The organism is Sphingomonas sediminicola (assembly GCF_049991885.1).
Classification (GTDB): domain Bacteria; phylum Pseudomonadota; class Alphaproteobacteria; order Sphingomonadales; family Sphingomonadaceae; genus Sphingomicrobium; species Sphingomicrobium sediminicola.
This window is the reverse complement of the sequence record NZ_CP178916.1, coordinates 997505-1053473: the sequence shown is the minus strand read 5'-3', so window position 1 is coordinate 1053473 and position 55969 is coordinate 997505. Positions and strand designations below refer to the sequence as shown.

General features: G+C 62.6%; 53 protein-coding genes, 2 tRNA genes, 1 pseudogene and 1 riboswitch (2 of these 57 cut by a window edge). Of the genes and pseudogenes, 38 read left to right on the top strand and 18 right to left on the bottom strand.

What is annotated here, in order from left to right; translation table 11 throughout:
* A protein-coding gene (locus tag ACMC5O_RS05520; RefSeq protein ID WP_426693394.1) for a Crp/Fnr family transcriptional regulator crosses the window boundary here: on the bottom strand, positions 1-370 show its 5' portion. It extends 350 nt beyond the left edge of the window; only the first 370 of its 720 coding nucleotides appear in the window; it begins with the start codon at positions 368-370; its stop codon lies off the left edge, out of view.
* Between the two features lie 199 nt (positions 371-569).
* Here ACMC5O_RS05520 and ACMC5O_RS05515 point away from each other — a divergent pair.
* The 9 genes from ACMC5O_RS05515 (at position 570) to ACMC5O_RS05475 (ending at position 6494) form a co-directional block, all read left to right on the top strand.
* Positions 570-646, top strand: a tRNA-His gene (locus tag ACMC5O_RS05515).
* A gap of 32 nt (positions 647-678) precedes the next feature.
* Positions 679-1728 carry a Glu/Leu/Phe/Val family dehydrogenase gene (locus tag ACMC5O_RS05510; protein ID WP_426693393.1) on the top strand — a complete coding sequence of 350 codons (1050 nt, stop codon included), beginning with the start codon at positions 679-681 and terminating at the stop codon, positions 1726-1728.
* A gap of 8 nt (positions 1729-1736) precedes the next feature.
* Entirely contained in the window at positions 1737-2453 is a 717-nt protein-coding gene (gene ccmC / locus ACMC5O_RS05505) for a heme ABC transporter permease CcmC (RefSeq protein ID WP_187709592.1), read from the top strand.
* Positions 2450-2581: a hypothetical protein gene (locus ACMC5O_RS05500; RefSeq protein ID WP_281389435.1), complete on the top strand. Its 132-nt coding sequence runs from the start codon at positions 2450-2452 to the stop codon at positions 2579-2581. Before ccmC ends, ACMC5O_RS05500 begins: the two co-directional genes overlap by 4 nt.
* Complete coding sequence (gene ccmE, locus ACMC5O_RS05495; RefSeq protein WP_426693392.1) at positions 2578-3027, top strand: cytochrome c maturation protein CcmE; 450 nt, start codon at positions 2578-2580, stop codon at positions 3025-3027. The genes ACMC5O_RS05500 and ccmE overlap by 4 nt, the downstream gene beginning before the upstream one ends.
* Positions 3024-4937, top strand: a complete 1914-nt coding sequence (locus ACMC5O_RS05490; protein WP_426693391.1) for a heme lyase CcmF/NrfE family subunit — start codon at positions 3024-3026, stop codon at positions 4935-4937. The genes ccmE and ACMC5O_RS05490 overlap by 4 nt, the downstream gene beginning before the upstream one ends.
* Entirely contained in the window at positions 4934-5461 is a 528-nt protein-coding gene (locus ACMC5O_RS05485) for a DsbE family thiol:disulfide interchange protein (RefSeq protein WP_246444500.1), read from the top strand. Before ACMC5O_RS05490 ends, ACMC5O_RS05485 begins: the two co-directional genes overlap by 4 nt.
* Positions 5458-5865: a cytochrome c-type biogenesis protein gene (locus tag ACMC5O_RS05480; RefSeq protein ID WP_426693390.1), complete on the top strand. Its 408-nt coding sequence runs from the start codon at positions 5458-5460 to the stop codon at positions 5863-5865. Before ACMC5O_RS05485 ends, ACMC5O_RS05480 begins: the two co-directional genes overlap by 4 nt.
* Positions 5862-6494, top strand: a complete 633-nt coding sequence (locus ACMC5O_RS05475; protein WP_426693389.1) for a tetratricopeptide repeat protein — start codon at positions 5862-5864, stop codon at positions 6492-6494. Before ACMC5O_RS05480 ends, ACMC5O_RS05475 begins: the two co-directional genes overlap by 4 nt.
* Here ACMC5O_RS05475 and ald read toward each other — a convergent pair.
* On the bottom strand, positions 6473-7579 hold the full coding sequence (gene ald, locus ACMC5O_RS05470) for an alanine dehydrogenase (RefSeq protein ID WP_187709597.1): 1107 nt from the start codon (positions 7577-7579) through the stop codon (positions 6473-6475). The genes ACMC5O_RS05475 and ald overlap by 22 nt on opposite strands.
* A 188-nt stretch (positions 7580-7767) precedes the next feature.
* Here ald and ACMC5O_RS05465 point away from each other — a divergent pair, with 188 nt between their 5' ends.
* From ACMC5O_RS05465 to ACMC5O_RS05455, 3 genes are read left to right on the top strand one after another with little or no spacing between them, the layout of a single operon-like run.
* Positions 7768-9711 (top strand): potassium transporter Kup, encoded by a 1944-nt coding sequence (locus ACMC5O_RS05465; protein ID WP_187709598.1) that lies wholly within the window; start codon positions 7768-7770, stop codon positions 9709-9711.
* Between the two features lie 52 nt (positions 9712-9763).
* Positions 9764-10297: a PRC-barrel domain-containing protein gene (locus tag ACMC5O_RS05460; RefSeq protein ID WP_426693388.1), complete on the top strand. Its 534-nt coding sequence runs from the start codon at positions 9764-9766 to the stop codon at positions 10295-10297.
* On the top strand, positions 10282-10785 hold the full coding sequence (locus ACMC5O_RS05455) for a 2'-5' RNA ligase family protein (RefSeq protein ID WP_187709600.1): 504 nt from the start codon (positions 10282-10284) through the stop codon (positions 10783-10785). Before ACMC5O_RS05460 ends, ACMC5O_RS05455 begins: the two co-directional genes overlap by 16 nt.
* Here the strand turns inward: ACMC5O_RS05455 and ACMC5O_RS05450 are convergent.
* Positions 10782-11207 (bottom strand): DUF3775 domain-containing protein, encoded by a 426-nt coding sequence (locus ACMC5O_RS05450; RefSeq protein ID WP_187709601.1) that lies wholly within the window; start codon positions 11205-11207, stop codon positions 10782-10784. The genes ACMC5O_RS05455 and ACMC5O_RS05450 overlap by 4 nt on opposite strands.
* Positions 11208-11340: 133 nt before the next feature.
* On the opposite strand from ACMC5O_RS05450, the gene ACMC5O_RS05445 reads away from it, so the two are divergent.
* Positions 11341-11417: transfer RNA gene (locus tag ACMC5O_RS05445), tRNA-Met, on the top strand.
* Positions 11418-11430: 13 nt separating this feature from the next.
* Here the strand turns inward: ACMC5O_RS05445 and ACMC5O_RS05440 are convergent.
* Together ACMC5O_RS05440 and ACMC5O_RS05435 are read right to left on the bottom strand one after the other, a co-directional pair.
* The gene (locus ACMC5O_RS05440) at positions 11431-11727 is read right to left on the bottom strand and encodes a WGxxGxxG-CTERM domain-containing protein (RefSeq protein WP_187709602.1); all 297 of its coding nucleotides are present in this window, start codon (positions 11725-11727) and stop codon (positions 11431-11433) included.
* 24 nt (positions 11728-11751) lie between these two features.
* Complete coding sequence (locus ACMC5O_RS05435; protein ID WP_187709603.1) at positions 11752-11985, bottom strand: hypothetical protein; 234 nt, start codon at positions 11983-11985, stop codon at positions 11752-11754.
* A gap of 401 nt (positions 11986-12386) precedes the next feature.
* Here ACMC5O_RS05435 and proS point away from each other — a divergent pair, with 401 nt between their 5' ends.
* The 6 genes from proS (at position 12387) to dnaE (ending at position 20646) form a co-directional block, all read left to right on the top strand.
* The gene (proS, locus tag ACMC5O_RS05430) at positions 12387-13709 is read left to right on the top strand and encodes a proline--tRNA ligase (RefSeq protein WP_187709604.1); all 1323 of its coding nucleotides are present in this window, start codon (positions 12387-12389) and stop codon (positions 13707-13709) included.
* Positions 13706-14956, top strand: coding sequence for a lipoprotein-releasing ABC transporter permease subunit (locus tag ACMC5O_RS05425; RefSeq protein WP_187709605.1), 1251 nt, complete (start codon positions 13706-13708; stop codon positions 14954-14956). Before proS ends, ACMC5O_RS05425 begins: the two co-directional genes overlap by 4 nt.
* Entirely contained in the window at positions 14949-15623 is a 675-nt protein-coding gene (locus ACMC5O_RS05420) for an ABC transporter ATP-binding protein (RefSeq protein WP_426693387.1), read from the top strand. The genes ACMC5O_RS05425 and ACMC5O_RS05420 overlap by 8 nt, the downstream gene beginning before the upstream one ends.
* A 35-nt stretch (positions 15624-15658) precedes the next feature.
* The gene (locus ACMC5O_RS05415) at positions 15659-16549 is read left to right on the top strand and encodes a lysozyme inhibitor LprI family protein (protein WP_426693386.1); all 891 of its coding nucleotides are present in this window, start codon (positions 15659-15661) and stop codon (positions 16547-16549) included.
* Positions 16550-16617: 68 nt separating this feature from the next.
* Positions 16618-17148: a hypothetical protein gene (locus ACMC5O_RS05410; RefSeq protein WP_187709608.1), complete on the top strand. Its 531-nt coding sequence runs from the start codon at positions 16618-16620 to the stop codon at positions 17146-17148.
* 60 nt (positions 17149-17208) lie between these two features.
* Entirely contained in the window at positions 17209-20646 is a 3438-nt protein-coding gene (gene dnaE, locus ACMC5O_RS05405; RefSeq protein WP_426693385.1) for a DNA polymerase III subunit alpha, read from the top strand.
* A 3-nt stretch (positions 20647-20649) separates the two neighbouring features.
* On the opposite strand, the gene ACMC5O_RS05400 is transcribed toward dnaE, so the two are convergent.
* The 3 genes and pseudogenes from ACMC5O_RS05400 to ACMC5O_RS05390 form a co-directional block, all read right to left on the bottom strand.
* Positions 20650-21321: a hemerythrin domain-containing protein gene (locus tag ACMC5O_RS05400; protein WP_187709609.1), complete on the bottom strand. Its 672-nt coding sequence runs from the start codon at positions 21319-21321 to the stop codon at positions 20650-20652.
* A gap of 357 nt (positions 21322-21678) precedes the next feature.
* A pseudogene (gene mtgA, locus ACMC5O_RS05395) lies at positions 21679-22413 on the bottom strand (monofunctional biosynthetic peptidoglycan transglycosylase); the annotation flags it as partial.
* A gap of 9 nt (positions 22414-22422) precedes the next feature.
* Positions 22423-23985: a hypothetical protein gene (locus ACMC5O_RS05390; RefSeq protein WP_426693384.1), complete on the bottom strand. Its 1563-nt coding sequence runs from the start codon at positions 23983-23985 to the stop codon at positions 22423-22425.
* A 98-nt stretch (positions 23986-24083) separates the two neighbouring features.
* Here ACMC5O_RS05390 and alaS point away from each other — a divergent pair, with 98 nt between their 5' ends.
* Both alaS and ACMC5O_RS05380 read left to right on the top strand, forming a co-directional pair.
* The gene (alaS, locus tag ACMC5O_RS05385) at positions 24084-26741 is read left to right on the top strand and encodes an alanine--tRNA ligase (protein WP_426693383.1); all 2658 of its coding nucleotides are present in this window, start codon (positions 24084-24086) and stop codon (positions 26739-26741) included.
* Positions 26738-27184, top strand: a complete 447-nt coding sequence (locus tag ACMC5O_RS05380) for a GFA family protein (RefSeq protein ID WP_246444503.1) — start codon at positions 26738-26740, stop codon at positions 27182-27184. The genes alaS and ACMC5O_RS05380 overlap by 4 nt, the downstream gene beginning before the upstream one ends.
* Here ACMC5O_RS05380 and ACMC5O_RS05375 read toward each other — a convergent pair.
* Entirely contained in the window at positions 27181-28935 is a 1755-nt protein-coding gene (locus tag ACMC5O_RS05375) for a cation:proton antiporter (protein WP_426693382.1), read from the bottom strand. The genes ACMC5O_RS05380 and ACMC5O_RS05375 overlap by 4 nt on opposite strands.
* Before the next feature lie 85 nt (positions 28936-29020).
* Between ACMC5O_RS05375 and ACMC5O_RS05370 the strand changes: the two genes are divergently transcribed.
* The gene (locus ACMC5O_RS05370; protein ID WP_187709611.1) at positions 29021-30241 is read left to right on the top strand and encodes an FAD-dependent oxidoreductase; all 1221 of its coding nucleotides are present in this window, start codon (positions 29021-29023) and stop codon (positions 30239-30241) included.
* Here the strand turns inward: ACMC5O_RS05370 and ACMC5O_RS05365 are convergent.
* Positions 30189-31442 carry an NADP-dependent isocitrate dehydrogenase gene (locus ACMC5O_RS05365; protein ID WP_187709612.1) on the bottom strand — a complete coding sequence of 418 codons (1254 nt, stop codon included), beginning with the start codon at positions 31440-31442 and terminating at the stop codon, positions 30189-30191. The two genes, ACMC5O_RS05370 and ACMC5O_RS05365, sit on opposite strands and share 53 nt — an antisense overlap.
* A gap of 102 nt (positions 31443-31544) precedes the next feature.
* On the opposite strand from ACMC5O_RS05365, the gene ACMC5O_RS05360 reads away from it, so the two are divergent.
* From ACMC5O_RS05360 to fabZ, 13 genes are all read left to right on the top strand, one after another.
* Complete coding sequence (locus ACMC5O_RS05360; RefSeq protein WP_187709613.1) at positions 31545-32288, top strand: phosphatidylserine decarboxylase; 744 nt, start codon at positions 31545-31547, stop codon at positions 32286-32288.
* Positions 32288-33106 carry a CDP-alcohol phosphatidyltransferase family protein gene (locus ACMC5O_RS05355; protein WP_187709880.1) on the top strand — a complete coding sequence of 273 codons (819 nt, stop codon included), beginning with the start codon at positions 32288-32290 and terminating at the stop codon, positions 33104-33106. Before ACMC5O_RS05360 ends, ACMC5O_RS05355 begins: the two co-directional genes overlap by 1 nt.
* 408 nt (positions 33107-33514) lie before the next feature.
* A complete protein-coding gene (rpsB, locus tag ACMC5O_RS05350; RefSeq protein ID WP_187709614.1) occupies positions 33515-34270 on the top strand; it encodes a 30S ribosomal protein S2 in 756 nt (251 codons plus the stop codon).
* Between the two features lie 94 nt (positions 34271-34364).
* Positions 34365-35309, top strand: coding sequence for a translation elongation factor Ts (gene tsf / locus ACMC5O_RS05345; protein WP_187709615.1), 945 nt, complete (start codon positions 34365-34367; stop codon positions 35307-35309).
* Positions 35310-35394: 85 nt separating this feature from the next.
* Complete coding sequence (gene pyrH / locus ACMC5O_RS05340; protein WP_426693381.1) at positions 35395-36114, top strand: UMP kinase; 720 nt, start codon at positions 35395-35397, stop codon at positions 36112-36114.
* Between the two features lie 2 nt (positions 36115-36116).
* A complete protein-coding gene (frr, locus tag ACMC5O_RS05335; RefSeq protein ID WP_187709616.1) occupies positions 36117-36677 on the top strand; it encodes a ribosome recycling factor in 561 nt (186 codons plus the stop codon).
* Entirely contained in the window at positions 36674-37423 is a 750-nt protein-coding gene (locus tag ACMC5O_RS05330; protein ID WP_426693380.1) for an isoprenyl transferase, read from the top strand. Before frr ends, ACMC5O_RS05330 begins: the two co-directional genes overlap by 4 nt.
* Positions 37420-38055: a phosphatidate cytidylyltransferase gene (locus ACMC5O_RS05325; protein ID WP_426693379.1), complete on the top strand. Its 636-nt coding sequence runs from the start codon at positions 37420-37422 to the stop codon at positions 38053-38055. Before ACMC5O_RS05330 ends, ACMC5O_RS05325 begins: the two co-directional genes overlap by 4 nt.
* Positions 38052-39209: a 1-deoxy-D-xylulose-5-phosphate reductoisomerase gene (locus ACMC5O_RS05320; RefSeq protein ID WP_187709617.1), complete on the top strand. Its 1158-nt coding sequence runs from the start codon at positions 38052-38054 to the stop codon at positions 39207-39209. The genes ACMC5O_RS05325 and ACMC5O_RS05320 overlap by 4 nt, the downstream gene beginning before the upstream one ends.
* Positions 39209-40339 (top strand): M50 family metallopeptidase, encoded by a 1131-nt coding sequence (locus ACMC5O_RS05315; protein ID WP_426693378.1) that lies wholly within the window; start codon positions 39209-39211, stop codon positions 40337-40339. The genes ACMC5O_RS05320 and ACMC5O_RS05315 overlap by 1 nt, the downstream gene beginning before the upstream one ends.
* 81 nt (positions 40340-40420) lie before the next feature.
* Positions 40421-43141 carry an outer membrane protein assembly factor BamA gene (bamA, locus tag ACMC5O_RS05310; RefSeq protein ID WP_187709618.1) on the top strand — a complete coding sequence of 907 codons (2721 nt, stop codon included), beginning with the start codon at positions 40421-40423 and terminating at the stop codon, positions 43139-43141.
* Entirely contained in the window at positions 43141-43728 is a 588-nt protein-coding gene (locus ACMC5O_RS05305; RefSeq protein WP_187709619.1) for an OmpH family outer membrane protein, read from the top strand. Before bamA ends, ACMC5O_RS05305 begins: the two co-directional genes overlap by 1 nt.
* Positions 43729-43732: 4 nt before the next feature.
* Entirely contained in the window at positions 43733-44200 is a 468-nt protein-coding gene (gene fabZ / locus ACMC5O_RS05300) for a 3-hydroxyacyl-ACP dehydratase FabZ (RefSeq protein WP_187709620.1), read from the top strand.
* Here the strand turns inward: fabZ and ACMC5O_RS05295 are convergent.
* The 4 genes from ACMC5O_RS05295 to ACMC5O_RS05280 are packed head-to-tail and all read right to left on the bottom strand — an operon-like array spanning position 44197 to position 48425.
* Positions 44197-44910, bottom strand: coding sequence for an ABC transporter ATP-binding protein (locus ACMC5O_RS05295; RefSeq protein ID WP_426693377.1), 714 nt, complete (start codon positions 44908-44910; stop codon positions 44197-44199). The two genes, fabZ and ACMC5O_RS05295, sit on opposite strands and share 4 nt — an antisense overlap.
* Positions 44907-45875 carry a FecCD family ABC transporter permease gene (locus tag ACMC5O_RS05290; protein ID WP_426693376.1) on the bottom strand — a complete coding sequence of 323 codons (969 nt, stop codon included), beginning with the start codon at positions 45873-45875 and terminating at the stop codon, positions 44907-44909. Before ACMC5O_RS05290 ends, ACMC5O_RS05295 begins: the two co-directional genes overlap by 4 nt.
* Positions 45872-46615, bottom strand: coding sequence for a hypothetical protein (locus ACMC5O_RS05285; protein WP_426693375.1), 744 nt, complete (start codon positions 46613-46615; stop codon positions 45872-45874). The genes ACMC5O_RS05290 and ACMC5O_RS05285 overlap by 4 nt, the downstream gene beginning before the upstream one ends.
* On the bottom strand, positions 46584-48425 hold the full coding sequence (locus ACMC5O_RS05280; RefSeq protein ID WP_426693374.1) for a TonB-dependent receptor plug domain-containing protein: 1842 nt from the start codon (positions 48423-48425) through the stop codon (positions 46584-46586). Before ACMC5O_RS05280 ends, ACMC5O_RS05285 begins: the two co-directional genes overlap by 32 nt.
* Positions 48426-48501: 76 nt before the next feature.
* Positions 48502-48638, bottom strand: a riboswitch (cobalamin riboswitch).
* A 103-nt stretch (positions 48639-48741) separates the two neighbouring features.
* On the opposite strand from ACMC5O_RS05280, the gene rpmE reads away from it, so the two are divergent.
* Together rpmE and ACMC5O_RS05270 are read left to right on the top strand one after the other, a co-directional pair.
* A complete protein-coding gene (rpmE, locus tag ACMC5O_RS05275; protein ID WP_187709625.1) occupies positions 48742-48972 on the top strand; it encodes a 50S ribosomal protein L31 in 231 nt (76 codons plus the stop codon).
* Positions 48973-49053: 81 nt separating this feature from the next.
* Positions 49054-49539, top strand: coding sequence for a GNAT family N-acetyltransferase (locus ACMC5O_RS05270; protein ID WP_187709626.1), 486 nt, complete (start codon positions 49054-49056; stop codon positions 49537-49539).
* Positions 49540-49542: 3 nt separating this feature from the next.
* Here ACMC5O_RS05270 and ACMC5O_RS05265 read toward each other — a convergent pair whose 3' ends face one another.
* From ACMC5O_RS05265 to ACMC5O_RS05250, 4 genes are all read right to left on the bottom strand, one after another.
* Entirely contained in the window at positions 49543-51447 is a 1905-nt protein-coding gene (locus tag ACMC5O_RS05265) for a DUF2207 domain-containing protein (RefSeq protein ID WP_426693373.1), read from the bottom strand.
* Positions 51447-52019, bottom strand: coding sequence for a LemA family protein (locus ACMC5O_RS05260; protein WP_426693372.1), 573 nt, complete (start codon positions 52017-52019; stop codon positions 51447-51449). The genes ACMC5O_RS05265 and ACMC5O_RS05260 overlap by 1 nt, the downstream gene beginning before the upstream one ends.
* A gap of 55 nt (positions 52020-52074) precedes the next feature.
* The gene (locus ACMC5O_RS05255) at positions 52075-53250 is read right to left on the bottom strand and encodes an acyl-CoA dehydrogenase (protein ID WP_426693513.1); all 1176 of its coding nucleotides are present in this window, start codon (positions 53248-53250) and stop codon (positions 52075-52077) included.
* A gap of 89 nt (positions 53251-53339) precedes the next feature.
* Positions 53340-55514, bottom strand: a complete 2175-nt coding sequence (locus ACMC5O_RS05250; RefSeq protein WP_426693371.1) for a TonB-dependent receptor plug domain-containing protein — start codon at positions 55512-55514, stop codon at positions 53340-53342.
* Positions 55515-55735: 221 nt separating this feature from the next.
* Here ACMC5O_RS05250 and ACMC5O_RS05245 point away from each other — a divergent pair, with 221 nt between their 5' ends.
* Positions 55736-55969, top strand: partial view of a hypothetical protein gene (locus ACMC5O_RS05245; RefSeq protein WP_187709629.1) — the 5' portion only. It continues 408 nt past the right edge of the window; only the first 234 of its 642 coding nucleotides appear in the window; the start codon lies at positions 55736-55738; the stop codon falls past the right edge of the window.

Below are 55969 nucleotides of genomic sequence, written 5' to 3'. Positions count from 1 at the left end.
CCTCGATGATCGAGCCGAGGTCCTTGGAGCTTCCGACCATGACTTCGCTGGGAACAATCGCCTGAATTCCGTAGCTGGCAAGGCCGTCGCGAGGAAGCACACCTTCACCCGGGAACCTCAAGGCAACGATCTGGCGTCGCCCGGAACTATCGACCTTGAATTTGGAAATCAGACCCGATCGGACAAACAGGACTTCGTCGCGCGGAACCCCAGGCTCGCGGAACGGCCGTCGAGGATCGACCTGGATGACCCTGTGCGGCATATGATCAAGCAGATCGACAAGTTCTTCATTCAGTCCGGCCGCAATCAACGTGTCGCGTAGCGAAACGCCAGATCCGGCGACTGGCCCCGAGCGGCGACTCGCCAACATCTTCGTTCTCCCCAAGACAAATTGCGCCTCTGAAACGATCTTAGCAAACTTAAAATGGGCCTATTCACGCCCATATTAACTACGCAAAGGCACTTAGGCTGCCAACGCGACGACGCCTCCCCGGTTCGCTTGCCTTCGCAAGGCTGCCACCCTAAGGAGCGCGCGCGCCCCGGGGAGAGATGCCATGGGACGCATCATGGCGATCGTAGCTCAGCTGGTTAGAGCACCGGTTTGTGGTACCGGGGGTCGCGGGTTCAAGTCCCGTCGATCGCCCCATTTCTTGACGATTATCGGACCTTTTCCATCCTATGAATACGCCCTGGGGCTTCGAAGATTTCGACGCGCATGAAGACCTGCACTTCGTCTGGAACGAAGAGTGCGGTCTCAAGGCCATCATCGCCGTCCATTCGACCCATTTGGGTCCGGCCGCGGGCGGCTGCCGGTTCTGGCACTATGCGGATCCTGCCCAAGGTCTGACCGACGCGCTGCGCCTGTCACGCGGCATGAGCTACAAGAACGCTATGGCCGGCCTCCCGCTCGGGGGCGGCAAGGCGGTGATCATCGCCGACGAGAACCGTACCAAGACCCCGGAAATGCTGCATTGCTTCGGCAGGGCGGTCGATCATCTGTGCGGCCGCTACGTGACCGCGGAAGACGTGGGCATGAGCGTTGCCGACATGATCGAAATCCGTCGCCAGACGCCGTTCGTTGCTGGTCTTCCGGTCGAAGGTGGCGATGTGGGCGGCGATCCTGGGCCGCATACTTCACTTGGAGTTTTTCTCGGCCTCAAGGCCGCGGTTCGGCGCGCGCTCGGCAAGGATAGCGTAAACGGTCTTCACATCGCGCTGCAGGGCGCGGGCAGCGTCGCGACGGGCGTCGCGGTCCATGCGGCGGCGGAAGGCGCGAGGCTCTCAATCGCGGACGTGGATGCGGCGAAGGCTCAGAAGCTGGCTGATGCTACCGGCGGCAAGGTTGTCAGCACCGAAGAAATCCTGGGAATCGAGGCGGACGTGCTGAGCCCATGCGCGCTGGGAGCGATCCTCGACGAGCAGACGATTGCGGCGCTTCGAGTGCCGGTTGTAGCGGGCGGCGCGAACAATCAGCTTGCGGAAAAGGAGGACGGGCAACGCCTGCATGAGCGCGGGATCCTTTATGCGCCGGACTATGTGATCAACGCCGGCGGCATCATCAATGTCTGCACCGAATATCTTCGCGACGGCGATGCAAGCCTCGTGCGCAAGCGGATCGAGGGCATTCCGGACCGGCTCGAGCAGATCTGGGCGGAAAGCGCCCAGTCTGGCCGCGACCCCGCGTCGGTTGCCGATGCGATGGCGCAGCGGCTGATCGGCAGGGGTTAAGGCAGGCCGTGCACCGCTTTGCCAACCCGGCAAGGTTCCTGAAATTCGCGCGACCCGCGACTGGCTGGCTGCTGGCTATTGGGCTGTTGCTGACGGCTGCAGGGCTCATTGGAGGCCTGACCCTTACGCCACCCGATTACCTGCAGGGTGAGACGGTCCGCATCATGTATGTCCATGTGCCGGCGGCCTGGCTTGGCATGGCCGGCTGGGCAGGCATTGCCGGTGCTTCGATCGCGCAACTCGTCTGGCGTCATCCCTTGGCGGCCGTTGGAGGTCGCGCGCTGGCCCCGGCAGGCGCGACCTTTGCCGCGATCTGCCTGCTCACGGGCTCGATCTGGGGTCGGCCGACCTGGGGCACCTGGTGGGAATGGGACGGCCGCCTTACGTCGATGCTCATCCTGTTCTTCCTCTATCTCGGTTACATCGCACTGGCGGGCGCAGAGCGAGAGCGCGGAGGCGAAGGGCGCATCGCGGCCCTGTTCGGCCTGATTGGCGCGATCAACCTCCCAATTATCCATTATTCGGTCCTGTGGTGGCGCACGCTTCATCAGGGCCAGAGCATCGGAGTTTCTGGTTCGAGCATCGATTCATCGATCCTCTGGCCGCTGCCGCTCGCTGCGCTGGGCTTCACCTGCCTGTTCGGAGCCGCCGTCCTGATGCGCATGCGGGCCGAACTCGCGGAAGCCAAGGTCGAGGCGCGCATGCGCCGGGCGGCCGCGGAATGAACCATTGGGCATTCGTAACGGCCGCGTACGCCGTCGTTGTTCTTGGAACGACCGGGCTGCTCGCCTGGGCATACGTGACAATGCGTAAGGCGGAGGCCGCTGCGGACGGGTTGAAGCGCCCGCAATGATTGCCCGCCCGAAGCACCAGCGCCTCGTCCTTGTCGTCCTCGCGCTCCTGGCGGTGCTGGGCGCGGTCTTGCTCGCCATGTGGGGGCTCAAGGATCGCGCGGCCTATTTCTACACGCCCGCGGATGTAGTTGCGGGCAAGGCGGTGGCCGGAAAGGCCGTCAAACTCGGCGGAATGGTCGAGCGCGGCTCGGTCAAGCGCGATCGCGACGGCGTGACGACGCGCTTCATGGTCGAGGACGGCGAGGCGCGTGTGCTGGTCTCCTATCGCGGCATCCTTCCCGATCTGTTCCGCGAAGGCAGCGGAGTCGTCGCTGAAGGCAAACTCGCGCCGGACCAGACGTTCGTCGCTGACAACATCCTGGCCAAGCACGATGAGCGCTACATGCCTCCGGAACTCGGCAATCAGGCCGCCGAGCACAAAGTGGGACGTACGCTCAAGCGATGATCCCGGAGGCAGGCCTTGCCGCCATTTGGCTAGCCGCTGCGCTGTCGCTTCTCGGGCTGTTCCTGAGCATCGCGCACGTTCGCGGAAAGCTGGAAGCGGATCGGCCCGTCCGGGCGCTTGCGATAGTGCAGGGCGTGCTCTGCCTGTTCGCGTTCGCGATGCTTATGCTCGTCTTCGCGAGGACGGACCTGTCGGCGGCGCTGGTCGCCGAGAACAGCCACAGCGCCAAACCGTTGATCTACAAGATTGCCGGAGCCTGGGGGAATCACGAAGGCTCGATGCTTCTCTGGGTCACGGTGCTGGGCGTGTCGGGCGCGGCTCTGGCAATCTTTTCCCGCCAACTTCCGAGCCGGACGCTTGTTGCGGCCCTTGGCGCTCAGGCGGCGCTGGCGCTGGGCTTCCACGCCTTTCTGCTGTTCGCCTCCAATCCGTTCGCGCGATTGAACCCGGCGCCGGTGGAGGGCAGGGGCCTCAATCCGCTGCTTCAGGACCCGGGCTTGGCCTTTCATCCGCCAACGCTCTACCTCGGCTATGTCGGGCTTTCGGTCGCGTTCAGCCTCGCTGTCGGCGCCATGCTTGCGGGCGACGTCGATCGTCATCTCGCGCGGGCGATGCGCCCATGGGTTCTCGGTGCGTGGATCTTCCTGACGCTGGGGATCACCGCAGGCAGCTACTGGGCGTATTACGAGCTGGGCTGGGGCGGCTGGTGGTTCTGGGACCCGGTCGAGAACGCCTCGCTCATGCCTTGGCTTGCGGCCACCGCCTTACTGCACTCGGTCGCGGTGCTTGCAGCGCGCAACGCACTCAAGGCGTGGACGATGATGCTTGCGGTCATCGCTTTCTCCATGTCGATGGTCGGCACGTTCTTGGTGCGCTCCGGCATTCTAACGTCGGTTCATGCCTTTGCGGTCGATCCGACGCGCGGCGCCTTCATCCTGGGCCTGCTCGGTATTTACGTGACCGCGGCCTTCGTGCTCTTCGCCTTCCGCGCCGGTTCATTGCGCGAAGGGGCACCCTTCGAACTTGTCAGCCGTGAGGCGGGGATCGTCGTCAACAATCTGCTGCTGACGGTCATCCTCGGAATCGTCTTTATCGGGACGCTCTATCCGCTGATGGCGGAGGCGCTTTCCGGGGAGAAGCTTTCGGTCGGGGCGCCGTACTTCGATTCGGTTGCCGGACCGCTTGCGATCCTGCTCGGCATTCTTCTCGCTTTCGGTCCGCTGCTTAGCTGGAGGCAGGAGAAGCGGCCGATCTTTCGCAAGCTCGCGCCGCCGGCTCTTTGTGCCGCGACCGCTCTGGTCATCGCCTTCCTTGCCATGCCGCAAGCAAGCATTCTCTCCCGCTTTGGGCTGGCGCTGGCCGCCGGCTTGATCCCGGCGGTGATCCTCCCCTTGATCGGTCGTAATCCGTTGCGCACGCCGCTCGCCACCTGGGGTATGATCATCGCTCATTTGGGTGCTGCCGTTTCCGTCGCCGGGATGGCCGCAGACAGCGCGTTTACCACCGAAAAGCTGACCGCGGTCAGGCTCGGCGAGACGGTCGATGTCGGGCCGTGGCTGGTTCGGTTCGAGAATCTGTCGCCAGTCGCCGGCCCGAACTGGACCGCTCTTGAGGCGGAGCTCCGCGCGTCGCGTGGAGGCGGAGTGCATGTGCTTCGTCCGCAGTCGCGCTTCTTCACCGATCCGCCCACCGAGACCAACGAGGCTGCGATCCAGACCGTCCTTGGTGGCCAGCTCTACACGGTCCTCGGCCAGTCCGATCAGGAAGGCCGCTGGCAATTGCGTCTTTGGTGGAAGCCCATGGTCACTTTGATCTGGCTCGGCGGGATGCTGGTCGGGCTCGGGGGACTGCTCGCGCTCATCGGCCACTCGATGCGAGTATGGCGCAGACGCAGGGCGGCAGCATTATGAGCCGCGGCCTCCGCCTCATTCCGATCGTCCTACTGATCTGGATCCTGATCGCATTCGCGTGGCGCCTGGTCGCGCCCAACGATCCGACCGTTCGCTCCCAGCTGGTCAACAGGCCGGTCCCTGCGTTCGAATTGGCGCAGGCTGCGCCAGATGTTCCGGCGCTGCGTTCTACTGACCTCGCGACCGGCGAGCCGCGCCTGCTGAACCTGTTCGCAAGTTGGTGCGTGCCGTGTGTCGCTGAAGCTCCGGTCCTCGAGGAACTGAAGCGGCGGGGCGTGAAGATCGAGGGTATCGCCATCCGCGACACTCCGGGCGGAATCGCCGCATTCCTCGACCGCCATGGCAATCCGTACACCCGGATCGGGAGCGACCCGACCAGCCGGGTGCAACTCGCGCTCGGGTCCGCCGGAGTTCCGGAAACCTTCGTGATCGACGGCAAGGGCGTCATCCGGCTCCAGTATGTGGGTCCGATCGGACCGGCGGATGTTCCGAAGGTTCTCGAAGAGCTGGAGAAGGTGCGGTGAGGCCTCTCGCGGTTGCTCTTCTGATCGCGCTGGCGGCGCCAGCTTTTGCGGATTCCAACTTGCCGCCGTCTTATTGGGCCTATCGCCAGCTTCCCGATGCGAAGCAGGAGGCGAAGGCCCAGGAGCTGATGCAGGAGATCCGATGCCTTGTCTGCCAGGGACAGTCGATCGCCGACTCGGACGCCGAGCTTGCAGGCGACATGCGCGACCTCGTTCGCCGGCGCATTGCGGCGGGCGAGAAGCCCGATCAGATCCGGGCCTGGCTGATCGAGCGCTACGGCGACTGGATCAGCTACCGCCCCTCGGCAAAGCCGATTGCGTGGCCGTTGTGGGCCGCTCCGGTCGTTCTGCTGATCTTCGGCGCAGCCGTCGCTGCGGGGCGGCTCAGGAGGAAGCGGCGATGAGCGGCTGGGTCGGCTTGCTCGTGCTAGTTGCGGCCTCGCTTGGCCTGCTGTGGGCGCTCAGCGTTCGCGGGCCAATGATGCACCTTTCCGTTGCGGCCCTGCTTTTCGGGTCAGCCGGCTATGCCTTCCTGGGCCAGCCTGAGCTGCCGTCGTCGCCTCGAAGCGCCGAGCAACGGCAGCCGCCTATCCCCCTGACGAATTTGCGCCATGCCTTCTTTGGGCAATTCACGCCCACCGAGCATTGGCTCGTAATGTCGGAATCACTCGCAAGCCGAGGGAGGACGCAGGAAGCTGCGGGAATCCTCCAGTCGGCGGTGCGGGAGCACCCCGGCGATCCGGCGCTCTGGATCGGTCTGGGCAATGCCCTTGCCGACCACGCTGGAACGTTGACGCCGGCCAGCGAGCTGGCGTTCCGCAGGGCGCAGGAGCTTGCGCCTCACTATCCTGCACCGCGTTTCTTCTACGGTCTCGCGCTCGCCCGGTCGGGCGATCCAAAGGATGCGCTGATCCTCTGGCGGCAAATTCTCGCGGAGGCGCCAGCCGATGCCAGCTGGCGCCCCTTCGTCGAGGATGCGGTCGCGGCCCTCGAAGGACCGCGGCGACCGCCTCAGGCTGCTACCGGCTCGTAAGGAAGGTCGAGCGCTTCGGCGACGGCCTCGTGGCGGATCTTCCCGCCCGAAACGTTGAGGCCGGCTGCGAGATGCGGGTCGTGCCGCATCGCCTCTTCCGCTCCCAGTTTCGCGATCTTCAGGGCGAACGGAAGCGTCGCATTGTTGAGCGCGAAGGCGCTGGTCCGGGCAACCGCGCCCGGCATATTCGCGACGCAGTAGTGGATGATTCCGTCGACCTCGTAGACCGGATCGGCGTGGGTGGTCGCATGCGACGTCTCGAAGCAGCCGCCCTGGTCGATCGCGATGTCGACCAGCACCGATCCGCGCTTCATCGTCTTGAGCATGTCGCGCGTGACGAGCTTGGGAGCGGCCGCACCGGGAACGAGGACCGCTCCGATGACCAGCTCGGCTTCCTGCACCGCATTCTCTATCGCGCGTCGCGAGGCGTAGGCCGTCTTGATCTGGCTCGAGAAGAACATGTCGAGCTCGGCCAGCCGATCATTGTTGATGTCGTAGATGGTGACGTCCGCGCGCATGCCGGTAGCCATTTGCGCGGCATTCACGCCGGCTACGCCGCCGCCGAGAATCGCGACCTTCGCCGGCGCGACTCCGGGAACGCCGCCAAGGAGGACACCGCGACCGCCCTGCTCCTTTTCGAGATAGTGCGCGCCGACCTGCACCGACATGCGGCCAGCGACCTCGCTCATCGGCTTGAGAAGGGGAAGGGCACCCGTCCGAGACGTAACCGTCTCATAGGCGATGCAGGTCGCGCCCGACTTCATCAGGCCCTCGGCTTGCGGCTTGTCGGCAGCGAGGTGGAGATAGGTGAACAGGATGTGCCGCGGCTCGAGCAGGGCGATTTCCTGCTGCTGCGGCTCCTTGACCTTCACGATCATGTCCGACGACTTGAACACGGACTCGGCATCCGGAAGGATTTGCGCTCCGGCCTTTTTGTAAGCGCCGTCCGGGCAGTCGATGCCGTTGCCGGCTTCAGCCTGGACGAACACTTCGTGCCCGGCCGATACCAGCTCGGCCACCGAAGCGGGGGTCAAACCGACCCGATATTCATGCACCTTGATTTCCTTAGGCACCCCGACCCGCATTATTCGTTCGCTCCGCTGATGGTGATTGCGCGCGCCTATAGACTGGCAAAACGCCCTTGTCCCCCCACATTACGGCAGGGTTTGCGGCCATTGTTCACTGGTGCTAGTGCGGCGCGCCGCTGCTCCGGCGGCGGTGCGGGGGCACCAGAAATGCGGGTTCGCAGTCGGTCCAGGCAGTTTTCGATTCCATGAGCGTAACAGCAACCGGCGGAGCTGAAGCAGCCCCGCAAGATCATTCGCATGGGCATGCTCACGGGCAGGGATCGATGGCCAAGCTGGCCGTCGGTGCGATCGGCATCGTCTTTGGCGACATCGGTACGTCGCCGATCTACGCATTCCGTGAGACCTTCGCGGGTCATCACACCCTCCATGTCGACCAGATGCACATCAACGGTGTGCTTAGCCTGATCTTCTGGTCGATGATGATCATCGTGACGCTGAAATACGTCACCATCATTATGCGCGCCGACAACAAGGGCGAGGGCGGAAGCCTGGCCTTGCTGGCCCTCATCAACCGGCAATTGGGCGGGAAGAAGAGATGGACAGCGGGGATAGTCCTTCTCGGCGTCTTCGCGACCGCGCTCTTCTACGGCGATTCCATGATCACCCCGGCGATCTCGGTCTTGTCCGCAGTCGAAGGCCTGACGACCGTCAATGCCGGGCTGCAGCCTTTCGTCATTCCGATCGCAGTCGGAATCCTGATTGGCCTCTTCGCGATCCAGTCGCACGGGACGGCGAGAGTGGGGGCGTTGTTCGGTCCGGTGATGCTGTTCTACTTCACGGTCATCGCCGTGCTCGGCGTGATGCACATCGTCGACCGTCCGCAGGTGATCCTCGCAACGGTCAACCCGGTGCACGTGTTCACGTTTTTTTTCGACGAGCCGCTGCGGGCATTCATTGCGCTCGGCTCGGTCGTCCTCGCGGTGACCGGCGCCGAGGCGCTGTACGCGGACATGGGCCACTTCGGCCGCAAGCCGATCCGTGTTTCGTGGATCTATTTCGTCATGCCCGCGCTGCTGCTCAACTACATGGGGCAGGGCGCGATGCTCATGAACATGGGCGCTGCGCAGGCGATGGAAACGGTCAAGAACCCGTTCTTCTACCTCGCTCCTGACATGCTGCGCCTGCCCCTGGTCCTACTTGCGACCATGGCGACCATCATAGCTAGCCAGGCAGTGATTTCAGGAGCTTTTTCAGTCACCCAGCAAGCCATACAGCTGGGCTTCGTTCCGCGCTTGCGAATCGCGCATACGAGCGAGAGCGCCGCCGGCCAGATCTACATTCCGGTCGTGAACTGGGCGTTGATGACGATGGTCATCCTCCTCGTGATCATGTTCGGCAGCTCGTCGAACCTGGCTGCGGCCTATGGCATCGCTGTTACGGGCGCGATGCTGATCGACGCCGTCCTCATTTCCGTCGTGCTGCTGCAGCTGTGGAATTGGAACCGCTACCTCGCGATCGGTCTCCTAGCGCTCTTCTTCACGGTCGATGGTCTCTACCTCGGCGCGAACCTGCTGAAGATCCCCGCCGGGGGCTGGTTCCCGCTCCTCATCGGGGCGATTGCCTTCACTTTGCTCACCACCTGGGCGAAGGGCCGCCAGCTCCTTTTGGCGCGGATGGACGAAGCCAGCCTGCCCATGGAAATCTTCATCAAGTCGGCGGCTACCAGCGCAACCCGCGTGCCCGGAACCGCGGTCTTCATGACCAGCTCCGCAAGCGGCGTGCCCCATGCGCTTTTGCACAACCTGAAGCACAATAAGGTCCTTCATGAGCGGGTGATCCTGCTAACCGTGAAAATTCAGGACGTGCCTTACGTGTCCGAGGAAAAGCGCGCGGAGACGCAGGATTATTCCGCGGGCTTCTATCGCGTGATCATCCACTACGGCTTCATGGAAGAGGTCAACATTCCGGCCGAGTTGTCGAAGCTCGAAGGCTGCGGACCCGCCTGCAAGATGATGGATACGAGCTTCTTCCTCGCCCGGCAGACGCTGATTGCCTCGTCGCGCCCAGGCATGGCGATCTGGCGCGAGAAGCTTTTCTCCTGGATGCTTCGCAATGCGGAAAGCGCGATGGAGTTCTTCAAGCTGCCGACCAACCGCGTCGTCGAACTGGGAAGCCAGGTCGAAATCTGAACCTCGCGGCTGATCGTGTGTTGCGGCAGCCATGGAAGATCTCATCGGTTGGATGGCAACGATCGCGACGGTTACAGCGGCGTTGGTAACGGCATCGAATCTCGGCTCTCGAATCACCGGTTATGGCTTCGCGGTCTTTACCGTCGGTTCCGTGGCATGGCTGGCGCTGGCTTTCCTGACGAACCAGCCCGCTTTGCTGTGGACGAATATCCTGCTGACAGGCCTGAATCTCTTCGGCGTCTGGCGCTGGCTCGGGCGGCAGTCGCGGATAGAGGAGGGCGCCTCGCTCGCCGCGGAGAAAAGCGAGCGCACTCCCGGGGAAGCCCTGTTCCCGGTCTCGACACTGCTTAAGGCGCCAGTTCAAAGCCATTCCGGAGATGAAGTCGGCAATTGCGTGGACGGCATGGCCGGCTGCTCTAGCGGTCGACTGCACTATGTTGTCGTAGCGAAGGGAGGAGTCGGCGGCGTGGGGGAGACGCTCCATCGGCTGCCTTGGGGTGCGACGAAGGTTGAAGCCGACAGGCTGATCCTTGATTGCGTGGATGAACTGAAGGAAATCACGGGCAAGGAATGGCCGGTCCGCTAATCGTCACTGCCGAATTTGCACCGGAAGATTTCGCCTGGCTCGATGCCTTGCGCCGCCGCCATTATCCCGCTGAACGGAACCAAGTGCTGGCACACTTGACCCTCTTCCACGCCATCGCACCGTCCGCTGAAGACGAATTGCGGCAAATCCTGAAATCCATGGCCGGACGGCCTCCTCCTCGTGCGTGCATCAGAAGCATCGTGAATCTCGGCGGAGGAGTGGCGCTTCGGGTGGCGTCCGAAGAACTTGACGCTATCCGGGCGGAGATCGCCGAGCGACTGCGGGGACTGCTGACCGCTCAGGACTCGGCGGGCTGGTCAGCCCATGTCACGATCCAGAACAAGGCGCCGCCGCGAGAGGCGCGAGCGTTGATAGATGCACTGGGCGATCAATTCTTGCGACGGCCGATCCACATTTCTGGCGTAGGCCTGCACCGCTATTTGGGCGGTCCCTGGGAGACCCTGCGGAAGTTCTCTTTCAGGGGCTAGCTGAGTTCGCCGATTCCGTCGCAGCTGAGATCGAACGCCGCGAGACCTGCTTCGAGAACCGACGCAAGCATCGGCATGTCCATAAGTTCGTCGATCGCGGCGTCGCTTCCGTTCTTGGTAAGGTCGTTGGCTTCCTCCATCGCCTCTTCCCAATCGCCGACGTCGTACGTTCCCTGGCCGACCCAGCAGAATGCGACGACTTCCGCGAGCTGGTCCTCGCCGAGATCTTCGAAGACGGCCTTGAGCTCTTCCTCGACACTGTCGTTGATCGTGTCGTCGAGGACGGAAAGGGTACCTTCCTCTTCGTCGTCGACATTGTCGGCGGTCTCGTTGCCGTCATAGTCCGTTGGCGTTTGGGCCTCGTACTCCCGCGCCCGAAGAATGATCCGGCAAAGCGTTTCGAGCGGGGTCAACGGGTCCATCAAAGTGCCTTTCGATTATGCCGCTTGAACGTGAACGTCCGTAAGCGGTTCCTCGCGTTGACCGACACTGGTCGCGCACTTATATGGCCGCGGCGTCCCGCCTCGCGGGGTCGCGAATACCATGCCTTCCTGGGGCGGAGTAGCTCAGCTGGTTAGAGCAGCGGAATCATAATCCGCGTGTCGGGGGTTCAAGTCCCTCCTCCGCTACCACGCCGCGACGGATTCAGTCGCGGCGCTTGCGACCCAGAAGCCCAATCAACCCGACAAGCCCGATCGCTCCCCAAGGGAGTCCGCCACCGGATTTGCGGGCCGGAGCGGGAGCCGGCGCGGGTTCCGGCGCTTCCGTCGTGACGGGCGCAGGGGCCGCAGCCATGTCGTTTCCAGCCATCATCGAATTGTCGGCTGGCATGGCCATGGTCGCGTTCGCGTCGGCCGCATTGGCAGGCGCGGGCTCGTTCTGGGCCATCGCAGGTGCTGATGCCAAAGCGGCGGCCAGCAGGAAGCAAGTCACATTCCGCATCTTCAAACTCCCCTTTAGTCGGCGCTATTCGACTGAGGCCGGGTGGTAACTGTCCTCGCCATGTTCTTTCTTAAGGCCCAGCAGCCCGAGCAGGCCCAACGCTCCGAGCAGATTGAACCAGTCAATCTTCGGCGGGCCGCTACGCAGACGTTCCTGCGTCTCGGTCCGGATACCGGACTCGTTGGTTTCCTGCGCTTGCGCAGCGGGACCGGCCAATGCCGCCGCTACGATCATGCCGAGCATCCACCGTGTTCGCATGGTGCCCTCCTGTGTAAGCGCTGAAAGCAGCGCTAAGGGCGCAATACCACCGTATGCGACTCACTTCCAAGAGTGCGCAATCGAAACGCAAACGCCCGGACCGCGTGGCGATCCGGGCGTCCTGCGTGACGATTGCTCGTCAGCCCCCTTGGATGCTTGCTGCGTCCCGCTTTCGCGCGTCGCCTCAAGCTTCCGACATCGGCCCCAAGGGGCAGCCCGCCGGAAGGACTGCAAGTTATGCCGCGGCGCCGTGGCTTGTCACCTGCATAAGCAATGTGCGGCAGGTTTTGGGCACACCCTGTGGCTGCCCGGCAACATCGAGCCGGGGGTCGAGCCCGATTGCGCTCTGTTGCTTAGCGCCCTAGGGCACCGGCTCCACGGTCCTCTGGAGGCATCTGAAGTTGCGCGTTTCCCGCTATTTTTTGCCGGTTCTGAAGGAGAGTCCTTCGGACGCGCAAATCGTCAGCCACAAGCTGATGCTGCGCGCAGGGCTGGTCCGCCAGACGGCGGCGGGGATCTACGCCTGGCTGCCGATCGGGTATCGGGTCCTCAAGAAGATCGAGCAGATCGTCCGCGAAGAGCAGGATCGCGCGGGTGCGATCGAGATGCTGATGCCGACGATCCAGGCGGCGGACCTGTGGCGCGAGAGTGGGCGCTACGACGCTTACGGACCGGAAATGCTGCGGATTCGCGACCGGCACGATCGCGAGATGCTCTACGGGCCCACCAATGAGGAAATGCTCACGGCGATCGTTCGCGACGAGCTGAAGAGCTATCGTGAGCTTCCGCGCACGCTCTACCACATCCAGTGGAAGTTCCGCGACGAAGTCCGCCCGCGTTTCGGCGTGATGCGCGGACGTGAGTTCCTCATGAAGGACGCTTACAGCTTCGATCTTGACGAAGAAGGTGCGCGGCAGAGCTACTACACCCAGCTTCTAGCCTATCTGCGCACCTTCCAGCGCATGGGTATTCAGGCCGTGCCGATGAAAGCTGCGTCGGGCCCGATCGGCGGCGACCTGAGCCACGAGTTTATCGTCTTGGCACCGACGGGCGAGAGCGAGGTCTTTTACGATGCCGCATTCGAAGAGTTCGACTGGCAGCAGTCGGACCTCCAGTATGGCGATGCCGCAGGACTGAAGGCCTTGTTCGATCGCGTTGGCTCGACTTACTCGGCGACCGACGAGACCCACGATGAGGCGCGTTGGGCGACGATTTCCGACGACCGCAAGCGCACCGGACGTGGCATCGAGGTCGGCCACATCTTCTACTTCGGTGACAAATATTCGGCGGCGATGGGACTGAAAGTCTCCGGCACAGACGGGAAGCCGGTCACTCCGATGATGGGGAGCTACGGAGTCGGCGTCTCCCGCCTCGTCGGCGCCATCATCGAGGCGAGCCATGACGATGCGGGCATTATTTGGCCGGAGAGCGTTGCGCCGTGGAAAGTTGGCCTCGTCACGATGCGTCAGGACGACGAGCCCAGCGTGGCGGCCGCGGAAGGCCTGTACACGGACCTCAGGAACGCCGGCATCGAGACCGCCTACGACGACCGCGATGAGCGTGGCGGGGCCAAGCTCGCCACGATGGACCTGATCGGTCTGCCGTGGCAGGTCATCGTCGGTCCCCGCGGAATTGCCGCGGGCACGGTCGAACTCAAGCGCCGTTCATCTGGCGAGAAGCAAGAGCTGAGCGTGGAATCCGCCCTCGCGAGAATGTCCGAATGATCCTCAACCGGTACGAGCGCACGGTCGCTCGCCGATACCTGCTTCCCGGCAAGGGCGAGGGGTTCATCTTCCTCGTCGCTTCAATAAGCCTGTTCGCCGTCGCACTCGGTGTTGCTGCCCTCATCATAGTCATGAGCGTGATGAACGGTTTCCGCGCGGAGCTGTTCGACAAGATCGTCGGCCTCAACGGGCATGCGATCGTGCAAGGCTATGAGGGCCGCCTGACCAATTGGCAGCAGATTTCCGACGAGGCGCGCAAGTTGCCTGGAGTCACCTCGGCAACGCCATTGATCGAGCAGCCTTTGATGGCTTCGGCAAACGGGCGCGTCGAAGGCGTTCTCGTCCGCGGAATGCGGCTTCAGGATATCCGCAACAACCCGGTCATCACCCAGAACGTGAAGTCCGGAAGCATCGCCTCGATCACGCCGGGCAGCAATCGAGTCGCGATCGGATCGCGTCTTGCCGAGACGCTTGGTGCCTATGTCGGAAGCGAGATCAGCCTGATCAGCCCCGAAGGCCGGTCGACGGTTGTCGGGACGGTCCCGCGCATAGTGTCGTACCAGGTCGGAGCGATCTTCGAAGTCGGCGTCTACGACTACGACAAGGCGTTCGTCGTCATGCCGATGCAGGATGCGCAGACATTGCTGATGCTTGGCGATCAGGTCGGCATGGTCGAAATCCAGACGAGCGATCCGGACAAAGCCCGTATCATCCTCGCCCCGCTTGGACCGCTGGTTCAGGGGCGCGGGATCATCGTCGACTGGCAGCAGATGAACTCGGCCTTGTTCGAAGCGCTGGAGATAGAGCGCGTCGCGATGTTCGTCGTCTTGTCGCTGATCGTCCTGGTCGCCGTCTTCAACATCCTGTCATCGCTGATCATGCTGGTGCGCGCCAAGACCCGTGACATCGCCATCCTCCGGACCATGGGGGCGAGCCGGCGAAGCATGATGAAGGTCTTCGTGACCGTCGGAGTTACGATCGGCTCTCTTGGGATCGTGCTCGGGATCATCATCGGGGCCATCTTCCTCTTCTTCCGCCAGGCGGTCGTGGACTTCATCCAACTGATCACGGGGCAGAATCTTTGGGACCCGTCTGTGCGCTTCCTGTCAGAACTGCCATCGAAGACCGATCCATTCGAGGTGACGGCGATCATATTGATCGCGCTGATCCTGTCCTTCCTCGCGACGCTCTATCCGGCATGGAAGGCGGCGAGCACCGACCCGGTGCAGGTGCTTCGCTATGAGTGAACCGGTCCTTTCGACGCGCGGGTTGAAGCGCAGCTTCACGCAGGGCGACGTGACGATCGAGGTGCTCCGTGGAGTCGATCTCGATGTGCAGCCCGGCGAGATTGTGGCGCTGCTCGGCCCGTCGGGGTCTGGGAAGTCGACGCTGCTGCAGGCCGTGGGCCTGCTCGAGGGCGGCTTCGAAGGTTCGATCCGGATCGCGGGTAGGGAGGCCGCGTCGCTCAACGACGAAGGTCGGACGGAGCTTCGCCGAAACGCGCTGGGCTTCGTCTACCAGTTTCACCACCTGCTGCCCGAGTTCAACGCGCGTGAGAATGTCGTCCTTCCGCAGCTAATCCACGGTGCCGAAACCGAGGCTGCCCTGGGTCGCGCGGAGCAATTGCTGACAGCGCTTGGCCTTGGCGCTCGTCTCGATCACCGGCCTTCGAAGCTTTCCGGAGGCGAGCAACAGCGGGTCGCCGTTGCGCGGGCGCTCGCCAACAAGCCGCCGCTCGTCCTCGCCGACGAGCCGACCGGGAACCTTGACGAGGCAACCGCCGATACGGTCCTTGCCGAGTTCCTTGGTCTGGTGCGGGGGGAGGGTAGTGCCGCCCTTGTGGCAACCCATAATGAGCGCCTCGCCGCAAAGATGGACCGAGTGGTTCGGCTCCACGAGGGACTGCTTGGATAGTGGAGCCGGAAGACGACGGGCGCGTTAGCGGCCCGATGCAACGCGTAAACCCCACAGTTCTTGCCACAATTGCGCTCGGAGCGCTGGTCCTGCTCATCGTCATCATGATCGTGATGGGCAACCGGTCGAGCGAAGACGATCGCCTGACCGGCAACCAGGTTACGTTATCCAGTGAAGAGCCTTCGGAACGCTGCGGAAGCCAAACGACATACGATCAGATCAAGCGCGAGCTGTTCCGTCAGGCGGCAGCGGCCCGAGGCAGCGACCAGGAGGCGTTTGACAAGATCGCATCCTTTTCGACAGTGCGGATGGAAGCGCCAGTCTTACGCGATGAAAGCGGGGGAAGCGTAACCTGTAACGGCACACTCACGCTCGACCTTCCGCCTGGGGTTGCTGTTGCGGGCGGTCGTCGTTCGCTCGGCGCGGACATTCTCTACACCGTTGATGGCGCTGCGGTGACCGTCTCCAACGCCGATGAGATCATTACGCCCCTCACGACGCTCGCACGAACTGCGGACGCGCGCACAAGCGATTTGCTGCCGCCCAACGCAAATGAAGTTGCACCCGCGGAACCGGACAATTCGGTGGAAGTGCTTCCGCCCGTAGAGCAGTCGGAAGGCGCGGACGCTTCGAATGCCGCGACCGTCACTCCGAGCTTCAACTGCTCCAATGCCAAGACGAGCGGCGAAGTGGCGGTCTGCAATGATTACCGGCTTGCGATCCTCGATCGCCGCATGGCGGCGCAGTTCGGAAGCGCAATGTCGGAAGCCGACGCAAAGCAGCGGGGCTTGCTGACCCGCACGCGTGATTCCTTCCTGATCTATCGGGACCGCTGCACGAGCAACGACTGCATCGCCGAGACTTATCGAGGGCGCATGCGCGAAATCCGCGACATCATGCTCGGCAGGTGGACTCCGCAGCATTAGCGTTTCGTCGATTTGGGCTTGTCAGATTTGACGAACTGGGCGCTTCTGCAATCAGTGGAGAAGGGTCCGTGATTCCCATTCGTTACTTGATGATAGCTGGAATTGCGGCCTTGGCGCTTCCGTCAGTTTCGGCGGCCCAGGTTGCGTCCGGTTGCAAGACCCCGCAGCACCGGCAGTTCGATTTCTGGGTCGGCACATGGGATGTTTTTCCAACCGGGCAGGACAGGTTGGTCGCGCGAAGCGTAGTCGAGAACCTCTACGGCGGGTGCGTCATTCGCGAGAACTGGACGCCGCTGACTGGGACAGCCGGTGGAAGCCTCAACACATACGACCCGGAAGACGGTCATTGGCACCAGGTCTGGATGGACGCAGCGAATGCGCGGGTCTTGTTCGAAGGAGACCTGGTGGACGGAAAGATGGTGCTGACCGGTTCCTGGAAGGGCGCTCGCAAACCGGGAGAAGAGAGCCTGGTCCGAATGACGTACAGCCGCCTAGAAGGTGGGGCGGTGCGTCAACAAGGCCAAATCTCGACCAACAAAGGCGTGACCTGGCAGCCATTTTTCGACTTCACATATAAGCCCGTCGCAATTCCCAAATAATCTGTGGAAAGCGGGGGCTGCGAGCCTTCCAATCGTGCCGCGGAGCGCCATAGTTCGAGTGTGACTCAGCCGTACGTTCCGCTTCGCATCTTTTCCTCCTTCACGATGCTGGAAGGGGCGATGGAGCCGAAAGTCATCGCGGAGCGCGCCGCGAAGCTGGGCTTCCCGGCCGTCGCGCTGACTGATCGCAACGGGCTCTATGCGGCCATGGCGTTTACAGAAGCCTGCGTAGCAAAGGGTGTACAGCCTATTGTTGGCGCAATGCTCGCTGTCGCCCGACCGTCCCAGATGGGAAGCGCGGTCGATTGGTTGGTCCTGCTGGCGAAGGACGAGCAGGGTTATTCGAACCTCTGCCACCTGGTTTCGTCGGCCCATCTCGATCGCCCGGTCGAACTCGATCCGCACGTGCCCTTCTCGGCTCTGGAAGCGATGAGCGATGGCCTCATCGCAATGACCGCAGGCTCGGAAGGCGCGCTCGCCCGGCTTCTGTCGGAAAACCAGAAGGGCAAGGCAGCGACCTATCTCGATCGCCTGCACGCATGCTTTACCGATCGGCTATATGTGGAAATCATCCGCCGGAACGATCCGGTCGAGGAAGCGTCCGAGGAAGCACTGATCGAGCTTGCCTACGAACGGGACCTCCCGCTCATCGCAACCAATCCAGCCGCCTATTCCGATCCAAGCTTCCACGCCGCCCACGATGCCATGCTCTGCATCGCCCAGTCGGCCTACATCGAGAGCAACGATCGCCACACGTCCTCGCCGGAAGCCTGGCTCAAGGATTCAGCGGCGATGGCCGAGCTGTTCGTCGACCTGCCCGAGGCCTTGGCGAACACGGCGATTGTAGCTCAGCGTTGTTCTGTCGGCGCTCCGAAGCGTAGGCCTATCCTGCCGCGGCTGTCGGATCACGAGGACGAGCAACTTCGGGCTGACGCGCATGCGGGCCTCGATTCGCGACTGACGGGCCGGACCGACGAGGAGAAGGAAAGCTACCGCGAACGGCTCGATTTCGAGATCGACGTCATCACCCGCATGGGGTTCGCGGGCTACTTCCTGATCGTCGCCGATTTCATCAAATGGGCGAAGGCGCACGACATCCCGGTGGGGCCGGGCCGTGGCTCTGGCGCGGGCTCGGTGGTCGCGTGGGCGCTTACGATTACCGACCTCGACCCGCTCGCGCTGAACCTGCTGTTCGAGCGATTCCTCAATCCTGAACGCGTCTCGATGCCGGACTTCGACATCGACTTCTGCGAAACACGGCGCGACGAGGTGATCTCCTACGTCCAGCAGAAGTACGGTCGCGATAGGGTCGCGCAGATCATCACTTTCGGGCGACTGAAGGCGCGCGCGGTGCTCAAGGATACGGGGCGCGTGCTCCAGATGAGCTACGGCCATGTCGACCGGATCGCGAAGATGATCCCGAACCATCCGACCGACCCGTGGACCCTAGAACGGTCGTTGAACGGCGTCTCGGAGCTGGCGGCCGAGTACAAAGGCGATTCCGACGTACGCCGCCTCATCGATCTTGCGATGAAACTGGAGGGCCTGCCACGCCACGCCTCCACTCACGCTGCGGGTGTGGTGATCGGCGACCGGCGCCTCGACGACCTTGTCCCGATGTATCGCGATCCCCGGTCGGACATGCCGGTCACGCAGTTCGACATGAAATATGTCGAGGCTGCGGGCCTGGTGAAGTTCGACTTCCTCGGTCTCAAGACATTGTCCGTCCTCAAGGAGGCCGAGCGGCTGCTCGGCGAGCAGGGCGTGAGCGTCAATTTCTCGGCGCTCACCTGGGACGATGAAGAGGTCTACGAGCTCCTCCAGCGGGGCGACACCGTCGGCGTTTTCCAGCTGGAATCGGAGGGCATGCGCCGGACGCTCGCGGCCGTCCGCCCGACAAGCTTCGGCGACATCATCGCGCTCGTGTCGCTCTACCGGCCCGGCCCGATGGATAACATTCCGCTATTCGGGGACCGCAAGAACGGGCGCGCGGCGATCGAATATCCGCACGCGATGCTCGAGGAGGTGCTCAAGGAAACGTACGGCATCTTCGTCTATCAGGAACAGGTCATGCAGGCGGCGCAGGTGCTCGCTGGCTATTCGCTCGGCGAAGCGGATCTCCTGCGCCGTGCCATGGGCAAGAAGATCCAGTCGGAGATGGACGCGCAGCGCGCCCGCTTCGTCGAAGGCTGTGCTTCGCACAACATCACGTCGGCGAAGGCATCGGAATTGTTCGACTTGATCGACAAGTTCGCAGGCTACGGCTTCAACAAGTCGCACGCCGCCGCATACGCGCTGGTCGCCTATCATACGGGCTGGCTGAAGGCGCATCACAGACCCGAATTCTACGCGGCGTCGATGAGCTTCGACATGACGCAGACGGACAAGCTCGCGCTGTTCGTCGAAGACATGCGTCGAGGCGAAGTCGAGTGCTTGCCGCCTTGCATCAACGCGAGCGAGGCCGCCTTCTCCGTCGCGGACGGCAAGGTCCGCTACGCCCTCGGCGCGCTCAAGGGCGTCGGCGAAAAGGCCATGGAAGCGCTGGTGGCCGAGCGCGAGGAGAGGGGGCCGTTCAAGTCGCTGGACGATTTCGCGGAACGCATCGATCCGCGCCTTCTCAATCGCCGGCAGATCGAGAGCCTTGCGGCCGCTGGCGCATTCGACGCCATCGCTCCTGACCGCGCGGCCGTCTTTGCATCTGCCGAGACCATCCTTGCTCACGCGGCTAGCGCCGCGGAACAGCGCACGAGCGGTCAGCACGGTTTGTTCGGAGGCAGCCAGGCCTCGGTCGCCCCGATCCGACTCGCCAAGGTCGAGCAATGGTCGCTTGCGCAGCGAATGGCGGCCGAGCGGGATTCCTTCGGCTTTTACTTCTCCGCCCATCCCGTCGACGCGCACCGCCACCTGCTGGAAGCGAACAAGGCGAAGACCTTTGCGCAGCTCGCCGATATCCCGATGCCGGCGGAAGGTCGCGCGGGCGCGGTCATGGCGGGCCTCGTCGAGGAAGCGCGCTGGCGGACGTCTGCGAAGGGCCGCCGCTACCTCATGGCCACTTTGAGCGACTCGTCCGGCCAGTTCCAGGCCAGCATTTTTGACGATGAAGCCAGCGCCGCCATCGAGGCTGCAGCCCGCGCCGGAACGTGCGGCCTACTGACGGTAGAACTCGACAAGCGTCCCGGAGACGAAATTCCTCGGGTGGCGATCAAGCGATTCCAGCCGCTGGAGGGTCTTGCCAAGCGGACTCGTCTGCAGATGGAAGTGCGGGTCTCTTCGCCCCTGCTAGTGCCTGCGATCGCGCATGAGCTTGCCGGAGCGCATGGCGGAGGCGGAGTCGTTCGCCTGCTGCTCCCTCTTTCAAAGGGCGGAGAAGCAGTGGTGATCGCTGGCCGCGATTTCGCGCTCGACGCCGAGCTCCAGGCACGCATCCAGCGAATTACCGGCGAGGGGAGTGTCGACCTTTCCGTTCAGGAACCGCCGAGACTCGCCCTCGTCGGCTAGTCTTCACGCCATCCAGAAACCGTCGGCGTTCACCAGGCCGGTAACCTTGGCGTTCTGCTCGTCAGTCATGCTCTGCTTGAAGGATGGAAAGACCTCTTCTTCCTCCATGTGCGCATGCTTGGAAACCAGTGCTCGGAACTCCCGGACCTTTTCAAGCCAGTTCGGAGCCTCGGGCCCCATGTTCTTCAGTTCGTAAATGAAAGTCTTGATGTAGCCGTGCTCGCCTTCGAGTTCGTCCGCATTGACAGCCATGTTCGCCTCGCGGAGCGCCGGATAGACGACCATCTCTTCCTGGTGCGCATGTTTGTCGAGCGCATGGGTAAGCTTCATTAGAAGCATGCTGCGCTTCCAGGTCTGCGTTTCGTCGGTTTCGAGCATCTTGTCGAAGATGCCGAGCGCCACCTCATGTTCCGCGGCGAGGATCTGGTCCCAATCGCCGGCAGCCGCTTCAAGGCCCTGCATCAGGAACTTGCGGCCGTAGTTGGCTGCAAAGCCGATCGCTGCACCGGCGAATGCAGCGCCCAGCAGTGGGCCAGCGTTGTCGGTCCATGAAAAGGCGCTTCGGTTGATGGCGGTGCGATTTCTCGACTGGGTCCGGCCGTTCTCGCTTCCACCCGATCCGCCGCTTGCGGAACGATTGCTGGATGAGGATCGACTCTGAGTACGTGTAGCCATCACATGTCCTCCGTTTTGGGTTCGCGGCATGAACGGAGGGCTACAGCCCGGCGTTCCTCTGCCGAACGCAAAAGGCCAGGCGATCAACGAATTAAGCTACTGACCGACCGGCGGAGGCGGGGCTTCCACGTTCCCTGGCTCGGGAGGCGTCGCCTGGTTTGCCACGGACTGCGTTTCTGAAGCCGGTGAGAGCTGGTTTGTGGCCAGGGGCTCTTGCGACTCAGGTGGCAGTTCGTCGACCGCTTCATTTAGCGGAGGAAGCGGCTTCGCGCTCTCGAATTCCTCGCCCGGAAGTTGCTTCTGCGGCTTCGCGGTGGCCGGCGGCGTCTTTTCCTTCGGTGGTATGATGTCCTGATAAACGCAGGCGTCGAGGCCATCGCGTGCGACGATGCTGATCCGTGAGCTTATCGAATTCCCGTAGCGTCTGGTGAAGCCCTTTGGAGCGACCGCGCCGCGCTTCTTCGGCAGCGGAAGGACGGCCGCGATCCGTGCAGCCTCGGTCCGGCTCATCGCGCTAGCGTCATGATCGAAGTAGCGCTGCGACCCCGCGTTAACTCCGTAGGTGCCGATCCCGGTCTCGGCGAGGTTGAGATAGACCTCCATGATCCGGCGCTTTGGCCAGAGATTTTCCATCAGCAGCGTGAACCAAGCTTCCAGGCCTTTGCGGAAATAGCCGCCGCCCTGCCAGAGGAAGGCGTTCTTCGCGGTCTGTTGGCTGATCGTCGAGCCGCCCCGAATCCGGCCCCCGGATGCGTTGCGTTTCATAGCATCTTCAATGGCTTCGACGTCGAACCCATTATGCGAACAGAACTTGCTGTCTTCAGCACCGATAGCTGCGCGAACCATGTCGCGGTCAATCTCTTCGATGCTCATCCAGTCGCGAGTGGCGCCGCGACCTGCGACCAGGTCGCCGAGCATGGTGGCCGTGATCGGCGGGTTCACGAACCGGTAGGCGAGAACCCAAAGCACCGAGCCGATCACGAAAATCAGCACCAGTTTGACGATGAATCCGACAATGCGTCCGAACGGGGAGCGCTTGCTCGTACGCCTGCGCTTGTAGCGGGGAATATTCGACTTCGGTCGTCTCGCCATTTGCAGCGCCTAGCGGGCGTCCGAGCGCGCCTCAAGCTTGGACAACAACGTCAGGGTTCCCGGATCTTTGGGGCGGTACTTCAGTGCCGCTGCGGCTTCGCGGCGCGCCCCAGCCACGTCATTCTGCTGCAACAAGGCGAGCGCCAAGTCCCGGCGAACCGGATAGTGCCATGCTGGAGGGTCCGAGACAGACGAGAAATCGTTGCTTTCCTGCATTTCTGCGGCTTGCGCGAAAGCAATTTCCGCTTCGTCGGGGCGGCCCGCCATCATCGCTGCCCGGCCGGCGAGGACATTCCGGGCGATGTACGTCATTGTTTGCGCCTGGAGCGAGCCGTCATCCTTGCTTAGCTCTCCGGAGACGCCACGGATCGCGGCCGCTTCCTTGCGGAGACCATCAATGTTGTTCAGCTTGGCGAATGCCTCGCCACGCGCGTAATGCCAGGCCGCGTTGAGGAAAGGTAGCTTGGGCTCTGGCAAGGCCAGGACCTCCTTTGGCTCGGCAAAGCGCGCCAGTGCGTAATAGCCGTTGCCCGAGATCATTTGGCTGTACGGCCCACCTTCCTTCTGGACTTGCGCCCGGGCGACCAGTGGTCTGCCCAACCGCAGTCCGATATCCGCATCGCCCGCCTCGAGCGCTCCTCCAAGCCCGAATGTCACGTTGTGCGAGTGATAGGGCAGTCCCCACACGCCAGCAGGCTCGGGCAGGCCGAGTCTCTTGGCATTGTCGATTCCGATCTCGACGGCGCGCATGTTTGCCTTGGCCGCATCCTCGTATCGGCCGACCCAGTAATAGGTGTGCGAGGGCATGTGGACGAGATGACTGGCGTTCGGTGCCAGAGCTGCAAGCTTGTCCGCATAAGGCTCCGCCAGCTCCGGGTGCCCGGCAATTTCGGTCGCGTGAATGTAGAAATGGATTGCCGGGGTATCGTCCGGTTTGCGCTTCAGGACTCCTTCGAGAAGCGGGATCGCCAGCCCGGCATTGAGCTTCCAGTCTTCGTCGGTCTCGGCGTGCGTCATCAGCCAGGCGTCCGCGGCGATCACCGCGATTTCATTGTCGTCCGGGTATTTGCTCGCGAGCGCGGCCATCGCCTTTGCGAAATGGAGGTCGCCATCCTTGCCGCCGCCACCATTCTTGTATCGCAGTTGCAGAGCATGAATGAGCGCTCTCTCGCGCTCGGTGCCGTGGTCCTTCGCGAGTTCGGCGGCCTTGTCGGCCAATTCCTTAAGCTTCGCGACCTCGTCCTCGGTCTTGTTGAAGTTGATCGTCGGCCCGTCGGCCCATGCCTCACCCCACAGGCACATCGCGCACTTCGGGTCGAGCTGCACCGCTTCCTGCATCGCCTCGACCGCAGCCTTGTGCGCGAAGGCATGGGCGAGCTGCATTCCGTTGTCGAAGAAGGCTTGCGCCTGGCGATTAGCCGTTGAGATCGGAAAGCCTCCGGAGCCGTAACCTTCCAGCAGGACAGTCTGTTTGGCCGTTGCTTCTTTCATGGAATGGCCCTGGTGTATGTCCATCTGGGCAAGGGCCGGCGCCGAGGCAGCCGTCAGGAACGCGAGCGCGTAATATCTCATCGAGCAAATCTCCCCGCGGGAAAGCTAGCACTCGGCAGTGCGCTGTCTAGCGGCGGCTCCTTGCCGCAGTGCAGCAGCCCATTTACATGCCGCTCAACATGACCTCGACGAACGACATCCGCCGCTCCTTCCTCGACTATTTCGAGAAGAACGGACACGCGCGAGTGCCCTCGGCGCCGCTGGTGCCGCAGAACGACCCCACGCTGATGTTCGTCAACGCGGGCATGGTGCCGTTCAAAAACGTCTTCACGGGGCTGGAGACCAAGCCGTACTCGACCGCGAGCAGTTCCCAGAAGTGCGTCCGCGCCGGCGGTAAGCACAACGATCTCGACAATGTCGGCTACACGGCCCGGCACCACACTTTCTTCGAGATGCTCGGGAATTTCTCGTTCGGCGATTATTTCAAGGATCGCGCAATCGAGCTCGCGTGGAACCTGATCACCAGGGAATGGGGAATAAGTGCAGACCGGTTGACCGCGACGGTCTATCACACCGACGACGAAGCCTTCGACCTTTGGAAGAAGATCTCCGGCCTCCCGGACAGCCGGATCATCCGCATTCCGACCAAGGACAACTTCTGGGCCATGGGCGACGATGGTCCTTGCGGTCCCTGTTCCGAGATCTTCTACGACCATGGCGATCACATCGCGGGTGGACCCCCGGGCAGCCCTGACGAGGACGGCGATCGCTTCGTCGAGATCTGGAACCTCGTCTTCATGCAGTTCGAGCAGGCGGCGGGGGAGATCGTTTCGGAGTTGCCGAAGAAGAGCATCGACACCGGCATGGGCTTGGAGCGCGTATCTGCGGTGCTTCAGGGTGTGCATGACAATTACGATACGGACATGTTCCGTGCGTTGATCGAGGCCAGCGAAGAGCTGACGAAGACGCGGGCCGAGGGGGACCGGCAGGCGAGCCATCGGGTGATCGCCGATCATCTTCGCGCTTCGGGCTTCCTGGTGGCCGACGGCGTCCTGCCGGCGAACGAGGGCAGGGGCTACGTCCTTCGCCGCATCATGCGCCGAGCGATGCGCCATGCGCACCTGCTTGGCTCCAAGGAGCCGCTGATGCATCGGCTCGTTCCGGCGCTCGTCGCGGAAATGGGCGCTGCCTACCCGGAACTAGTCCGTGCGCAGCCACTTATCGAGGCGACCCTGGCACAGGAAGAGACGCGTTTTCGTCAGACTCTGGCGAACGGCTTGCGCCTTCTCGACGAGGCGACGGGAGACCTTGCCGAGGGTGGCACGCTCCCGGGCGAGACCGCGTTCAAGCTCTACGACACTTACGGCTTCCCTTACGACCTCACAGTGGATGCGCTGCGTGCCCGCGGGCTGGGCGTGGATCGCCAGGGCTTTGACACGGCCATGGCGCAGCAGAAAGCGGCCGCCCGTGCCGCCTGGAGGGGCTCGGGCGATCGCGCTTCAGATGATCTCTGGTTCGACATTGCCGAGGAGTTCGGAAGCACTGAGTTCACCGGCTATTCCGGCGACGAAGGCGAGGGCGTTGTCCTGACGATCGTTAAGGACGGCAAGCGCGTTGAAAGCGCCGAGATCGGTGAAACGGTGGATTTGGTTCCCAATCAGACGCCCTTCTACGGCGAGAGTGGCGGGCAAATCGGCGACACCGGAAAACTAACCACACTCAAAGGCTTCCAGGGCGAAGTTAAGGATACAATTAAGCCTCTAGGACGTCTTCATGTGTTGCGAACCAGGGTTGCCGCAGGCGAACTGACGGTCGGAGAGACAATCCACCAATCGGTGGACGCTGATCGCCGCAATCGCGTGCGCGCCAACCATAGCGCGACGCACCTGCTTCATGCGGCACTGCGCCACCGGCTCGGAACTCACGTGACGCAGAAGGGTAGCCTGGTCGCGCCGGATTACTTCCGGTTCGACTTTTCGCATCCCAAGGCGCTGTCACGTGATGAGATCGAGCAGGTCGAGGCCGATGTGAATGCACAGATTCGCGGGAATGAGGCGGTCACGACGCGTCTGATGACTCCGGATAAAGCGATCGAGGCCGGGGCCATGGCCTTGTTTGGTGAGAAGTACGGCGACGAGGTCCGGGTTCTCTCCATGGGCCGCACTCCGGAGGCCGATTATTCGGTCGAGCTCTGCGGTGGCACGCATGTTCGGGCGCTGGGTGATATCCAGCTGTTCAAGATCATCAGCGAGAGCGCCGTCTCATCCGGCGTTCGCCGTATCGAAGCCCTGACGGGCGAGGCCGCTAGGCAGTGGCTTGTCGGTCGTGACGCCAAGCTTCGCGAGGCAGCGGCCACGCTGAAATCGTCTCCGGACGAAGTGCCCGCGCGCATAGCGTCGCTGGTCGAGGATCGACGGCGCCTCGAGCGCGAACTCGCCGATGCGAAGAAGGCGCTGGCAATGGGCGGCGGCTCAGCCAAGTCCGACGAGGCCGGTCCAGAGCAGGTGAACGGCCACAAGTTCCTCGGCCAGGTGGTGGACGGACTGAATCCCAAGGACTTGCGCTCGACTGTTGATGCGATGAAGCAGCGCATCGGCTCGGGCGTCGCGGCTCTCGTGGCTGTCAACGAAGGCCGTGCCAGTGTTGCCGTGGGAGTCACCGACGATCTAGCCGGCCACATCAGTGCCGTTGACCTGGTAAAGGCCGCCGTTGAAGCACTCGGCGGGCAGGGTGGCGGCGGCCGTCCCGACATGGCCCAAGGAGGCGGCCCGGAGGGCTCAAGGGCCAAGGAGGCGATCGAGGCGGTGAGGGACGCGCTGGAGAAGGTTGCAGCGTGATCGACACCGCAGCCAGCGAACCGCTTACGCTCGACGGTTCGTGCCACTGCGGCGCGGTGAAGTTCACAACGACACTGCCGTTCGGTTTTTCTTCCGCGAGGCGCTGCACCTGCAGTATCTGCCGGATGCGCGGCGCGATCGCGGTGACGTCAACGGACGAGCATTTCCGGATCACCGAGGGTGAGGAGAAGCTCGCGACCTATCGCTTCAACACGAAGACTGCCGAGCATCACTTCTGCACCACCTGCGGGATCTACACGCACCACAAGCGGCGCTCGAGCCCAGACCAGCTCGGGGTCAATGTGGCTTGCCTCGAAGGTGTCTCGCCATTCGATTTTGCCGAGGTAGTGGTCTTCGACGGGCAACGGCATCCTGGCGATAATCCGGAGCACAGGACCTACACGGCGGGCGTGCTCCGCTTCGAGCCGGTGTCGGAAGCCTAACCGGCATCACGTAGCCGCCGGCGGCCGAGACGTGGTTCCGCTTCCATTTCCGCCTGGGCCATGATCTCGGAGCGAAGTTCCGACCGTTTCTCGTGGATGCTGGCGATCACCGGTCCCATCGCCACGCCGATGTCGACAAGCACGGCTTCGGAGAGCTGAAGCGAGGCCTCCAGCGTTTCGGGCACTGCATCGGTCACGCCGGCCTCGTAGAGCTTGGCCGCATGATCCGTGTCCCTTGCTCGGGCTATGATGGCCAGCTGCGGGAACGAGTTTCGGAGGCGGCGGGCGAGGCGCGCCACGAGCACCGGATCGTCCATGGTCAGCACGAGCGCCGCCGCGTGGCCGAGGTGGAGCTTTTCGACCAGCTCGCTTCGGGCGACATCACCGAACAGGATCGTATAGCCTCCTTCTCGTGAGGCCATGACATTGTCGATGTCGCTGTCGACCGCGAGATAGGGGCGTCCGTGCTCGCGCAGCATGTCGGCGACCATTCTGCCGACCCGGCCGAACCCGAAGATGATCGTGCGACCCTTTGCGGCTTCATTGTCAGGCATATCCATCGCCTGCGGATCGACCCGTCTTGCCGCGAGACGACCGAGTTTTGCGAGCAAGGGGGTTATGGTGAGTCCGACGGCCGTCGCCGCCTGCCAGAAGGTTGCCGTATCCTGTGCGACAACGCCGGTTGCGGCGGCTGCTCCGAGGAGGATGAGCGTCGTTTCCGACGGTGAAGCCATCAGGAGGCCGGTTTCCGCCGCGACGCCCTCTCGCGAGCCACTGAGGCGAAGCAATGTGCCGGTGACCAGCGCTTTGACCAACAGTACACCTGCCAGCGCCACGAGCAGCTCCGGCCAGATTTGAGCCAGCTGGCGGAAATCAATGCGCATACCGACGGTGATCAGGAAGATGCCGAGAGCGAGGCCGCGGAATGGCGCGGTCACCACTTCGACCTCGCTTCGATATTCGGTTTCGGCGATCAGGACGCCTGCGATGAGCGCGCCGAGAATCGGCGAAAGGCCGACGGCGCCCGTCGCGATGCTGGCGAGAATGACGACCAACAAGCTGACGGCGAGGAAGAGTTCAGGGCTCTTGGTGCGCGCTGCCTGTGCAAAAAGCGCCGGAAGGACCAGCCGTCCAATCAGCAAGAGGCCCGCGATGACGAGTGCGCCCTTCCAAACAACATCCACCAGTCCGGAAGCTGCGCCGGCTGCGGCTGTTCCGAAGAGGAACAGCAAGGGGACGAGGGCGAGGTCCTCGAACAGCAGCATGGCGAGCGCCGCGCGCCCGACTGGGCTGGTCGTCCCGGCGATCGGCAAGACCAGTGCTGTTGATGACATGGCCAGCGCAAACCCAAGGGAGGCAGCGCTCGCCGCGGGCTGACCCATCACGTACAAAGCTCCGCCGATCAGGACGGCGCTACCGATCAGCTCCGCGGCGCCGATGCCAAACACCATCTTCCGCATGGCGACCAGTCGCCTGAAACTCAGTTCAAGCCCGATCGCGAACAGGAGGAGGATAATGCCCAGTTCCGCGAACGGATCGATCGCTTCGGGAGTGGAAATAGTAAGGTAATTCAGCCACGGGATTTCGTCGGTCAGCCCACCCAAACCGGCGGGACCGACGATCATTCCGACCATGATGAACCCGATGACCGGCGTGATGCGGAGTCGGGCGAAGGCCGGGATGACGATTCCGGCCGCACCCAGGATGACTAAGGCATCACTGTAACCGGAAGTGCCGAATTCGCCTGCCATGCCGGCTTTAGAGCAGGTGCCCGAGAATCTGTCACCCTGCCGGGTAGCGCTGACTTGAGCGCGCAAGGGCTGTAAGCGCGACCGCATGACGTCAGAGCGTGATGCAGACCTAATCGTCGTCGGCGGAGGGCCGGCGGGCGTGATGGCGGGTCTGCTCTTCGCCCGCGCGGGCTGCAATGTCCGCATTTTCGAGAAGCATGCGGATTTCTTCCGCGATTTTCGTGGAGACACCGTCCACCCGTCGACGATGGAGATCCTCGACCAACTCGGGATGCTTCAGCGATTTCTTCATCGGCCACACAACAAAGTCGATCGGGCGGAACTGCGCCTCGCCGGGCGGGAGTGGACGATCGGCGATCTGTCGCACCTCCACACCCCGGCGCCGTTCATTGCAATGATGCCGCAGTGGGAGTTCCTCGATTTCTTGCGAGTCGAGGGGAAAGCCTTCCCCGGGTTTTATATCGAGATGGAGTCTCCTGTTGAGAGCTTCATCGAAAAAGAAGGCAAGGTCCTCGGTGTCCGGATGAAGGACGGGCGCGACGTCATCGCTCCACTAACGATCGCTGCCGATGGGCGGGATTCGATCGTTCGCGGAAAGCTTCCGCTGGAGGATCTTGGGGCGCCGATGGATGTCTTCTGGTTTCGTGTCGCCAAGCCGAGGCAGGAGATAGGAGGACTCCGCGGGAACGTCGAACGGGGCAGGCTTCTCGTGATGATCGATCGCGGCGATTATTGGCAATGCGCCTTCCTGATCCCGAAGGGTGCTGCCGAGGCCTACCAAAAGCGAGGAATCGACGCGATCCGGGAGGAAGTAGCCGCAGCCGCCCCATCGGACCTTGACCTGGCAGAGCTCGACGAGATTTCCGACCTTCACCTGCTGACCGTGAAGCTCGACAGGCTGACGACCTGGCACAAGCCGGGCCTGCTCGCCATCGGCGATGCAGCTCACGCGATGTCGCCAATCGGCGGAATTGGCATCAACCTGGCGGTTCAGGACGCTGTAGCGGCGGCAAACGCGCTTGCTGGACCCTTGGCCAGTGGAGAAAGTCTGGATCCGCTGCTTGCCAGGGTGCAGGAGCGCCGAATGTTTCCGACCCGCGTCATCCAGGGCGGACAGAAGCTAGCGCAGGACCGAATCATCGGCCGCCTGCTTCAGGGCACAGAGCCCATTCGTCAGGCGCCTTTGATTATTCGGCTGTTCGATCGCTTTCCGTTGCTCCGGCGCATTCCGGGTCGGATCGTCGGGCTCGGCGTCAGGCGCGAGCGGGTTCAGTCGCCTGCGGCGCCTTCTCCCACGAAGCCATAGTCGTCTCTAGGTTCCTCACGATCGTGTCGAAGAACTGCTCGGTCGTCATCCACGGCTGATCCGGGCCGACGAGGATCGCGAGGTCCTTGGTCATGTGACCGGCCTCCACCGTATCGATGCAGACTCGCTCGAGCGTCTCTGCGAAGCGGACCACGTCCGGGGTTTCGTCCAACTTGCCGCGGAACTTGAGGCCGCCCGTCCAGGCGAAGATCGACGCGATCGGGTTGGTCGAGGTCGCCTTGCCTTGCTGGTGCATGCGGTAGTGGCGGGTAACCGTGCCGTGGGCTGCTTCCGCCTCGACCGTCTTGCCGTCCGGAGTCATTAGGATCGAGGTCATGAGGCCCAATGAACCGAAGCCCTGCGCGACCTGGTCCGACTGGACGTCGCCGTCGTAGTTCTTGCAGGCCCAGATGAACTTGCCGCTCCACTTGAGAGCAGAGGCGACCATGTCGTCGATCAGGCGGTGTTGGTACTCGATGCCAATTTCATCGAACTTAGCCTTGAATTCGCTATCGAAAATCTCCTGGAAGATGTCCTTGAAGCGACCGTCATAGGCCTTGAGGATCGTGTTCTTCGTCGACAGGTAGACCGGCCACTTACGGTTGATGCCGTAGTTGAAGCAGGCTCGGGCGAAGTCGCGGATGGACTCGTCTAGGTTGTACATGCCCATGGCGACGCCGGCGCTCGGGAAGTCGAAGACCTCGTATTCAAGCTTGTCGCCGCTGTTGCCTTCCCACTTGATCGTGAGCTTGCCGGGGCCAGGGACCAGGAAATCGGTCGCCTTGTATTGGTCACCGAATGCGTGACGGCCGATCACGATCGGGTCGGTCCAGCCCGGGATGATCCTCGGCACGTTGGCGATGACGATCGGCTCACGGAATACGACGCCGCCTAGGATGTTGCGGATGGTGCCGTTGGGCGACTTCCACATCTTCTTAAGGCTGAACTCCTCGACCCGGGCTTCGTCAGGAGTGATCGTGGCGCATTTCACGCCGACGCCGTGCTTCTTGATCGCTTCGGCGGCGTCGACGGTGATCTTGTCCTCGGTCTCGTCGCGCTTCTCGATGCCAAGGTCGTAGTAGAGCAGGTCGACGTCGAGAAAAGGCAGGATCAGCCGTTCGCGGATCCACTGCCAGATGATGCGGGTCATCTCGTCGCCGTCGAGCTCGACGACCGGGTTCTTCACCTTGATCTTGGTCATTATTGTCCTGCTTTTCCGGGTTTGGCGGGGCATTAGGACGCGGCCCGCGATCAGGCAACCGCAGCGTTGTGCAGCCGGGGAGCCGCGCTTAAGGGAGTGCGCATGCCTTCTCTGGACAAGCCTAATGGCGCCCTGACCACCCCAACCACCGTCAAATGGCGCTTCCCTTCAACCCACCCTGAAGGGCGCAAGTTCGCCGCCGGTTCGGCAGCGCTGACGCTATTCGCTTTCCTGCTCGGATGGCAGTTCATCGCATGGCTGCTGGTCGGCCTGACGGTCTGGATCTTCGCTTTCTTTCGCGACCCGATCCGAACCACGCCTCGCGGCGATAATATCGTAATCGCACCGGCGGACGGCCTCATCACGATGATCAGCAGGGTGCCCACGCCGCCAGAACTCGCTGGCGCGGACGGCCTCGACGGCGCGGAATACACGCGCGTATCGATCTTCATGAGCGTCTTCGACGTGCACATTAATCGCTCGCCGGTCGGCGGGCGCGTCCGCAAGGTTGCCTATATCCCCGGCAAGTTCGTGAATGCCGATCTGGACAAGGCCAGCGAGGACAATGAGCGACAGCATGTCGTCGTCGAGACCGCAGCGGGCGTCCGCATCGGTTTCACGCAGATCGCCGGGCTGGTTGCACGCCGGATCCTGACTTTCGTTCGCGAAGGCGACCAGGTCGAAGCGGGCGAGAGGGTAGGGCTGATCCGCTTCGGAAGCCGCGTCGACGTCTACTTGCCTGCGGGTACGGGGCCTCGGGTCCTGCTCGGACAGAGGGCGATTGCGGGTGAGACGGTGATCGCCGAACTCGGAGCTCAGCCGGACTTGATCGGGTTCAGCCAGTGATGGACGAGCCCGAGCAACGCCTGCGGCACGGTATTCCATTCCGTGCGATGATCCCCAACGCGATCACTCTGCTGGCCCTGTGCTTCGGACTGACCGGAGTCAGCTTCGCGATCGGCGCTGAATGGGAGAAGGCCCTGGCCGCAGTCGTGTTCGCCGGCGTGCTGGATGGGCTTGACGGCCGCATTGCCCGGCTGTTGAGGGCTCAGAGCAGGTTCGGTGCGGAGTTGGACTCGCTCAGCGACAATATCGCCTTCGGGACTGCTCCGGCGCTGATCCTGTTTCTCTGGTCGCTTCAGACGGCACCAAGATTCGGATGGATCGCTGCGCTCGCTTTGGCGGTTTGTTGCGCTCTTCGGCTCGCCCGGTTCAATGCTCGAATCGATGCCACCGAGCAGCCGCACAAGTCCGCCGGCTTCAATACAGGGGTTCCTGCTCCCGCCGGGGCAGGGTTGGCTTTCGTCCCAATCTTTCTCTGGTTGATCACGGGCGACGAGGTGTTCCGCCGCTGGGAGCCGGTGATGGCGTGGACGCTCTTCATCGCGGCGCTGATGATCTCGAGCCTTCCAACCTACAGCTGGTCGTCGATCCGAATTCGAAGTGGCTGGCGTTTGTTTGCGCTTGCGGGCGTCGCGCTGCTCGGCGCCGCCCTGATCCGCGCGCCATGGGTCACGCTTTTGATCGTCGCACTACTGTATCTGGCTATGCTGCCGTTTGCCTTCGCGTCGTATCAGCGGGTCAGGCGGCGGCGCGCAATTGCGGCTGCGCCCGCATCGGCTTCCGCTTCGCAATCCGCGCGCGAGCCGGTCGCGACCGAATAACCAGAGACGTTCCACGGACGGCTGGTGTTTCGCCACGCAGGGCCGCGGCGATGCGCGACCCGGTGCGTACGAACATTTCGGTGAAAACGGCTGCGGTCAGCCAGAGTGCCGACAGGAAAGCCAAGGTAGCGAGCGGTGCAAGCATGAGCGACGTCCCTTGTTTGGTGGCACAACCGTAACGAACTCGCTTTGTTCCGTTTCGGGTTGCGCCAAGCTGCTGGGACGGAACAATGTTCCTGCTTTGTTCTGGTTCGTCAAGTGGCAATTTGAACGCGCGCCTGCGCCCTTGAAAGAAATAGCTCCTTCCGCTAACTGGCCCGCCATCCCACAGGCGGAGCTAACATACCGGTGCCAGTCGTAAGGCTGGTTACATGGCTCCGCTGAGGCACAACCGGAAGGAGACTACCCATGGCGACCAACGTCGTCACAATGCAGCAATTGCTCGAAGCCGGAGCGCACTTCGGCCACCAGACCCACCGTTGGAACCCGCGGATGAAGCCGTACATTTTCGGCGACCGCAACGGGGTTCACATCATCGACCTGTCGCAGACCGTGCCGCTGTTCTCCCGCGCGCTCGACTTCGTCACTCAGACCGTCCAGCGCGGCGGCAAGGTGCTGTTCGTCGGCACCAAGCGCCAGGCGCAGGATGCCGTCGCTGAAGCCGCGAAGGTTTCGGGCCAGCACTTCGTCAATCACCGCTGGCTCGGCGGCATGTTGACCAATTGGAAGACGATCTCGAACTCGATCAAGCGCCTCAAGACGCTTGAAGAGCAACTTTCGGGCGACACCGCCGGCCTCACCAAGAAGGAAGTCCTTCAGCTGACCCGCGAGCGCGACAAGCTCGAAAAGTCGCTTGGCGGCATTCGCGACATGGGCGGCCTGCCGGACATCATGTTCGTCGTCGACACCAACAAGGAAGAACTGGCGATCAAGGAAGCCAACGTTCTTGGGATCCCGGTCGTCGCGATTCTCGATTCGAACAGCGACCCGAGCGGCATTGCTTTTCCGGTTCCGGGCAACGACGACGCCAGCCGCGCGATCCGCCTCTACACGGACGCGGTTGCCCAGGCTGTCAGCAACGGCCGTACCGGCAATGCCGCTGCCCGTGGCGAGGACATCGGTGCGATGGCCGAACCGCCGGCTGAAGCCGCGCTCGAAGCTTAAGTCTGCTTCCCTCGCGAAGCGGGGGAGCAGTACTTACATTCAAGCTTGAACGAGCTCCTGCGACACGCGGGGGCCCTTAGAGGGAATTAGAGAAATGGCTGAGATTACGGCCGCGACCGTGAAGGAACTCCGTGAGCGCACCGGCGCCGGGATGATGGATTGCAAGAAGGCGCTTGCTGAAGCCAATGGCGACATGGAAGCCGCCATCGACTGGCTGCGTGCCAAGGGCCTCGCGGCTGCCGCCAAGAAGGCAGGCCGCACGGCCGCAGAGGGCCTCGTCGGCGTGGCCGTCGAAGGAACTCGTGGTGCGGTTGTCGAGGTGAACTCGGAGACGGACTTCGTCGCCAAGAACGAGATCTTCCAGGATTTCGTCCGCAACGTTGCACAGATCGCACTGAAGGACGGCTCTGACATCGAGGCGCTCTCGAGCGCTGCTTACCCGTCGGGTGGAACGGTTGCCGAGACGCTGACGGACAACATCGCCAAGATCGGCGAGAACCAGTCGCTGCGCCGCGCCGCGGTCGTGGAAGTGAAGGAGGGCGTTGTCGTTCCTTACGTCCACAACCAGGTCGTTCCGGGCCTCGGCAAGATCGGCGTGCTGGTCGCTCTCGAGAGCGCTGCTCCGTCCGAAACGCTAACCGCCCTTGGCAAGCAGATCGCGATGCATGTCGCGGCTGCGAACCCGCTGGCGCTAAACGCGGACGAGCTCGATCCGGAGTTGGTCGAGCGTGAGCGCGCGATCGCGATGGAAAAGGCGAAGGAAAGTGGCAAGCCACAGAACATCGTCGAGAAGATGGTCGAAGGCGGCCTCGGCAAGTTCCGCAAGGACAATGCGCTCTTGTCGCAGCTGTTCGTGATGGACAACAAGACGCCGGTCGCGGACGTCGTCGCGCAGGCAGCGAAGGAAGCCGGCACGGGCATCGTCCTAAAGAGCTTCACCCGCTTCCAGCTCGGTGAAGGCATCGAGAAGAAGCAGGAAGACTTCGCGGCGGAAGTCGCGGCGGCTGCCGGCTCCTCGAAGGCTGAACCGGTCGCCTAAGACATTTTGTCTTGGCTGTTGGAAAATGAGGCGGGCGCGCTAAAGCGTGTCCGCCTTTTCCATATCTGAAGGACGTTGCGCCCGAATGACCCGCCCACGCTTCAACCGGATCCTGCTGAAGCTCTCGGGTGAGGCGCTGATGGGGCAGGGCCAGTTCGGCATCGACCCGGAAGCTGCCGCAGGACTGGCAAGCGAAATTGCCGCGGCAAAGGCCAAGGGTCACGAACTGTGCCTGGTCGTCGGCGGCGGCAACATCTTCCGGGGCATGGCTGCAGCGGCGAAAGGCTTCGACCGGGCGACCGCGGATTACATGGGAATGCTGGCAACGGTCATGAACGCACTGGCACTTCAGAATGCACTGGAGAAGCAAGGTGTCGATACCCGAGTGATGTCGGCGATCCCGATGGCCAGCGTTTCCGAGCCCTACATTCGCCGCCGGGCACTCAGGCATCTCGAGAAGGGCCGGATCGTCCTGTTCGCCGCCGGCACGGGCAATCCTTACTTCACAACCGACACCGCCGCAGCGTTGCGGGCGGCCGAAATGGGCTGCGACGCCTTGTTCAAGGGCACCAGCGTCGACGGGATCTACACTGCCGACCCAAAGAAGAAAGCCGACGCTACCCGTTACGAAAGCCTGAGCTTCAACAAGGTGTTGAGCGACGACCTTAAGGTCATGGATGCAGCGGCAGTTGCGCTGTGCCGCGACAACAATATTCCGATCGTGGTCTTCAACATCCGCCAGCCCGGTAATCTCGCAGAGATCATCGAGGGCCGCGGGACCGCCACGGTCGTCCAGGGAGAGTAAGCATGACGACGAGCATCGATAAATCCGACCTCCAGCGCCGAATGCACGGCGCGCTCGAAGCACTGAAGCATGATCTCGCCGGCCTTCGTACAGGACGCGCATCGACGGCTTTGCTCGATCCCGTTCACGTCGAGGTCTACGGCGCGAACATGCCGCTGAACCAGATAGCGACTGTTTCCGTGCCAGAGGCGCGCATGCTTTCGGTCCAGGTGTGGGATCGTTCGAACGTGCAGCCCGTCGAGAAGGCAATTCGCTCCGCCGGACTCGGCCTCAACCCGATCACCGACGGTCAGATGATCCGCTTGCCGATCCCCGAACTCACGGAGGAGCGTCGCAAGGAGCTTGCCAAGCTGGTTGGCCAATATGCGGAAAAGGCGCGCATCGCCGTTCGCAATGTCCGCCGCGATGGCATGGAGCATCTCAAGGCTGACGAGAAGAAGCACGACATCAGCGAGGACGAGCGCAAGCGCCTCGAGACTGAGGTACAAAAGCTGACGGACGATACGATCAAGGAGATCGATACGGCGGCAGAAACCAAGGAAAAGGAAATCCTCGGCAAGTGACGCCTGCCGCCGCTCCGAACGAAGCTGAGCGGCCGGCCAAAGAAGGCGGGTCGGTTCCGCGCCATGTCGCCATCATTATGGACGGCAACGGCCGCTGGGCGAATAAGCGCGGGCTGCCCCGTGTTGCAGGCCATCGGGCGGGCGCAGAGGCTGTTCGACGAACATTGCGGGCTGCCGTCAAAAATGGCGTAGAAGTCCTTACCCTCTATGCCTTTTCGTCCGAGAATTGGCGCCGCCCCGAGGAGGAAGTGTCCGACCTTAAGGGGCTGCTCGGCTATTATCTTGAACGCGAGCTGGATTCGCTCGCCAAAGAGGGCGTGAAGCTCAGGCTGATCGGGGATTACGAGGCTTTCGGGCCCGATCTGTCGAAACGCCTTGAAAAGGCGATGGCGAGCCTTCAGTCGAATAGGCGGCTGACGCTCGTCGTGGCGCTCAATTACGGGTCGCGTGCAGAAATCGCCGCCGCAGCCCGGAAGCTCGCAACCAAGGCAGTATCAGGGGAGATCGAACCCGCCTCGATCGATGAGGAGGCGTTGGGATCACATCTACAGACCCATGGCCTTCCGGAACTCGACCTCCTGATACGGACTTCCGGCGAAGTCCGTTTGTCAAACTTCCTGCTGTGGCAGGCTGCCTATGCGGAACTGGTCTTCACGCCGACGTTGTGGCCCGATTTTGATGAGGCCGAGCTAGTCAAAGCGATTGAGCAGTTTGCCGCCCGTGAGCGGCGGTTCGGAGGCCGGTGAACGAGCTAACAACCCGTGTCATCTCTGGAATCGCCATGGTCGTCGTCGCGCTCATGGCGGCGGTGCTGGGTGGATATTATTTCGCATTCCTGGTCGCCGCTGCGGCCACGGGCATGTTCTACGAATGGATGCGGATTGTCCGGGGCTGGGGCCTTCATTGGTCAGTCGGCGGTTTCTTCTACTGCCTGCTGCCTGCACTCGCCCTTCTCTGGATCCGCGACCGGAGCGGCGATCAGGGCCTATCGTTGCTGCTGTGGGTTTTCGTTGTGACGTGGTCGACCGACATCGGCGCCTATTTCGCGGGCAGGCGCTTTGGGAAGCGCAAGCTCGCACCCACGATAAGTCCCGGCAAAACGGTCGAGGGCCTGTGGGGCGGAATGGCCGCTGCAGCATTGCTCGGAGCAGCCTGGGTTCTCTCAACGGATCTCAACTGGGCTCTGCTTCCACTCGCACCCCTGTTCGCCGTTGCCGCGCAGGCCGGCGATCTGTTCGAGAGCAAGATGAAGCGGATGGCCGGGATCAAGGATTCCGGGTCATGGCTGCCGGGACACGGCGGTCTCCTGGACCGTCTTGATGGCCTAGTTCCAGTTGCGGTTCTGACCGTTGCGGCGCAGGCAGCGGGCTTAGCGTGAAGAAAGTCGCAATTCTCGGCTCCACCGGCTCGATCGGGAAATCGACGCTCGACCTCATCGAGCGATCGCCGGACAAGTTCGAGATCACGGCCCTGACGGCGGCTGTGAACGTGGACGCGCTCGCCGACGCAGCCCGACGGACTAACGCCAGGCTTGCGGTCATCGCGGACGAGAGCCGGCTTCGCGACCTGGAAGATGCGCTTCAGGGTAGCGGTTGCCAGGCGGCCGCTGGCGCCGATTCGCTGGTAGGAGCAGCAACGGGCGACTCCGATCTCGTCATGGCGGCTATCGTCGGCTGTGCGGGGCTGCGACCGACCATGGCGGCTGTCGAGGCGGGGAAGACCGTCGCTCTTGCCAACAAGGAGGCATTGGTCACCGCTGGCGACCTGATGACCGAAGCCGCAAAGACCAGCGGCGCCACCCTGCTTCCCGTCGACAGCGAGCATAACGCCATTTTCCAGTCGCTTGCGGGGAGCCGCATCGACCAGGTCTCAAGGATCATCCTGACTGCCAGCGGCGGACCGTTCAGGACGGCTTCGGCGGAGGCTATGCGCAACGCCACGCCAGCTCAGGCCGTGGCGCATCCGAACTGGACCATGGGAGCAAAGATCTCGGTCGATTCGGCGACCCTGATGAACAAGGGGCTCGAGCTGATCGAGGCGCATTATCTCTTCGGGCTTCCGTCCGAGCGCATCGACATTCTCGTCCACCCGCAGTCGGTGATCCATTCGCTGGTCGAATTCATCGACGGGTCTGTGCTGGCCCAGCTAGGTTCGCCGGATATGCGGATTCCGATCGCCTATGCGCTGGCCTGGCCGGAACGCATGCCGACGCCAGCCCAGCGCCTCGATCTTGCCGCTATAGCGAGACTGGATTTCGGGGAGCCCGACCTCGAGCGTTTCCCGGCGCTTCGACTGTCGCGAGAAGCACTTGAGGCAGGTGGGTCGGCGCCGGCGGCGCTCAATGCCGCAAACGAAGTGGCCGTCGCGACTTTCCTCGACGGCAAGATTTCCTTCCCGGACATCAGCAAGTTGGTCGATATGGCTCTTCAAGAAAATGAAAGCCCGGCTCCGCGATCCATCGAAGATGTGTTTGAAATCGACCGGAAAGTCCGCACTGATGTGACCGCAATGATCGAAGGGCGCTGCGCCTGATGCTGTCGCAACCGCCAATCTGGCTGATCTTGATCGCGTTCGTCTGCGCGCTCGGACCGCTCGTCTTCATCCATGAGCTTGGCCATTATCTGGTCGCTCGCTGGCTGGGGGTCGGCGCCGAGATCTTCTCAATCGGATTCGGGCACGAGGTCACGGGCTGGACAGACAAGCGTGGTACACGGTGGAAGGTGGGCTGGCTCCCGCTGGGTGGCTACGTGAGGTTCGTCGGCGACGAACATGCTGCGAGCGCTCCGGCCGATCAGGAACAACTTACGCCTGAGCAGCAGAAGATAAGCTTTCACCTGCGTCCGATCTGGCAGCGGTTTCTGATCGTGCTGGCCGGCCCAGTCTCGAATTTCCTGCTCGCGATCCTTATCTTTTCGGCCTTCTTCGCGATCTATGGAGCACCAAGGACGCCTCCTATCGTCAGCGAGGTCCAGCCGGAAAGCGCGGCCGCGACCGCGCAAATCCAGCCGGGCGACCGGATCCTGTCTATCGGTGGACGTCCGACCCCGACATTTGAAGAGCTTCGCAACTACGCCATGCTTCGCCCCGGCGAGACGGTCACTATCGAGCTTGAACGCGAGCAAGTGGTTCGAGCGATCCAGGTGACGTTGGGCACTGACGTCGAAAGGGACAGGTTCGGGCAGACCTATCGAAGGGGCTTGCTGGGCGTGTCGCCCGTCGGGATCGTGTTCGAGCCGGTGCCGCCACTCAAGCTCGTACCAGCTGCCACGTCCTATGTCTGGCAGATGACTCGGACGATGCTGGAGGCGCTGGGGCAGATCATCACCGGAAGACGTTCGGTCAAGGAACTTGGAGGTCCACTCAAGATCGCTCAGGTCGCGGGCCAGCAGGCGAGTTTGGGGCTTGTGGACTTCCTGAGCCTGCTCGCTTTGCTTTCAATTAATCTCGGATTCATCAACCTCTTGCCAGTCCCCATGCTGGATGGTGGACATCTCCTATTCTACGGAATCGAGGCCGTGCAGCGTCGCCCGGTCAGCCCGCGTGCTCAGGACTGGGCGTTCCGGGGCGGTCTCGCATTCATCCTGGCCCTGCTCATCTTCACAACCGTCAACGATTTGGGGTCGTTCGGCTTGTGGGAACGGCTTGGGCGCTTGATTGGCTAGGACGGTTAGGGCAGGGCTGCACACCATTCCTGCGGACCGCTGAGGGGCGGCCGCTGATTCTTGCACAAAAGGCGGGGACGCGTGACTTCAGAGCGTAAGTTTATTGGCAATCGCGCAGGCGCGGTCTTCCTCGCCGGAACCATCCTGGGCGGCTGGTCGGTACCCGTATTGGCGCAGGCGCAGCAGTCGGATCCGCTCGCGGCGCAGCCCGCTCCGGCACCGGCGCAGAATCCGCCCGCGACACCGGCACCTGCACCAACTCCGGTGTCCGTTGCTCCTGCACCGGCAACGCAGGGAACGATCCGTTCCATCGCGGTTCGCGGCAACCAACGCCTGGAGCCGGAGACGATCCGCTCCTACGCAAATCTTTCGCCCGGTCAGAGCTATTCCGCCGAGACGCTCGATACGGCGCTCAAGGACCTTTACGGGACTGAGCTATTCTCCGACGTCGTCATCACCGGCGCCGAGACTGGCAACATCGTGATCACCGTCCAGGAAAACCCGGTCATCAACCGGATCGTTCTGGAGGGCAACAAGAGGATCAAGAGCGACAAGATCCTCCCCGAAATCAAGCTGAAGGCTCGCGAGATCTTCACGCGCTCCAAGGCCCGGGCAGACGTCGAGCGCATCATCGAGCTTTACAAGCGCCAAGGCCGCTTCGCCGCCCGCGTCGAGCCGAAGGTGGTCAATCTCGAACAGAACCGCGTCGACCTGGTGTTCGAGATCTATGAGGGCGACAAGTCCAAGGTCCGCAGCATCAACATCATCGGCAACGATGCGTTCGACGACGGGCGGCTCCGCAAGGAGATGTACACGCGCCAGGCCGGCGGCGTCCTGGGCTTCCTCAAGTCCAATGACAGCTACGATCCCGACCGTCTTGCGGCCGACCAGCAGAAGCTTCGCGCCTTCTATCTGACCGAAGGCTACGCGGATTTCCGCGTCGTCTCGGCGCTGGCCGAGCTAACCCCGGACCGCCGCGACTTCGTCATCACCTACGTGGTCGAAGAGGGCCCGCGCTATCGTTTCGGCAAGATCGAAGCCGAAAGCGCGCTTCGCGACCTTCAGCCCGACAAGATCGTCCAGACGGTCAACCTCAAAGAAGGCGACTGGTTCAACGCCAAGGCGGTCGAGGATGCCGTCACCAAGCTGAATGAGGAAGCCGGCGGCCTCGGTTATGCCTTTGCCGACATCAATCCGGCCTATAATCGCGATGCCGAAAAGCACGTGATGGGTATTACTTTCCGGGTTGGCGATACGCCTCGCACTTACGTCGAGCGCATCGATATCCAGGGCAACACCTCAACGCGCGACAAGGTCATCCGCCGCGAGTTCCGCGTCAACGAGGGCGACGCCTTCAACGCCTTGAAGGTGAAGCGTTCGCAGGATCGCCTGCAGTCGCTCGGCTTCTTCCAGGAGAACCTGGAGATCAAGCAGACGGAAGGCTCCAGTCCGGACCGGGTCGTTCTCGGCCTCAACGTTGAAGAGAAGTCGACGGGCGAGCTCCAGCTATCCGCCGGCTATTCGAGCCTCGAGAGATTCATCCTGGCATTCTCGATCGCTCAGCGGAACTTCATGGGCAAAGGCCAGGAGCTCAACGCGGGCGTGAACTGGTCGCGCTATTCGAAGTCGATCCAGCTTGGCTTCGTCGAACCCTATCTGTTCGACAAGCAGATCCTGCTCGGCGGCGACATCTTTCGGCGCGACTACAACAGCTTCAATTTCGTCGGAAATCAGCGGAACACGACCTATTCGCAGACGAGCACGGGCACCGCGCTCCGCCTCGGATTCCCGATTACCGAATATATTACGTTGGGCACGCGCTACTCGCTCATCCTCGACAATATCACCCTCGATAAGGGCACCTTCTTCACCGATCCGGACCTTGTTGCAGATCCGGATGGAAGCGGGCCTCTCACTGGAAGTAATGGCCCGCTGCCGGCGGCGTGCGACCCCAAGAAGGCGGGTCAGTATCTATGCGACGAGCTCGGGAGGCGCCTGACGTCGTCGGTCGGCTATTCGATCGTCTATAACGATACGAACGGCATCCGCCCGACGCGCGGCCAGTCACTCGTCGTTTCACAGGACTTCGCGGGCCTCGGCGGTGACGTTCGCTACGTGCGGTCGCGCTTCAGCGGCATCAAATATTGGCAGCCGCCATTCCTTGGCAGCGGCTGGGTCTTCTCGGCTCGTGCAGAGGGCGGGTATATCCATCCGCTCGAGAAGGCGCCGGGACCGGGCCGCGACGCGATCCGCATCACCGACCGCTTTTTCGGAACCCAGCTTCGCGGTTTCGACATCCGCGGCATCGGCCCGCGTATCCTGCGTGAGGACTACGACGAGAACGGCGAGTTCGTATCTGCCAGCAATCGTGTTAGCGATGCGCTCGGCGGGCGAGCCTATTATATGGGCCGCGTCGAACTAGAATTCCCGACCAGTTCCGCGTTGAAGAGCTTCGGACTCCGACCTTCCGCATTTGTCGACGTCGGCTCGGTCTGGGGACTCAAGAGTCCGGCGCTGCAGGATATTCCGGGCTTCTGCTCGCCGCCGAGCGGAACGACAGGATCGGTGGTAACGCTCGATCCGGGTCAGACGAAGGCGAATTGCGCTTCGGGCTATACGTTCACGTCGGGATATCGCGAACGTTTCGTCGGCAATTCGCCGAAGCCGCGCCTGGCCATAGGTGTAGGCGTCAACTGGGTTTCGCCTTTCGGGCCGCTCAGGATCGACCTCGCGAAGGCGATCCTCAAGCAGGAAGGCGACGACACAAAACTCTTCAGCTTCAACGTAGGAACACAATTCTAATGCGTAAGATTGCAATGACCGCTGCCTTCGCAGCGATGGTTCTCACTCCCGTGGGCGTTTCTGCCCAGGCCATTCCCGGCGCCGTGATCGCAGTTGTCGACCTCGAAAAGGTCAGCAGCGAGTGCACCGCCTGCAAGGCCGCGAAAACCGCGCTCGAAGGCCAGGTGACTGCCCTGAAGTCGCGTGAAGCCACCCTCGCAGCTCCGCTGAAGACCGAAGGCCAGTCGCTTCAGGCGGCTGTCGAGGCCCTCAAGGGCAAGGAGCCCGATGCGGCGCTGCAGGCTCGCATCAAGGCATTCCAGACCAAGCAGCAGCAGGGCGCTCAGGAGATTGCTCGTCAGACGAACCAGATCCAGCGCAACCAGGCCTATGTTTCGCAGCAGATCAGCACGAAGCTCGGCCCGATCTATCAGCAGGTCATGCAGCGCCGCGGCGCCAACGTAATGCTCGAGGCGGGTGCAACGCTGGCCTCGGGTGCAAATCTCGATGTCACCAATGACGTCCTGGCCGCCCTGAATCAGCAGCTGCCGAGCGTTTCGACGACTGCTCCGGCCGCTCCGGCGCAGCAGCAGCCGCAGGGCCGCTAAGCGAATGACGGAAGGCGCCGCTATCGGACCGCTTGATGTGAAGCGGGTGATGGCGGCGCTTCCGCACCGTTACCCAATGCTGCTCGTGGACCGGGTCGAGAGCATCGAGCCGGACCATAAGATCGTCGCGATCAAAGCCGTGACCATCAATGAAGGCTTCTTCCAGGGGCATTTTCCCGGGCGGCCGATCATGCCGGGCGTGCTGATCGTGGAGGCGCTAGCCCAGGCGGCGGGCGTACTCGCGGTCGAATCCCTCGGCCTCGCGAACAGCGGCAAGCTCGTCTATTTCATGGCTATCGACGGCGCGAAGTTCCGCCAGCCTGTCGAGCCAGGCGTCATTCTCAAGCTTGAGGTTGAATTCGTCCAGAAACGCTCCACGGTCTGTAAATTCGCCGGACGTGCAACCATCGAAGGCAAGCTGGCTGCGGAAGCAAATTTTACGGCGATGATCGCCGACCCGCCGTCGGCCTAAAACTTATCGCTAATTCGCCAGGCCGAGCCCGCCTTCTCGACACGAAAGGCGGTGGAAAACTCGGGTGATTCCAGGGCCACTGCCGGTGATCCATCCATGACTATTCCGCCACGATCGACTAGCAATGCTCGATCGAAGGCCATGATCTGGCTCAGGTCGTGGACGGAGGCCAGCACGGTGCACCCGCTGGTGTCGGCTTCGCCGCGCAGGATCTGCAGCGTTCGAAGGACCCAATAAGGGTCGAGGTTCGACAAGGGTTCGTCGAGCAGCATCAGCCGGGGCCTGGCCGCAAGAGCCCGGGCCAGCAGGACCCGCGACCGCTCGCCAGTCGACAATTGATTGACAGGGCGAGCTGCCAAATTGCCAAGCTCGAGGAGTTCGACGAGCTCTACAATCCTCGCTGGATCCGGTGAGGGCAGACCGAGCGCGATCACATCCTGCGCTGCGATCGGCCAGACCAGGCTTCGAGTAGCGGGAAGAAATGACAGCAGACGCATCCGACGCGCTGGAGGCGCTTCGTTGATCGGCTCGCCGTCGACCAGGATCTGGCCCATCTCGCGTTCAATGCCTGCGAGCGTGCGCAGCAAACTCGTCTTCCCCGCACCATTGGGGCCAATCAGGGCGATCAGGCTACCCGGCCCGGCATCGACGCTCGTCGGATTGAGCCGACCGGCAATCGCAATGTCTCGCGCTTCCAGGAGCGACGTCATGACGCCACCGTCCGGCGCATCCGAACGACGATCCAGATGAACAGTGGCGTGCCGATTGCTGTCGTGATGACCCCGACCGGAATCGATCGGCCCGCTGGAGCCACGCGAACGATCAGATCCGCGAGAAGAAGGAGGATTGCACCAATCGCCGCGGCTGGCAGCAACGCCTGACCCGGATGTCCCCGCGTGATCGTGCGTGCCGCATAAGGAGCGATAAGGCCGACGAAGGCGATTGCCCCGCAGACCGACACGCACGCGCCTACGGCAATCGCGCTGAGGGCCACGACGTCGACGGCGAGGCGGCGTGGTCGATAACCGACCGAGCCGGCGACGTCATCGCCAAGCGCCATCATGTCGAGCGCTTTGCCGTGACTTGCGAGCAGACCGCATGCGATCGCCGCTGGGATCAGAGCCGCCGCTGCCTGCGGAAGGCTCCGATCGACAAAGCTCCCCATCAGCCATTCGAAGCTGTCGTAAAATGCGAAAGGCGAAGGAGCGAGGGCGAGAAGAAGGCTAGTGCCCGCTCCGGCGGCGAGCGCGATGGCAATGCCGGCAAGAAGCAAGGTCGCGGTTTCGCTCCGACGCCCTGCAATCGCGAACAGTGCAGCCAGCGCCAGCGCGGCGCCCGCAGCGCCGCATGCGGCGAGGGCCAATGGGCCGGTAATTCCCAACCAATAGGATCCAGCCACGGCGCCAAGCGCGGCTCCACTACTGCTACCCGTGATGTCGGGCGAAGCGAGGGGGTTGGCGAAGGTTGCCTGAAGCGCTGCGCCGGTCATCCCCAGTACCGCACCGTAACCAAGAGCCAGCAGGGTCCGAGGAAGCCGGAGTTCTTCGATTAACGCCAACGCCAGATCTGGATCAGTCCTTCGCAGCTCCAGCAGGCTGCTGAGCGGCGTCAGCAGGCTAAGTGCCGCGATAAGGGCGACGATGACGATCAATGATGCGGACCAGCTGCGGCTCATCGAAGCTCCGATCGAAAGCGTTCGATCTCACCGATGACCAGCGGCCCCATGCAGGTCCAAGAGCGCCCGTCGGCGCGCAGCCACTTGGCTCTCGCATTCTGGACGATCGGATGATCAAGCCACTGTGCGCCGCGAGAGAATTCGCCATGCCGATAGGTGCTCTGAACGAGCACGGAAGGAGGACGGACGAGTAGCGTTTCCAGCGATATGCGATCGCCCTTCAGCGGTCTCTGTGCGAGCCCGGCAAGACGCATCCAGTCGGCGCCAACCGATGGAACGCCGATCGTCTGGCCGGCGCCACCAAGCCAGATTGCATCTCGGGCCTTGATTGGTGCAGTGGCGCGAAGCCTGGCCAGGCGCTTCAGCCACAGCGTTGCTCTCTTAGGGTCTCCCAGCGCACTTGCGACTGCCTTAAAGTTCGAAGCGACGTCTTCGATCGCGCTCGCGGGGCGAAGGTCAATCGCGCGAATGCCCATTCGGTTAGCGATGAGCGAGGTCGCTCGTCCTCCGCCACCCATTGTCAGGACGATTCTGGGCTTTTGCGCGAGGATGTCTTCAAGCGAGCCTCGGTTCGAAGGATGCCTGCGCGCCAGCTTCCAGAGCGGGGATTCCTGCGGGTCCTGCGAGAGGAAGCTGACGCTCGCGATCTCCTGCGGCCTGGCTAGCAGCAGCAGATACTCATCGGTGCATAGATTGAGGGATGCGACGCTAGCGGCCGCGAGCAAGGCGGATGCCGCCATAAATGCTCCTCCCTTCGGTCCGATAACCGAGCGCGTCCTGATAGCGCTCATCGAAGGCATTTGCGGCACGAGCGAAGATCTGCACGCCTTCTGCAACCTCGTAAGACACGCGGGCGCCGGCGAGCCAGTAGGCGCCGAGTTTCACACGCTGGAACGGAAACGTCTCGAAGTCCGTGTCGAGGCGCGAACCTGTGTAGGCAATAGAGAGCCCGTAGGAGATGCGGCCCAGCTGTCCATCGGCGGCGACGGAGCCGATATGCTTCGGGCGCCGCGCTTCGCGAACGTGAGATCCGAGGTCGTCGGGCTCGCTCGCCTTGATATAGGCGTAGTTCGCCGAGAGCCTAAGTCCCTCATGTAGAGACCAATTGGCTTGAGCCTCGACACCCGACCGCCTGCTAGTCTCGGATCGATTGGCAGTGCTCGACAGGAAGGTGTCGGGATCGAAAGTATCGACGATCTCATCGCGAAGACGTTGCTGGTATGCCGTGAGGGATGCCGCAAACGTCCGATTTGCATACCTAAGCGATGCCTCGAATCCGCGTGAACGTTCCGGCTTAAGCGACGGGTTTCCAACGAAACTGCCGGGAAAAAAGCCATAGAGATCGAAAAAGGTCGGCTGGGCGATGCCTTCGCCATAGGAACCGGCAATTGAGAAGCCCTTCCCGACCTTCGCAAGCAACGAGGCCCGAAGCGTCGTCGCATCCTTGAATTGGTTGAAGGCGTCGCGCCGGACTGCGAGGTCCAAAGTTGCTGGTCCGGCGTCCGCCCGCCATTCTGCGGTGACGGCGTTATGCTTGCGATCGCGGTCCTGATCGGTGAATCCGCCGAAATTGACGTCGCGCGCCTTGAACTCCTCACTTTCGTGATCGAGCGCCAGGATCAGACGATGTTCGACCGAGGACGTCTTAAAACGGTGTTGGACCTGGGCGTCGAGCGTCTGTCTGCGCCCTGACGTTCGGTTTATCTCGTCACTGGCGAGGAAATTCCGGTTGCGAGAGGAGAGGGTGGCGCCGCCGAGACTGCCGCTCCAGGCCGACTTGGGATCTCCGAAATCACCCCACAACCTTACGGCACTGAGTCGATTGCGACTGCTGTCGAGCGTGTTGGCATGGAGAAACGTAATCGGGTCGTACCCGTCGAAATCGCTCCGTCCGGACATTGCAAACGCCGCTACGCCAAGTCGAATGGCCGGAGTGACTTCCAAGGTTCCGCGAACCCGTCCAGAGAGATTGTGGTAGCCATCCTTGTCGCCGTTTCCGTCAAAGGCGTCGATGCCAGTGGCTCGCTGCCACCCGAGTCCGCCCGCCAGGCTCGACTTGCCGCTCGTGAACGATCCGGATGCTGACCCCCTGCGAAATCCGAACGAGCCAATCTCACTGCCCAGCGAGAACGAACTTCGCTCGCTCGCAACGCTGTCTACCGCGACGACGCCACCGACGGCTTCCGATCCCCAGAGCGCCGATTGCGGTCCGCGGACGATTTCAATTCGCGAAGTAACGTCGGCGTTGAGCAGTTCGAAGCGCGGCTGGTTGCCGGTCGCGGGGTCGTTCGCCCGGATTCCGTCTACGAACAGCAATGTGTGGTTGTTCTCGGTCCCGCGGATGCGGACCTCCGTCAACGATCCCGCTGGACCCGACGTGGCGACCGATACCGACGGCGTAAGGCGCAGCAGGGCAGGGACCAGCGGCTCGCCCAGCCGCTCGATACTTTCACTGTCGATGACGGCCGCGCTCGCGGGCGTATCTTCGGCCTTCTCGGGCGCGCGCTCCGCGGTGACGATGATTTCGGTGGTTGGAAGTGCGTCGATCAATTCATCCTCCTTTGACGAACATGTCGTCGCAGAGGATGCGGAGCACCCACGCACTACGGCTGGTCCCGGCCGGAGAAACGGACGACGGACCAAGGCAAGTGTCTGACTCCCACCCAGGCGGGCAGATACAGTTGCGGGCACAGCGCCGGTTTTGCACCGGCTTCCTTCTTGGCCGGCAGCCGTAACCGCCGGACCTCGGTCCGGGGGTGGGACTAGGAGCCAGCCGCGAGCCTTGTCAATCGGGGCTCTCTCGCTTAAGTGCGCCCGGCATTCCCGGCTGCTGGTCGGAAACCAGCGCCATTTCAAGGAACTGAAGATGAAATCCGGTACCCATCCCGACTACCACACCATTACCGTCCAGATGACAGATGGCACGACCTTCCAGACCCGCTCGACCTGGGGCAAGGAAGGCGACACGCTGCACCTCGAGATTGACCCGACGTCACACCCTGCATGGACCGGCGGACGTGGCCAGATGCTCGACACGGGCGGACAGGTGGCGCGCTTCAACAAGCGTTTCGGCGGACTCTCGCTTGGCAAGAAGTAAGCAGGCTCGCTGAAGCTGCTTCCGTTTCACGACCAGGCCCACCGATTTCCGTCCGCTCCTCGGATCGAGACGGAGCGATTGGTGCTGCGCGACTTCGAGCTGCGCGACCTCGAATATTTCCTGAGTTTCTTCGCGGACGCCGAAGCCAGCCAGCATGTTGGAGGGCCTAGCGGCCGCGAAGATACGTGGCGCCGAATGCTTGCCGGCGCAGGACTGTGGCACCTCACCGGCGTTGGCATGTGGGCCGTTGCCGAGCGGGGCGGTGGTTCTGCGATCGGCCACGTCGGGTTCTTCGACTTCCTCCGCGGATGCGAGCCTTCGATCGAGGGGCAGGCCGAGATGGGCTGGATCCTCGCTCCCGTCGCACACGGCAAAGGGTACGCCAGCGAAGCTTGCGAGGCCGCTCTAGGCTGGTTCGAAGAGCATTTTGGCAGACAGCCAATCTGGGCGCTCATTTCGCCCGGGAACGACCCTTCAATGAAGCTCGCATCGAAGCTGGGCTTTCAGCGTCAGGCCGACGGGACGTATCGCGAGAAGCCACAAACCATTTGGTTGCGTCCGGCCTGAGCGCTACCAGCCGCCGCCTCCGCCGCCACCACCGCCGCCACCCGACGACCCGCCTCCGCCGGACCCGCTGCTCGAGCCTGGCGCCGTTGAAGCCGAGCTGACCGTGCTTGCCAGGGAAGAGCCGACGCTTTCTGCAAATCGGCCGGGGTCGCTCCAGGGATCGCGTGTTCCCGAATACCAAACAAAGCCTTGCTGACCCTGCGCGGCGGCTGCCGCGAGGACACCCGCAAACCGCTCCGCCCACCGGTTTTCGACGCCCAACGCGATTGCGTAGGGCAGATAGCGTTCGAACAGCTCCGGCGTGTCCGCAGGGGGATGCATGCGGTCCAGCCGCTCGCGCTCCGTGATCGAGAGATATTGTTTGAAGCCGGCAATCTGGTCGAGAACCTTGCGGCCATCCTTCGTCGGCGCCGCTATCCAGAAGAAGGCAGAGATTACGAGGGGCAGCCCGAGCAGCGGCAACACAAGCGGCTGCCACCAGCCCGTGTTCAGCGCCTCAATCAGGACTGTAGCACCGGTCATGAGTGCTACCGCGCCCGCACCGAACATGCCGAGCACGAGCAGGCATTTCCCGCTCGTTGAAGAGCCATGGATCACCATTGCCAGCATTGCGGCCACGACTGCCGCGCCAAGGGTTACCAGGATCCGCCAGATCGCAGCGCCGTCGGTTGTCGCAACCACTGCAGCCGCGACCAACCAGAAGGCGGCTATGAACAGGATGACGCCGGCAACCGCCCAACCCCAATTCCGGTTGAACATCACGCCTTCGTAGGTATTCTTCAGAACATCTCCCAAACTCTTCTGTGCAGCAGAGAATTTTTGATGGTTCTTCTGCTCCATCACAATCTGCTCGCCCGTCTTCGCCAGTTCTCGAAGAGCGGCTTCTTCCTCTGGCGGAAGAGGATTCGCGCCGGGCAGGCGCTCGAGAACCGTCTTGTCGCGCGAGAAGAAGCCGCCATCCTCTTCGCTGAGCCTGATGTGACCCCGGACACCCATGTCGACGAGGGCGGCCGCGAAAGCGCGATTGTCCGCGCCCATCTTCCAAATGTAACGCATCCCGGCAGGCGTAAGGTCGGCCGGCGGAGAAAAGAGCGGGACGATCGTGCCTGCTCGCGGATTTCGTCCGGCCCTGGCCCAGGCGAAGTATAGGAATATTCCGAGGCCAAGCATGGCAATCACACCGACCACGGGCGGGCCGTAATCGGCAAGTATCCACTTGGTCCGGTCTGACTCGGTCGGTTCGGCGACCACATCCTTCGGAAAAGCGACCGCGACCGTAAGACCTTCATAGGGTCCGAGCGCTCCGGTCGTCTGGAAGCTAATGTCGCCCGGCTTTTCTTCGATCACTCGGGCGTTGGATGCCGTCGATCCCTGCGCGCCCGTGTAAACGGACCGCTGGCCGAACTTCACGGCGGAGGGAAGGCGAATACGAGCCTGCGCAACGTCTATCGGGAACATCCAGCCGTTGCCCGTCGCATTCCAGTAGAGTTCGTCGAAATCCTTGAAGCGGCCGACCTGCCGCGTGGTCTTGTATCGGATGACGTAACGATGATCGCCAATGTCGACCAACTTGTCCGGGTCGCCGAGCCTGATCCTGACGCCGTTCGAGACCATCTCCGTCGACGCCTGCACCGGCGTCCCGTCGAGCGTTGCGTCCCGAAACGTGAAACCGATCCGTACCTGAGAGCCGTGCGGTCCCCGATAACGGGTCGGGAAGTCGCGATAGATGCCGCGGTTGATCGCGTTGTGCTCGGCGCGGACGTCGATCGTCTCGGTGACTTCAAGCGATGAGTCCTTCTGGATCTGGACGTCGGAGACGAAACGCTGGATGCGCTCCTCGGCGGGCGCGGGCGTGGCGGCCAGCAGGAGCAACAAGGCGGGGAGGGCCCGCCAAAAGCGGGACATCATTAAGCGCCCGGGCGCTGGAAGGCCACTTTCGGGGCGCTTTGGATCGCCGGGTCGTCGTCCTGGTAGAACGCCTCTTCGGTGAACCCCATAGGCCGGGCGATTAGCACCGGGGGGAAGCTCTGGATGGTAGAATTCAGGTCGCGAACGGTCGCGTTGTAGTACCGCCGAGCGCTCTGAAGCTCGCCCTCGATGTTTGCCAGCTGGTCCTGGAGCTGGAGGAAGTTCGTATTGGCCTTCAACTCCGGATAGGCCTCCGCCACCGCGAACAGACGTCCCAGAATTCCCGTCATGTGTGCATCGGCCTGCGCCGTCGCCTCCACGCTTCCGGCTTTGACGGTTTCAGCCCGGGCCTGAGTAACCTCTTCGAAGACCTCGCGTTCGTGGGTGGCATAGCCCTGGACTGTCTCGACCAGGTTGGGAATCAGGTCGGCGCGCCGCCGCAGCTGCACGGTGATCCCGCTAAAGGCTTCCTTCACCAGCGCGCGCAGCCGGACGAGCCGGTTGTAGATGCTGACGGCCAGGACCAGCACCAGCACGATGGCCGCGAGGACGACCCAAACCAAGATGCCCATGCGATTAGCCCCCTAATTGCCTTGAAGCGAACATAGAGGGTTACCGTTGGTCCCGCTAGAAGGCGGAGAGCCCCGTAATCGCTCGGCCAAGGATCAGCGCGTGCACGTCGTGCGTGCCCTCGTAGGTGTTCACCGTCTCGAGGTTCGCCGCGTGGCGCATCACGTGAAATTCGGCGCTGATGCCGTTGCCGCCGTGCATGTCACGGGCGACGCGCGCGATATCGAGCGCCTTGCCGCAATTGTTGCGCTTCAGGAGGCTGATCGTCTCCGGGATCAGCGTGCCTTCTTCGAGCCGGCGTCCGACGCGGAGCGCCGCCTGCAGGCCAAGCGTGATTTCGGTCACCATGTTGGCGAGCTTCAGCTGAACGAGCTGGTTGGCGGCGAGCGGCTTCCCGAACTGCTTGCGGTCGAGCGTGTACTGGCGCGCAGCGGCGTAGCAGGCTTCAGCGGCGCCCATCGAACCCCAGCCAATGCCATAGCGGGCGCGATTGAGGCATCCGAACGGGCCTTTGAGGCCCTCAACGTTGGGGAGGAGGGCGTCTTCCCCTACCTCGACATTGTCCATGACGATCTCCCCGGTGATCGAGGCACGAAGCGAGAGCTTCTCCTTGATCTTCGGCGCCGATAGGCCGGGCATGCCCTTTTCGAGCACGAAGCCACGGATCTTGCCGCCGTGGGCATCCGACTTCGCCCAGACGACGAAGACGTCGGCGATCGGCGAGTTGGTGATCCACATCTTGGTGCCGGTGATTCGGTAGCCATTCGCGGTCTTCTCGGCGCGGGTGCGCATGCTTCCCGGATCGGAGCCGGAATCCGGTTCGGTGAGGCCGAAGCAGCCGACGAACTCGCCGCGGGCGAGCTTCGGCAGATATTTCATGCGCTGCTCTTCGGAGCCGTAGGCGAAAATCGGATACATCACGAGGCTGGACTGGACCGAGCAAGCGGATCGGTAGCCGCTGTCGACGCGCTCGACGGCGCGGGCGATGAGGCCGTAGCTGACGTAGCCGAGGCCGGCTCCGCCATATTGCTCTGGGACAGTCGCGCCAAGCAGGCCAAGCTCGCCCATCTCGCTCATGATCTCGCGATCGAAGCGCTCTTCCATGTAGGCGCTGGTCACACGCGGTTGCAGCTTCTCCTGCGCATAATTCTCGGCCGTGTCGCGGACGAGGCGCTCCTCCTCGGTTAACTGATGCTCGAGGTCATAGGCGTCAGCCCAGTCGAACGGCAAAATGGCGGGCTCGTGGTTGTGAGCGTCCGCCTTGAGGGAAGTGGCCACGTGGATACCCTGCGATTGAAGAAGTCGCCGGCTCCTTACCCCTGTCAGTCCGCCTTCGCCACCCCGGTACCGCTTGAGCCTCCAAAGCTCTGCTTCAACGTCAGGCCGAAGCTGAGGTGACGATTACGCTCGCGGACCTCGTCGATGACGTCCTCGGGCGCTGCGCGGTTCGGCAGGAACAGGCGCCGCGTGCGGTTCCCGCTGGTTTCGAATACATTGTCGACGTCGAACGTGATGGAGGTCTTGGCCGTCGGACGATATTCAATGAAAGCAGTTCCATACGGGCCGCCGTTGAAATTCGTATCGAACTCGTCGGTGCGGTAGAAGGTGAAGCGCTGATTGTCGTTCACGCTGAAGCCGTACGACCATTTGCCGGCATCGCGACGGACGTCGACGCGCCACTGCCAGGCCGGGAAGAAGCCGCTGAACTTGCGCATATCTCCAGAAATCGGATCCTCGACCCGCGTACGCTGGATCGTGCCTGTGAACTTGGCGCGAAGTCCGCTCCATAATTGTCCAAGCGGTGCATCGACCGTGAGCTCGGCGAAGCTGCGGTTGCCGGCGCCGATATTGCCTGGAGCATCGAAGCCGTTCCCTTCGTCGTCGAAGATCAGAATCCGGTCCTGGAGCATGCTGATGCGGTCATGACCGAGGTCCAGCTTGATCAGGCCGTCGCCGAGGAATGGGTGTTCAGCGGTCAGGCGGAATTCCCAGGTGCGCTGCGGCTCCAGGTTCTCGTTGCCGGCGTTGACGCGATCGGTCGAGAGCTCGGCCACGCTGATGAAGTCGTAGAAATCGAGCTGGGCAACCGTGCGGCGCACCGACAGACGACCGTGCCACCCCCCGCCGGGCTGCCAGTCGAGCGATAAATTCGGTTTTAGGAACTTGAGCGTCCGGTCGGCGCGAGTGTCGCCACGGACTTTCAGGTTCGAGAATTCGTAATTCAGCCCGCCGTCGATCCGGAGCTTGTCCGACAGGTTCCTGCCAATGCTGAAATAGACCTCGCCTCGCCTCTCCTTCACGGTGGCGTCGTCGAGCGGCAGGTCGATGCGGTTCCTGTTGCCGTCCTCGTCGAAGGCGAAAAGCTCGACGGTGCTGTCGAGCGTATTGAGTGCGGCCTCGGCACCGATTTCCACGGAAAAGCCGGCGAGGTTCGAGCGCGTCCAGCTCAGCCGACCGATCGTCTCGTTGCGCTTTGCCTCGATATTCTGGTCGAAGCCGCCGACAACCGAGCCACCGTCCTCGATCAGGCCATCGCGGAGCAGATAGGTTTCTGTGTCGTCGCGCTTCCTGCGCGTGGCCAGGCCGACAAGCTTGATGGCGCCGCCTGCCAGCGGTCGCGTGACGTCACCGCCGATCTCGATCAGCGGATTTCGGAAGTGCTGGTCTAGATTGTCGTTGCGCTGGCCGTCAGCGGTCGTGACGCGATTGTCCTGGTGCAGGTCGAAACGGCTGGGCTGATACCGGACGTTGAACCGGTAGGCGCTGTCCGATGCGCGCTCGAGGGCCCAGCTCCCCGAAACATAAGGATCTCGATTGAAATAACTGTTGTGCTTGCGCCGGAACTCGACCTGCTCCCCGGTTTCCACGTCGGTGAGTGTGTCGGTTCCCTCTTCAATCTGCCGATTGCGGCCCGTTCCGGCCGACAGATTGAAGGTGGAGGCTCCCTTGCGGATGACGGCCGAGCCCGAAATGTCCGTATTGATGTAGCCGTTGTACCGTCGGGTACCGGCGGCAGTGACATTTCCGTCAATTCCGGACGCGGCGGAGAGAATGACGTTGAGAACCTGGCTCTTGCCCGAATAGTCGGAGCCATAGAGATCGCCAGGGCCAACTTCGACACGGATAACGCGCTGGGCCGGGATACGGGCGAGGGTGACTTCGAGCGTTTCCGCCTTGGACGTCGGGCGCGCACCGTTGAAGACAACATTGCCCGCCGTTCCCGCAAAGCCGCGGACGTCGACCTGGCCCAGGTCCGTCTGGGTTGCTCCTAGATCCAGCTGGAAACCGGGCACGCGTCGGGCGATGTCGAGGGCGGTGCGGGGCGCGTATTGAGCGAAATAGGCCGCGTCATAGGACGTCGTTCGCTTTCCGGTGCCATTCTGGGCGACCGCAGCGGTCGATTGCGAATCACTGGGGCTCGGGGTTTGGGCGAGCGCCGCAGGGGAGCTCACCAAGGCCGTTACGGCGATACTTCCGAGCAAATAGGCCCGCACCATCCAGATCCCCCATGTTTCGATGGAGGAGCGGCTAGGGCACGGCTTTTCAGGGAGCGACGATGGTTCGATCAATCGACAAACGGATCGACCAGAGCCGTTGGTAGAAGCATCGGCGGCTAGACGGAGGGACAAGGGGAGCCGTCGCGAAATGCATCAGGTGAATTCCCGCATTTCGAGAAATGCACGAAGTGAATTACACTCGGCGCAACGGGGGAGAGTCCATGTCGCTGGCCGATAAGGTTGCGAATCTTCGTGCGATCGTCGGCAGCGGAGAGCAGGCACACAGCATTCTGGAGCTTCCCCGATTCACTCGGCCGGATGTGGCTGCCATCACGGGTGTTGCCGATCACCAGCTTCACAACTGGGTCTCAAGGAAGTGGCTAACGCTTTCGGGCGAGCAGAACCCGGGGAAGGGCCGTAGGAGGCATTTCACGGGTGGCGACATTCTCACGATT

Coding starts and splice junctions, on each gene's coding strand:
- ACMC5O_RS05510 (WP_426693393.1), top strand. CDS start 679: ATGAATACGCCCTGGGGCTTCGAAGATTTCGACGCGCATGAAGACCTG.
- ACMC5O_RS05500 (WP_281389435.1), top strand. CDS start 2,450: ATGAACCATTGGGCATTCGTAACGGCCGCGTACGCCGTCGTTGTTCTT.
- ccmE (WP_426693392.1), top strand. CDS start 2,578: ATGATTGCCCGCCCGAAGCACCAGCGCCTCGTCCTTGTCGTCCTCGCG.
- ACMC5O_RS05490 (WP_426693391.1), top strand. CDS start 3,024: ATGATCCCGGAGGCAGGCCTTGCCGCCATTTGGCTAGCCGCTGCGCTG.
- ACMC5O_RS05485 (WP_246444500.1), top strand. CDS start 4,934: ATGAGCCGCGGCCTCCGCCTCATTCCGATCGTCCTACTGATCTGGATC.
- ACMC5O_RS05475 (WP_426693389.1), top strand. CDS start 5,862: ATGAGCGGCTGGGTCGGCTTGCTCGTGCTAGTTGCGGCCTCGCTTGGC.
- ald (WP_187709597.1), bottom strand. CDS start 7,579: ATGCGGGTCGGGGTGCCTAAGGAAATCAAGGTGCATGAATATCGGGTC.
- ACMC5O_RS05465 (WP_187709598.1), top strand. CDS start 7,768: ATGAGCGTAACAGCAACCGGCGGAGCTGAAGCAGCCCCGCAAGATCAT.
- ACMC5O_RS05460 (WP_426693388.1), top strand. CDS start 9,764: ATGGCAACGATCGCGACGGTTACAGCGGCGTTGGTAACGGCATCGAAT.
- ACMC5O_RS05455 (WP_187709600.1), top strand. CDS start 10,282: ATGGCCGGTCCGCTAATCGTCACTGCCGAATTTGCACCGGAAGATTTC.
- ACMC5O_RS05450 (WP_187709601.1), bottom strand. CDS start 11,207: ATGGACCCGTTGACCCCGCTCGAAACGCTTTGCCGGATCATTCTTCGG.
- ACMC5O_RS05440 (WP_187709602.1), bottom strand. CDS start 11,727: ATGCGGAATGTGACTTGCTTCCTGCTGGCCGCCGCTTTGGCATCAGCA.
- ACMC5O_RS05435 (WP_187709603.1), bottom strand. CDS start 11,985: ATGCGAACACGGTGGATGCTCGGCATGATCGTAGCGGCGGCATTGGCC.
- ACMC5O_RS05425 (WP_187709605.1), top strand. CDS start 13,706: ATGATCCTCAACCGGTACGAGCGCACGGTCGCTCGCCGATACCTGCTT.
- ACMC5O_RS05420 (WP_426693387.1), top strand. CDS start 14,949: ATGAGTGAACCGGTCCTTTCGACGCGCGGGTTGAAGCGCAGCTTCACG.
- ACMC5O_RS05415 (WP_426693386.1), top strand. CDS start 15,659: ATGCAACGCGTAAACCCCACAGTTCTTGCCACAATTGCGCTCGGAGCG.
- ACMC5O_RS05400 (WP_187709609.1), bottom strand. CDS start 21,321: ATGGCTACACGTACTCAGAGTCGATCCTCATCCAGCAATCGTTCCGCA.
- ACMC5O_RS05390 (WP_426693384.1), bottom strand. CDS start 23,985: ATGAGATATTACGCGCTCGCGTTCCTGACGGCTGCCTCGGCGCCGGCC.
- alaS (WP_426693383.1), top strand. CDS start 24,084: ATGACCTCGACGAACGACATCCGCCGCTCCTTCCTCGACTATTTCGAG.
- ACMC5O_RS05375 (WP_426693382.1), bottom strand. CDS start 28,935: ATGGCAGGCGAATTCGGCACTTCCGGTTACAGTGATGCCTTAGTCATC.
- ACMC5O_RS05370 (WP_187709611.1), top strand. CDS start 29,021: ATGACGTCAGAGCGTGATGCAGACCTAATCGTCGTCGGCGGAGGGCCG.
- ACMC5O_RS05365 (WP_187709612.1), bottom strand. CDS start 31,442: ATGACCAAGATCAAGGTGAAGAACCCGGTCGTCGAGCTCGACGGCGAC.
- ACMC5O_RS05360 (WP_187709613.1), top strand. CDS start 31,545: ATGCCTTCTCTGGACAAGCCTAATGGCGCCCTGACCACCCCAACCACC.
- ACMC5O_RS05355 (WP_187709880.1), top strand. CDS start 32,288: ATGGACGAGCCCGAGCAACGCCTGCGGCACGGTATTCCATTCCGTGCG.
- rpsB (WP_187709614.1), top strand. CDS start 33,515: ATGGCGACCAACGTCGTCACAATGCAGCAATTGCTCGAAGCCGGAGCG.
- tsf (WP_187709615.1), top strand. CDS start 34,365: ATGGCTGAGATTACGGCCGCGACCGTGAAGGAACTCCGTGAGCGCACC.
- pyrH (WP_426693381.1), top strand. CDS start 35,395: ATGACCCGCCCACGCTTCAACCGGATCCTGCTGAAGCTCTCGGGTGAG.
- frr (WP_187709616.1), top strand. CDS start 36,117: ATGACGACGAGCATCGATAAATCCGACCTCCAGCGCCGAATGCACGGC.
- ACMC5O_RS05315 (WP_426693378.1), top strand. CDS start 39,209: ATGCTGTCGCAACCGCCAATCTGGCTGATCTTGATCGCGTTCGTCTGC.
- ACMC5O_RS05305 (WP_187709619.1), top strand. CDS start 43,141: ATGCGTAAGATTGCAATGACCGCTGCCTTCGCAGCGATGGTTCTCACT.
- fabZ (WP_187709620.1), top strand. CDS start 43,733: ATGACGGAAGGCGCCGCTATCGGACCGCTTGATGTGAAGCGGGTGATG.
- ACMC5O_RS05295 (WP_426693377.1), bottom strand. CDS start 44,910: ATGACGTCGCTCCTGGAAGCGCGAGACATTGCGATTGCCGGTCGGCTC.
- ACMC5O_RS05290 (WP_426693376.1), bottom strand. CDS start 45,875: ATGAGCCGCAGCTGGTCCGCATCATTGATCGTCATCGTCGCCCTTATC.
- ACMC5O_RS05285 (WP_426693375.1), bottom strand. CDS start 46,615: ATGGCGGCATCCGCCTTGCTCGCGGCCGCTAGCGTCGCATCCCTCAAT.
- rpmE (WP_187709625.1), top strand. CDS start 48,742: ATGAAATCCGGTACCCATCCCGACTACCACACCATTACCGTCCAGATG.
- ACMC5O_RS05265 (WP_426693373.1), bottom strand. CDS start 51,447: ATGATGTCCCGCTTTTGGCGGGCCCTCCCCGCCTTGTTGCTCCTGCTG.
- ACMC5O_RS05260 (WP_426693372.1), bottom strand. CDS start 52,019: ATGGGCATCTTGGTTTGGGTCGTCCTCGCGGCCATCGTGCTGGTGCTG.
- ACMC5O_RS05250 (WP_426693371.1), bottom strand. CDS start 55,514: ATGGTGCGGGCCTATTTGCTCGGAAGTATCGCCGTAACGGCCTTGGTG.